The sequence below is a fragment of the Trinickia caryophylli genome, from assembly GCF_034424545.1.
Lineage (GTDB): Bacteria > Pseudomonadota > Gammaproteobacteria > Burkholderiales > Burkholderiaceae > Trinickia > Trinickia caryophylli.
On the sequence record NZ_CP139970.1, the window covers coordinates 3,372,076 to 3,428,602 of the forward strand.

56 protein-coding genes and 1 tRNA gene (2 of these 57 running past the window's edge) are annotated in these 56,527 nt (G+C 65.2%); 38 read left to right on the top strand and 19 right to left on the bottom strand.

Annotated features, from left to right (window positions below):
* The 8 genes from U0034_RS15230 to upp form a co-directional block, all read right to left on the bottom strand.
* Positions 1–45 carry the beginning of a Maf family protein gene (locus U0034_RS15230; RefSeq protein ID WP_085230091.1) on the bottom strand. 594 nt of this gene lie to the left of the window's left edge, so 45 of the gene's 639 nt are visible here — the first part of the coding sequence; the start codon lies at positions 43–45; the stop codon falls past the left edge of the window.
* 50 nt (positions 46–95) lie between these two features.
* Complete coding sequence (rlmH, locus tag U0034_RS15235; protein WP_085230092.1) at positions 96–566, bottom strand: 23S rRNA (pseudouridine(1915)-N(3))-methyltransferase RlmH; 471 nt, start codon at positions 564–566, stop codon at positions 96–98.
* A gap of 30 nt (positions 567–596) precedes the next feature.
* Complete coding sequence (gene rsfS / locus U0034_RS15240) at positions 597–1,085, bottom strand: ribosome silencing factor (RefSeq protein ID WP_085230093.1); 489 nt, start codon at positions 1,083–1,085, stop codon at positions 597–599.
* A gap of 2 nt (positions 1,086–1,087) precedes the next feature.
* A complete protein-coding gene (locus U0034_RS15245; protein ID WP_176072644.1) occupies positions 1,088–1,813 on the bottom strand; it encodes a nicotinate-nucleotide adenylyltransferase in 726 nt (241 codons plus the stop codon).
* 38 nt (positions 1,814–1,851) lie between these two features.
* Positions 1,852–2,781 (bottom strand): oxygen-dependent coproporphyrinogen oxidase, encoded by a 930-nt coding sequence (gene hemF, locus U0034_RS15250; protein ID WP_085230095.1) that lies wholly within the window; start codon positions 2,779–2,781, stop codon positions 1,852–1,854.
* Between the two features lie 158 nt (positions 2,782–2,939).
* Positions 2,940–4,214, bottom strand: a complete 1,275-nt coding sequence (gene purD, locus U0034_RS15255; protein ID WP_085230096.1) for a phosphoribosylamine--glycine ligase — start codon at positions 4,212–4,214, stop codon at positions 2,940–2,942.
* Between the two features lie 108 nt (positions 4,215–4,322).
* A complete protein-coding gene (locus tag U0034_RS15260; protein ID WP_085230097.1) occupies positions 4,323–5,051 on the bottom strand; it encodes a YebC/PmpR family DNA-binding transcriptional regulator in 729 nt (242 codons plus the stop codon).
* Positions 5,052–5,264: 213 nt separating this feature from the next.
* On the bottom strand, positions 5,265–5,915 hold the full coding sequence (gene upp, locus U0034_RS15265) for a uracil phosphoribosyltransferase (protein WP_085230098.1): 651 nt from the start codon (positions 5,913–5,915) through the stop codon (positions 5,265–5,267).
* A gap of 211 nt (positions 5,916–6,126) precedes the next feature.
* On the opposite strand from upp, the gene U0034_RS15270 reads away from it, so the two are divergent.
* From U0034_RS15270 to U0034_RS15315, 10 genes are all read left to right on the top strand, one after another.
* The gene (locus tag U0034_RS15270; protein WP_085230099.1) at positions 6,127–6,906 is read left to right on the top strand and encodes an SDR family oxidoreductase; all 780 of its coding nucleotides are present in this window, start codon (positions 6,127–6,129) and stop codon (positions 6,904–6,906) included.
* Positions 6,907–7,007: 101 nt separating this feature from the next.
* Positions 7,008–7,397, top strand: coding sequence for a methylglyoxal synthase (locus U0034_RS15275; protein WP_085230100.1), 390 nt, complete (start codon positions 7,008–7,010; stop codon positions 7,395–7,397).
* Positions 7,398–7,491: 94 nt separating this feature from the next.
* Positions 7,492–8,466: a quinone oxidoreductase family protein gene (locus tag U0034_RS15280; protein WP_085230166.1), complete on the top strand. Its 975-nt coding sequence runs from the start codon at positions 7,492–7,494 to the stop codon at positions 8,464–8,466.
* 270 nt (positions 8,467–8,736) lie between these two features.
* The gene (locus tag U0034_RS15285; RefSeq protein WP_085230167.1) at positions 8,737–11,553 is read left to right on the top strand and encodes a DUF4118 domain-containing protein; all 2,817 of its coding nucleotides are present in this window, start codon (positions 8,737–8,739) and stop codon (positions 11,551–11,553) included.
* A complete protein-coding gene (gene kdpE / locus U0034_RS15290) occupies positions 11,550–12,248 on the top strand; it encodes a two-component system response regulator KdpE (RefSeq protein ID WP_085230101.1) in 699 nt (232 codons plus the stop codon). Before U0034_RS15285 ends, kdpE begins: the two co-directional genes overlap by 4 nt.
* A gap of 273 nt (positions 12,249–12,521) precedes the next feature.
* Positions 12,522–13,142 (top strand): DUF4126 domain-containing protein, encoded by a 621-nt coding sequence (locus U0034_RS15295; RefSeq protein ID WP_085230102.1) that lies wholly within the window; start codon positions 12,522–12,524, stop codon positions 13,140–13,142.
* Between the two features lie 65 nt (positions 13,143–13,207).
* Complete coding sequence (locus tag U0034_RS15300; protein WP_085230103.1) at positions 13,208–15,730, top strand: ABC transporter permease; 2,523 nt, start codon at positions 13,208–13,210, stop codon at positions 15,728–15,730.
* Positions 15,731–15,772: 42 nt separating this feature from the next.
* Positions 15,773–16,195, top strand: a complete 423-nt coding sequence (locus tag U0034_RS15305) for a group II truncated hemoglobin (protein ID WP_085230104.1) — start codon at positions 15,773–15,775, stop codon at positions 16,193–16,195.
* A 306-nt stretch (positions 16,196–16,501) separates the two neighbouring features.
* Complete coding sequence (locus U0034_RS15310; RefSeq protein WP_085230105.1) at positions 16,502–17,233, top strand: alanyl-tRNA editing protein; 732 nt, start codon at positions 16,502–16,504, stop codon at positions 17,231–17,233.
* 77 nt (positions 17,234–17,310) lie between these two features.
* Positions 17,311–17,910, top strand: coding sequence for a DUF924 family protein (locus tag U0034_RS15315; protein WP_085230168.1), 600 nt, complete (start codon positions 17,311–17,313; stop codon positions 17,908–17,910).
* Positions 17,911–17,967: 57 nt separating this feature from the next.
* Here the strand turns inward: U0034_RS15315 and U0034_RS15320 are convergent, their stop codons facing one another.
* The 10 genes from U0034_RS15320 to U0034_RS15365 all read right to left on the bottom strand — a co-directional run bounded on the left by U0034_RS15320 (position 17,968) and on the right by U0034_RS15365 (position 25,406).
* Entirely contained in the window at positions 17,968–18,723 is a 756-nt protein-coding gene (locus tag U0034_RS15320; protein WP_085230106.1) for an SDR family oxidoreductase, read from the bottom strand.
* 6 nt (positions 18,724–18,729) lie between these two features.
* Positions 18,730–19,314 carry an LOG family protein gene (locus U0034_RS15325; protein WP_085230107.1) on the bottom strand — a complete coding sequence of 195 codons (585 nt, stop codon included), beginning with the start codon at positions 19,312–19,314 and terminating at the stop codon, positions 18,730–18,732.
* Complete coding sequence (locus U0034_RS15330; protein WP_085230108.1) at positions 19,311–20,039, bottom strand: TetR/AcrR family transcriptional regulator; 729 nt, start codon at positions 20,037–20,039, stop codon at positions 19,311–19,313. Before U0034_RS15330 ends, U0034_RS15325 begins: the two co-directional genes overlap by 4 nt.
* 209 nt (positions 20,040–20,248) lie before the next feature.
* On the bottom strand, positions 20,249–20,743 hold the full coding sequence (locus U0034_RS15335; RefSeq protein ID WP_085230109.1) for a diacylglycerol kinase: 495 nt from the start codon (positions 20,741–20,743) through the stop codon (positions 20,249–20,251).
* Complete coding sequence (locus tag U0034_RS15340; RefSeq protein WP_085230110.1) at positions 20,740–21,771, bottom strand: glycosyltransferase family 4 protein; 1,032 nt, start codon at positions 21,769–21,771, stop codon at positions 20,740–20,742. Before U0034_RS15340 ends, U0034_RS15335 begins: the two co-directional genes overlap by 4 nt.
* Before the next feature lie 44 nt (positions 21,772–21,815).
* On the bottom strand, positions 21,816–22,778 hold the full coding sequence (locus U0034_RS15345; RefSeq protein WP_407702965.1) for a UDP-2,3-diacylglucosamine diphosphatase: 963 nt from the start codon (positions 22,776–22,778) through the stop codon (positions 21,816–21,818).
* A 332-nt stretch (positions 22,779–23,110) separates the two neighbouring features.
* A complete protein-coding gene (locus U0034_RS15350) occupies positions 23,111–23,665 on the bottom strand; it encodes an RDD family protein (protein ID WP_085230112.1) in 555 nt (184 codons plus the stop codon).
* On the bottom strand, positions 23,662–24,405 hold the full coding sequence (locus U0034_RS15355; protein ID WP_085230113.1) for a DUF3106 domain-containing protein: 744 nt from the start codon (positions 24,403–24,405) through the stop codon (positions 23,662–23,664). Before U0034_RS15355 ends, U0034_RS15350 begins: the two co-directional genes overlap by 4 nt.
* A gap of 24 nt (positions 24,406–24,429) precedes the next feature.
* A complete protein-coding gene (locus U0034_RS15360; protein WP_085230114.1) occupies positions 24,430–24,846 on the bottom strand; it encodes a DUF3619 family protein in 417 nt (138 codons plus the stop codon).
* The gene (locus tag U0034_RS15365; protein ID WP_085230115.1) at positions 24,843–25,406 is read right to left on the bottom strand and encodes an RNA polymerase sigma factor; all 564 of its coding nucleotides are present in this window, start codon (positions 25,404–25,406) and stop codon (positions 24,843–24,845) included. The genes U0034_RS15360 and U0034_RS15365 overlap by 4 nt, the downstream gene beginning before the upstream one ends.
* Positions 25,407–25,764: 358 nt before the next feature.
* On the opposite strand from U0034_RS15365, the gene U0034_RS15370 reads away from it, so the two are divergent.
* The 6 genes from U0034_RS15370 to U0034_RS15395 all read left to right on the top strand — a co-directional run bounded on the left by U0034_RS15370 (position 25,765) and on the right by U0034_RS15395 (position 32,806).
* On the top strand, positions 25,765–27,528 hold the full coding sequence (locus U0034_RS15370; RefSeq protein ID WP_085230169.1) for an acetolactate synthase 3 catalytic subunit: 1,764 nt from the start codon (positions 25,765–25,767) through the stop codon (positions 27,526–27,528).
* A gap of 117 nt (positions 27,529–27,645) precedes the next feature.
* Positions 27,646–28,137 (top strand): acetolactate synthase small subunit, encoded by a 492-nt coding sequence (ilvN, locus tag U0034_RS15375; protein WP_085230116.1) that lies wholly within the window; start codon positions 27,646–27,648, stop codon positions 28,135–28,137.
* Positions 28,138–28,220: 83 nt separating this feature from the next.
* Positions 28,221–29,237 carry a ketol-acid reductoisomerase gene (gene ilvC, locus U0034_RS15380; protein WP_085230117.1) on the top strand — a complete coding sequence of 339 codons (1,017 nt, stop codon included), beginning with the start codon at positions 28,221–28,223 and terminating at the stop codon, positions 29,235–29,237.
* Positions 29,238–29,442: 205 nt separating this feature from the next.
* Positions 29,443–30,081, top strand: a complete 639-nt coding sequence (locus U0034_RS15385; protein WP_085230118.1) for a phosphatidylserine decarboxylase — start codon at positions 29,443–29,445, stop codon at positions 30,079–30,081.
* 21 nt (positions 30,082–30,102) lie between these two features.
* Positions 30,103–30,993, top strand: coding sequence for a CDP-diacylglycerol--serine O-phosphatidyltransferase (pssA, locus tag U0034_RS15390; RefSeq protein ID WP_085230119.1), 891 nt, complete (start codon positions 30,103–30,105; stop codon positions 30,991–30,993).
* Between the two features lie 268 nt (positions 30,994–31,261).
* A complete protein-coding gene (locus U0034_RS15395; protein ID WP_085230120.1) occupies positions 31,262–32,806 on the top strand; it encodes a 2-isopropylmalate synthase in 1,545 nt (514 codons plus the stop codon).
* Positions 32,807–32,946: 140 nt separating this feature from the next.
* On the opposite strand, the gene U0034_RS15400 is transcribed toward U0034_RS15395, so the two are convergent.
* Positions 32,947–33,456 carry a hypothetical protein gene (locus tag U0034_RS15400; RefSeq protein ID WP_102623114.1) on the bottom strand — a complete coding sequence of 170 codons (510 nt, stop codon included), beginning with the start codon at positions 33,454–33,456 and terminating at the stop codon, positions 32,947–32,949.
* A gap of 219 nt (positions 33,457–33,675) precedes the next feature.
* Here U0034_RS15400 and U0034_RS15405 point away from each other — a divergent pair, with 219 nt between their 5' ends.
* The 22 genes from U0034_RS15405 to U0034_RS15510 form a co-directional block, all read left to right on the top strand.
* Positions 33,676–35,004, top strand: a complete 1,329-nt coding sequence (locus U0034_RS15405; RefSeq protein ID WP_085230122.1) for a branched-chain amino acid ABC transporter substrate-binding protein — start codon at positions 33,676–33,678, stop codon at positions 35,002–35,004.
* A gap of 199 nt (positions 35,005–35,203) precedes the next feature.
* Complete coding sequence (gene rpsO, locus U0034_RS15410; protein WP_085230123.1) at positions 35,204–35,473, top strand: 30S ribosomal protein S15; 270 nt, start codon at positions 35,204–35,206, stop codon at positions 35,471–35,473.
* A gap of 518 nt (positions 35,474–35,991) precedes the next feature.
* Positions 35,992–38,142, top strand: coding sequence for a polyribonucleotide nucleotidyltransferase (pnp, locus tag U0034_RS15415; RefSeq protein WP_085230124.1), 2,151 nt, complete (start codon positions 35,992–35,994; stop codon positions 38,140–38,142).
* A gap of 127 nt (positions 38,143–38,269) precedes the next feature.
* The gene (locus U0034_RS15420; protein ID WP_085230125.1) at positions 38,270–39,286 is read left to right on the top strand and encodes an NAD(P)H-quinone oxidoreductase; all 1,017 of its coding nucleotides are present in this window, start codon (positions 38,270–38,272) and stop codon (positions 39,284–39,286) included.
* Between the two features lie 258 nt (positions 39,287–39,544).
* Complete coding sequence (gene tpiA, locus U0034_RS15425; RefSeq protein WP_085230126.1) at positions 39,545–40,318, top strand: triose-phosphate isomerase; 774 nt, start codon at positions 39,545–39,547, stop codon at positions 40,316–40,318.
* A 134-nt stretch (positions 40,319–40,452) separates the two neighbouring features.
* A complete protein-coding gene (gene secG, locus U0034_RS15430; protein WP_085230127.1) occupies positions 40,453–40,809 on the top strand; it encodes a preprotein translocase subunit SecG in 357 nt (118 codons plus the stop codon).
* A 127-nt stretch (positions 40,810–40,936) separates the two neighbouring features.
* Positions 40,937–41,021, top strand: a tRNA-Leu gene (locus tag U0034_RS15435).
* A 166-nt stretch (positions 41,022–41,187) separates the two neighbouring features.
* The gene (locus tag U0034_RS15440) at positions 41,188–41,547 is read left to right on the top strand and encodes an NADH-quinone oxidoreductase subunit A (RefSeq protein ID WP_085230128.1); all 360 of its coding nucleotides are present in this window, start codon (positions 41,188–41,190) and stop codon (positions 41,545–41,547) included.
* A 63-nt stretch (positions 41,548–41,610) separates the two neighbouring features.
* On the top strand, positions 41,611–42,090 hold the full coding sequence (locus U0034_RS15445; protein ID WP_006052903.1) for a NuoB/complex I 20 kDa subunit family protein: 480 nt from the start codon (positions 41,611–41,613) through the stop codon (positions 42,088–42,090).
* 20 nt (positions 42,091–42,110) lie between these two features.
* On the top strand, positions 42,111–42,713 hold the full coding sequence (locus tag U0034_RS15450) for an NADH-quinone oxidoreductase subunit C (RefSeq protein WP_085230129.1): 603 nt from the start codon (positions 42,111–42,113) through the stop codon (positions 42,711–42,713).
* Between the two features lie 9 nt (positions 42,714–42,722).
* On the top strand, positions 42,723–43,976 hold the full coding sequence (locus tag U0034_RS15455; RefSeq protein WP_085230130.1) for an NADH-quinone oxidoreductase subunit D: 1,254 nt from the start codon (positions 42,723–42,725) through the stop codon (positions 43,974–43,976).
* Positions 43,977–44,100: 124 nt separating this feature from the next.
* Positions 44,101–44,586 carry an NADH-quinone oxidoreductase subunit NuoE gene (nuoE, locus tag U0034_RS15460; RefSeq protein ID WP_085230131.1) on the top strand — a complete coding sequence of 162 codons (486 nt, stop codon included), beginning with the start codon at positions 44,101–44,103 and terminating at the stop codon, positions 44,584–44,586.
* The gene (nuoF, locus tag U0034_RS15465) at positions 44,583–45,908 is read left to right on the top strand and encodes an NADH-quinone oxidoreductase subunit NuoF (protein WP_085230132.1); all 1,326 of its coding nucleotides are present in this window, start codon (positions 44,583–44,585) and stop codon (positions 45,906–45,908) included. The genes nuoE and nuoF overlap by 4 nt, the downstream gene beginning before the upstream one ends.
* Positions 45,909–46,144: 236 nt before the next feature.
* Entirely contained in the window at positions 46,145–48,478 is a 2,334-nt protein-coding gene (gene nuoG / locus U0034_RS15470) for an NADH-quinone oxidoreductase subunit NuoG (protein ID WP_085230133.1), read from the top strand.
* On the top strand, positions 48,479–49,543 hold the full coding sequence (gene nuoH, locus U0034_RS15475) for an NADH-quinone oxidoreductase subunit NuoH (protein WP_085230134.1): 1,065 nt from the start codon (positions 48,479–48,481) through the stop codon (positions 49,541–49,543).
* A gap of 12 nt (positions 49,544–49,555) precedes the next feature.
* The gene (gene nuoI / locus U0034_RS15480; protein WP_085230135.1) at positions 49,556–50,044 is read left to right on the top strand and encodes an NADH-quinone oxidoreductase subunit NuoI; all 489 of its coding nucleotides are present in this window, start codon (positions 49,556–49,558) and stop codon (positions 50,042–50,044) included.
* A 124-nt stretch (positions 50,045–50,168) separates the two neighbouring features.
* Positions 50,169–50,867 (top strand): NADH-quinone oxidoreductase subunit J, encoded by a 699-nt coding sequence (locus U0034_RS15485; protein ID WP_085230136.1) that lies wholly within the window; start codon positions 50,169–50,171, stop codon positions 50,865–50,867.
* A gap of 16 nt (positions 50,868–50,883) precedes the next feature.
* Positions 50,884–51,189 (top strand): NADH-quinone oxidoreductase subunit NuoK, encoded by a 306-nt coding sequence (nuoK, locus tag U0034_RS15490; RefSeq protein WP_085230137.1) that lies wholly within the window; start codon positions 50,884–50,886, stop codon positions 51,187–51,189.
* Positions 51,190–51,206: 17 nt separating this feature from the next.
* The gene (gene nuoL, locus U0034_RS15495; RefSeq protein ID WP_085230138.1) at positions 51,207–53,264 is read left to right on the top strand and encodes an NADH-quinone oxidoreductase subunit L; all 2,058 of its coding nucleotides are present in this window, start codon (positions 51,207–51,209) and stop codon (positions 53,262–53,264) included.
* A gap of 15 nt (positions 53,265–53,279) precedes the next feature.
* A complete protein-coding gene (locus U0034_RS15500; protein ID WP_085230139.1) occupies positions 53,280–54,770 on the top strand; it encodes an NADH-quinone oxidoreductase subunit M in 1,491 nt (496 codons plus the stop codon).
* Between the two features lie 25 nt (positions 54,771–54,795).
* Positions 54,796–56,277, top strand: a complete 1,482-nt coding sequence (gene nuoN / locus U0034_RS15505) for an NADH-quinone oxidoreductase subunit NuoN (RefSeq protein ID WP_085230140.1) — start codon at positions 54,796–54,798, stop codon at positions 56,275–56,277.
* Positions 56,277–56,527, top strand: partial view of a DUF2818 family protein gene (locus tag U0034_RS15510; RefSeq protein WP_085230141.1) — the 5' portion only. It continues 46 nt past the right edge of the window; the window shows 251 of its 297 coding nt (coding positions 1–251); the start codon lies at positions 56,277–56,279; the stop codon falls past the right edge of the window. Before nuoN ends, U0034_RS15510 begins: the two co-directional genes overlap by 1 nt.

Consider the following 56,527-nt stretch of genomic DNA (forward strand, 5'->3'; position numbering starts at 1 on the left):
GACGAACGGGTAAAGCGGGGAGGCGGGCGTCGTCGGTTCGGGCATCGTCGTTCTCGTGAGGCGCCGCGACGCGCCGCGGGAGAAGCGGAGCCGCGTCAGGCGCGATGATAGGGATGATTCTGCGTGATGCTCCACGCGCGGTAAAGCTGTTCGGCCAGCAGCACACGCACCATGCCGTGCGGCAGCGTGAGGCTCGAGAGGCGCAGCAACTGATCGGCGCGCGATTTCAATTGCGGATCGAGCCCGTCGGCGCCGCCGATGACGAACGCGACGTCGCGCCCGTCCTGCTGCCAGGCAGGCAGCGCCTCGGCGAGCTGCATCGTCGTCCAGTCGCGTCCGCGCTCGTCGAGCGCGACGATGCGTGCGCCCTTCGGTAGCGCTGCCTCGATGCGCTGGCGTTCGGCGGCCATCACGCTTTGCGCCGTGCGCCCGCCGCTGCGCAACTCAGGCTTGATCTCGCGCAGCTCGATGCGCAGCTCGGGTGGCATGCGCTTCGCGTACTCGTCGAAGCCTGCCGCGATCCAGTCGGGCATCTTGTGGCCCACGGCGAGGATATGCAGTTTCATGTCGCTGGGGGCACGCTGCTCGCGAATGCCTCAGGCGCCCTTGCCGCGGCGCTTGGCCGGGCTCTTGCGGGCCGGCTTGGCCGCTGCCTTGCCCTCGTCTTCGTCTTCGTTCTCGTCGTCGTCGTCGTCGTCGTCGATCGGCTCGCTTGCGCGCGCGCCGCCGAACGGGCTCGAAGTCGCGAGCTTCACGCGCACGGGCTTGTCGCCCCAGATCTCTTCGAGGTTGTAGTACTGCCTGAGCGCCGGCTGCAGGATATGCACGATCGCATCGCCGCAATCGACGAGCACCCATTCGCCGATATCCTCGCCTTCCGTGCTGATGATTTCGCCGCCGGCTTCCTTGACCTTGTCGCGCACGCTCGATGCGAGCGCCTTCGTCTGGCGGTTCGAGGTGCCGCTCGCGACGATCACGCGATCGAAGAGCTCGGTCAGGTGGGTCGTGTTGAAGACCCGAATATCTTGCGCCTTGACGTCTTCGAGACCGTCTACGATCGCGCGTTGCAGTTTGCGAATATCCATGATTACCGATGGTACAGATGATGTTGAAGAATATAGCGCCAGACGGATTCGGGAATCGTGTCGGGCGGCGGCAGTGCCGGTGCGCCGTCAGGGCCGGCGGCCGCGAGCCGCTCGCGGAGCTGGGCGCGGATATCGGTGGCCGAAACTTCGAGCGCGAGCGTCGCATCGATGAACAGGAGCCCCGAGGGCGTAGCGCGCAAGCGCTCCGCGCTCGCTTCGTGGGCCGCGAGCTCGCGCGCGAGCGGCGCCGATGCGGCGGCGAGGTCGAATCCCGGCCGGGTAGCGGCGCAAATGTGCGCGAAATCGAAAAGATGTCGCCAGTCGTGCCAGGTGTCGAGCCGTACGAGTTGATCGGCACCGATCAGCAACGACAGCGAAGCGTGCGCGCCTTCGCGTGCGCGCCAGCGTCGCAGCGTATCGATCGTATAGGTGGGGCCCGTATGCTCGATTTCGTCGGTGGCGACGCTTACCGTCGTGCCCGGCAACTCGAGGGAAGCAGCGGCCGCGCGCGTCATCGCGAGGCGGTGATGCGCTTCGGACACATCGTGCTTCTGCCAGGGCTGCCCCGCCGGTAGCAGGACGAGCTCGGTAAGACCCAGCAGCTCGGTGAAGCGCCGGGCGAGCGCGAGATGGCCGTTATGGATCGGGTCGAACGTGCCGCCGAGCAGACCGACACGGCGAGGCAAGGCGGGCACGGCGCGGGCGGCGTCGACGCTCGCGGGCTTCATGCAAGCCGCGGCGATGGGCGAACTCGGGGCTGGATCCTTTATTCGTCGAGCCATGCGCGCGGCTTCAGAAAATCGCTGTAAAGCCGCGCCTCGGGCGTGCCCGGCTCCGGGTGCCAGTTGTAGCGCCAGTTCGCGACGGGCGGCATCGACAACAGAATCGATTCGGTGCGGCCGCCGCTTTGCAGGCCGAAATGCGTGCCCCGGTCGAACACGAGATTGAATTCCACGTAACGTCCGCGCCGGTAAGCCTGGAAGGCGCGCTCGCGCTCGCCGTAAGGCGTGGCGCGCCGGTTCTCGAGGATCGGCAGATAGGCCGCGAGAAACGCGTCGCCGGCGCTGCGCATCATCTCGAACGAGCGCTCGAAGCCGAGTTCGTCGAAGTCGTCAAAGAAGATTCCGCCTATGCCGCGCGTCTCGTTGCGGTGCTTGAGAAAGAAGTACTCGTCACACCAGCGTTTGAAACGCGGATAAAGTTCGGAGCCGAACGGGTTCAGCGCATCGCGGCAGACGCGGTGAAAGTGCCGGGCATCGTCCTCGTAGCCATAGCAGGGCGTGAGATCCATCCCTCCGCCGAACCAGACGACGGGCGCCTCGCCTGCCTTGGTGGCCGCGATGAGCCGCACGTTCATGTGCACCGTTGGGCAATGCGGGTTGCGAGGATGCATGACGAGCGACACGCCCATCGCCTCGAAGCCGCGCCCCGCCAGATGCGGGCGCGCCGCGCTCGCGGATGGCGGCAGAGCGTCGCCGGCCACGTCGGAGAATCCGATCCCGCCCCGTTCGATGAGCTCGCCGCCCTCGAGGATCATCGTCACGCCGCCGCCGCGCAGGTGATCGCCCGCCGGGCGCTGCCAGGCATCAGCCGCAAACGGCTGGCCGTCGAGAGCGCCGATTGCATCGGCAATGCGCTGTTGCAGCGCGCGCAGATAGTCGCGTACCGCGGCGGTGTCGAAAGTCGATTCGGTCATCGGTCAACGTCGAGTGGAGGGGCGGCCGGTCCGCGCCCGGGGGAGGGCGCGGCGCGCGTATGCCATGGGGCCGATTCTAGCGGAGCAGGCCGTATATTAGGTGGGCCGCCGGGGAGCCCGCTATGCGGTTCGCCCCGGCACGGCTCGCCAGGGCGCCGTCAGTGCTTGCGTGTGAGCGCGCGGTAGCCGATGTCGCGGCGGTATTGCATCCCGTCGAAAGAAATTTGATTGACGGCGTCGTAGGCGGCCGATTGCGCGCCGCGTACGGAGTCCGCGAGGCCGACCACGCAGAGCACGCGCCCGCCCGAGGTCGAGAGCTTGCCATCCGCAAGCGTCGTGCCCGCGTGGAACGTCACCGCGTTGTCGGTTTCCGCCGGAATGCCGTTGATCCGATCGCCCTTGCGCGGCGCGTCGGGATAACCGTGAGCGGCGAGCACGACCCCGAGCGCCGTGCGGCGGTCCCACGCCAGCTCCACCGTATCGAGCGTGCCGGCGATTGCCTGTTCGAGCACTTTCGAGAAGTCGCCCTTCAGGCGCGCCATGATGGGCTGGGTCTCCGGATCGCCCATGCGGCAGTTGAATTCGAGCGTTTTCGGGTTGCCTTCGGCGTCGATCATGAGGCCCGCATAGAGGAAGCCCGTATAGCGGATCCCTTCCTTTTCCATGCCGCGCACGGTGGGCAGGATGATCTCGCGCATCACGCGCGCATGCAGTTGCGGCGTGACGATCGGCGCGGGCGAGTAGGCGCCCATGCCGCCCGTATTGGGGCCAGCGTCGCCGTCCATGAGCCGTTTGTGGTCCTGGCTCGAGGCGAGCGGCAGGACATGCTTGCCGTCGACCATGACGATGAAGCTCGCTTCCTCGCCGGCCAGGAATTCCTCGATGACCACGCGCGCGCCGGCGTCGCCGAGCTTGTTGTCGGCGAGCATCATGTCGACGGCCGTATGCGCTTCGTCGAGCGTCGTGGCGACGACCACGCCCTTGCCCGCCGCGAGGCCGTCGGCCTTGATGACGATCGGGGCGCCTTTTTGGTCGAGATAGGCGTGAGCGGCTGCCGCATCGGAGAACGTCTCGTACTCGGCCGTCGGAATGCCGTTGCGCTTCATGAACGCCTTGGCGAAGTCCTTCGAGCTCTCGAGCTGCGCGGCTTCCCTGGTCGGCCCGAAAACCTTCAGCCCGCGCTGGCGGAAGAGATTGACGATGCCGGCCGCAAGCGGCGCCTCGGGGCCGACCACGGTGAAGGCGACCTGCTCGCGCTCGGCGAAGTCGGCCAGCGCTTCGAGATCGGTGATGGCGACGTTGCGCAGGCGCTCGTCCTGCGCGGTGCCGCCGTTGCCGGGCGCCACGTAGACGATCTGCACGCGCGACGACTGGGCGAGCTTCCAGGCCAGCGCATGTTCGCGGCCGCCGGAACCGACGACGAGTAATTTCATATCAATCCCCGAGAACCTGAAAGGGGCGGCCGGCGCATGAACGCCGGCCGCGATGTCTGGACTGGATCGGCGCCGCCGGCATGCCGCACGGCCGGCGCCTTGGCGCGCTCACTCCTCGGCGATCGACGCGTTGGTATAAACCTCTTGCACGTCGTCGAGATTCTCGAGCGCGTCGAGGAGCTTTTGCATTTTCACGGCATCGTCGCCGGCGAATTCGACTTCCGTTTGCGGCTTCATCGTCACTTCGGCGAGTTCGGCCTTGAAGCCGGCCGCATCGAGGGCCGCTTTCACCTTCGAGAAGTCGTTCGGGGGGCACAGTACTTCGATGCTGCCGTCGTCGTTCGTCACGACGTCGTTCGCGCCGGCATCGAGCGCGGCCTCCATCAGCTTGTCCTCGGACGTGCCGGGGGCGAAGAGGAACTGGCCTACGTGATCGAAGAGAAACGAGACCGAGCCGTCCGTGCCCATGTTGCCGCCGAACTTCGAAAACGCATGCCGGACTTCGGCCACCGTGCGCGTGCGGTTGTCGGTCATCGTATCGACGATGATCGCCGCGCCGTTGATGCCGTAGCCCTCGTAGCGGATTTCCTCGTAGCTGGCCCCGTCCACGCCGCCCACGCCGCGCTGGATCGCGCGGTTGATGTTGTCCTTCGGCATATTGGCGTCGGTCGCCTTTTCCACCGCGAGCCGCAGGCGGGGATTGGCGTCGATGTCGCCCCCGCCCATGCGGGCCGCCACCTGGATTTCCTTGATGAGGCGTGTCCAGACCTTGCCGCGCTTGGCGTCGGCTGCCGCTTTCTTATGCTTGATGTTGGCCCATTTGGAATGACCAGCCATACTCTTTCTCCGTGGCGTGCGCGGCGCGCGCACGCATGATGCGTTCGATGTCTGCGAATGTGCGAGTGATATCGCGGTGTCAGGCGGCGTGTCGCGCGGCTTTGAGGCGACGATGCGAAAGCGCGCGGGCCGCTCGAGGAGCAGACTGCGATTTTACCACGCCGCCCGGGCGCCGCCGCGGCTGGCCGGTACGGGCCGCGGGCCAGCCGACGCTCAGTTCTTGGTGCCGAAGAGGCGATCGCCCGCGTCGCCGAGGCCGGGGATGATGTAGGCGTGCTCGTTCAGGTGCGAGTCGAGCGAAGCGACGAAGAGTTTGACGTCCGGGTGGGCGCGCTGGAATACCTCGACGCCCTCCGGCGCGGCCACGAGCGCGAGAAAAAGGATGTTCTCGCCGGCCACGTTGCGGCGCTTGAGCACGTCGACCGCGTGGGCAGCCGAATTGCCCGTTGCCACCATCGGGTCGCAAAGGATGAAAATGCGGTCTTCCAGATCGGGCAGCCGGACCAGATATTCGACGGGGCGGTGCGCATCGTCGCGGTACACGCCGATATGGCCGACGCGCGCCGACGGGATCAGCTCCAGCAGGCCGTCCGACATGCCGACGCCCGCGCGCAGCACCGGCACGATCGCGAGCTTCTTGCCGGCGATGACGGGCGCGTCGATCTCGACGAGCGGCGTGGCGACGCGTTTGGTCGTGATCGGCAGATTGCGGGTGATTTCGTAGCCCATCAGCAGCGTGATCTCGCGCAGCAGCTCGCGGAACGTGCGCGTGGACGTGTCCTTGTCGCGCATGTGCGTGAGTTTGTGCTGAATCAGCGGGTGATCGAGGATATAAAGATTCGGGAAACGGCTGTCTTGTTTCATAGCGGGGGCGCGAGGCGGCTCAAAGGGAGGCAACGTGCAGTTTACCGAAAGAAAGGGCGCTGCTCGCGACGGGGGCCCCGGGGCGCCGTGACGCAGCGGGCCCGGCGCGGGCCGGGGACGCGATTTTTCTGGGATTGAGACGTCCGCGCGGCAAGCGCGGCATCAATTCTTCTACAATCGGCACGATTCGTCGCAACGCGGGAACATCGTCATGGACTTGGGTATCGCAGGCAAGACCGCGCTCGTATGCGCGGCGAGCAAGGGGCTGGGGCGCGGTTGCGCCGAGGCGCTCGCGGCGGAGGGCGCCGACCTCGTCATCGTCGCACGCACGGCGGAGACGCTCGAGGCCACGGCCGCCGACATTCGCGCGAAGACGGGCGCGCGCGTGCGCACCGTGGCTTGCGACATCACGACGGCCGAGGGCCGCCAGTCGGCCCTCGCGGCCTGTCCGCAGCCCGACATCCTCGTCAACAACGCGGGCGGGCCGCCCCCCGGCGATTTTCGTCAGTTCACGCACGACGACTGGCTCCGCGCGCTCGAGGCCAACATGCTCACGCCGATCGCACTGATCCAGGCGACGATCGACGGCATGATCGAGCGCGGCTTCGGGCGCGTCGTGAATATCACGAGCTCTTCGGTCAAGGCGCCGATCGACGTGCTGGGCCTGTCCAACGGCGCGCGCTCGGGGCTCACGGGCTTCGTTGCCGGCGTGGCGCGCAAGGTCGCGCCGCACGGCGTCACGATCAACAACCTGCTGCCCGGCATCTTCGACACGGACCGCATCGCCACGACACTGAAGGCCCAGGCCGTGGCGAAGGGAATCGACATCGACGAGGCGCGCGCCGAGCGCATGAAGACCGTTCCGGCCGGCCGTTTCGGCACGCCCGAAGAGTTCGGCAAGGCCTGCGCGTTCCTTTGCAGCGCGCACGCAGGCTACATCACGGGGCAGAACTGGCTCATCGACGGCGGAGCGTACCCCGGCACGTTCTGAGCGGGGGCGTCCCGATTCCGATCGCGGGCGGCGCGAAGCCGCCGGATCGAACGATTTTTCATGGCAGGCAGTACAGCATCGAACACAAGGAGAGCCGTTTCATGACCCCAAGCGTCGCATTGATCGCGCACGACCACAAGAAAGACGACATCGTCGCCCTCGCCGGCGAATATGCGACGTTGCTGCGCGGCTGTCGCCTCGTGGCCACGGGCACCACGGGCGGCCGTATCGCCACGGCGCATGGGCTCGAAGTGGAGCGCATGCTCTCGGGGCCGCACGGCGGCGATCTGCAGATCGGTGCGCGGCTGGCCGAAGGCGGCATCGACATCGTCGTCTTTTTGCGCGACCCGATGACGCCGCAGCCGCACGAGCCCGACATCAACGCGCTCGTGCGGGCCTGTGACGTTCACAACGTGCCGTGCGCGACCAACGTCGCGACGGCGCGCATGATCCTCGACGCACTTGCGAGGCACGTCGCCCAGGGCGCCTGAGCGGGGCGGCGCACCGGTCGCCCGGTGTGCTGCGTGCGCGATCTGTCACGACCTGTCACGACTTGCCACGATGATTCACGAGAAGGAGAGCACGATGGTGAAGGCCATTCGATTCGAACGTACCGGCGGGCCGGAAGTGATGCAGTGGGTCGACGTCGACGTGGGCGAGCCCGGGCCGGGTGAGGCCCGCGTTCGCCAGGAGGCGGTCGGGCTCAACTACATCGATGTCTATTTCCGCACGGGCCACTATCCACTGCCGCTTCCCGCAGGCCTGGGCATGGAGGCGGCCGGCGTCGTCACGGCCGTCGGAGAGGGCGTGACGCGGTTCAAGGCAGGCGATCGCGTAGCCTACGTGGCACGGCCGCCGGGCGCCTACGCGCAGGAGCGCGTCCTGAAGGCGGACGTGCTCGTCGCACTCCCCGATTCGATTTCGTCCGACGATGCGGCGTCGGTCATGCTGCAGGGGCTGACAGCGCAATACCTGCTGCGTCGCACGTTTCGAGTCGAACCCGGGCAGACGATCCTGATCCATGCGGCGGCCGGCGGTGTAGGCCTGCTCGTGTGCCAATGGGCGAAGGCGCTCGGCGCGACGGTGATCGGCACTGTTGGCTCCGACGAAAAAGCCGAGCTCGCGCGCGCGCATGGCTGCGATCACCCGATCGTCTATACGCGCGAGAACTTCACCGAGCGCGTGCGCGAGATCACGAACGGCGCGGGCGTGCCCGTCGTCTACGATTCGATCGGCAAGGACACCTACGTGGGGTCGCTCGACTGTCTCGCGCCGCTCGGGTACTTCGTCAGCTTCGGCAGCGCGTCGGGCCCGCTGCCGCCGCTCGACGCCGGCGAACTCGCCAGTCGCGGCTCGCTCTTTTTCACGCGGCCGACGCTTTTCAGCTACATCGCCAAGCGCGAATGGCTCGATGCGATGGCTGCCGAGCTGTTCGACGTGCTCGCCTCGGGCAAGGTGAAAACGAGCATTCGCCAGCGTTACGCGCTCGCCGACGTGGCGCAGGCGCATCGCGATCTCGAAGCGCGCAAGACCACGGGTTCGACGATTCTCGTGCCGTAATGCATGCCGGCGGGTATTGCGGGCATCAAGCCGCTCGCGGCGTTTACGCGTTTTTTACATGCCCGCCGCGAGCTTTGATCGGTTCTTTACTCGTTTGTGGGTACGCTGGCCGACAGCGCACGATGCGACGGCGAGCGTACCCGCATAGCACGTGCCGCTTTGCAATTTTCGGGCGCAGTACCGCCGATCGCCGCGTTGCCGCATGCGTCGCGCGCGCCTTCGTATCCTGTGTACCTCGCTGTGTACCTCGCGGACCTTGCGCACCGAAGCATGAATCGACCTGATCCCGACCAACTGCTCGACCGGCTTCAACGCGAAGAGGAAAAACGCAGGCGCGGCAAGCTGAAGATCTTTTTCGGCGCATCGGCCGGCGTCGGCAAGACCTTCGCGATGCTGCAGGCCGCGCGCCAGCGCCAGGCAGAGGGTGTCGACGTGCTCGTGGGCATCGTCGAGACGCACGGGCGCACCGAAACGGCGGCGCTCCTGGACGGGCTCGAGCGGCTTGCGCCGCTGACGATCGACTACCGGGGCCGCAGCATCGGCGAGTTCGATCTCGATGGCGCGCTCGCACGGCAGCCCCAGCTCGCGCTCGTCGACGAACTTGCTCACACGAACGTGCCCGGCGCCCGCCATCTGAAGCGCTGGCAGGACGTGCAGGAGCTGCTCGACGCCGGCATCGACGTCTATACGACCGTCAATGTCCAGCACCTCGAAAGCCTGAACGACATCGTCGGGCAGATCACCGGCATTCGGGTATGGGAGACCGTGCCCGATCGCATCTTCGATCTTGCCGACGAGGTCACGCTCGTCGATCTTCCCGCCGAGGAACTGCTCGATCGCCTGCGCGACGGCAAGGTGTACCTCGGCCAGCAGGCCGAGCAGGCGGTACGCAACTTCTTCCGCAAGGGCAATCTGATCGCGCTGCGCGAACTGGCGCTGCGGCGCACCGCGGATCGCGTCGATGCGCAGATGCGCGAGTATCGCGCCGACCGGGCGATCGAACGGATCTGGCAGGCGCGCGAACGGCTTCTCGTGTGCGTGGGCCCGGGCCCGGAAGCGCCGATGCTCGTGCGCGCGGCGGCGCGGCTTGCCGCGAGCCTGAAGGCCGACTGGATCGCCGCCTATGTCGAGACGCCGAAGCTGCAGCGTTTGCCCAGCGCCGCGCGCGAGCGCACCCTCGGCGCGCTCAAGCTCGCGGCAGAGCTCGGCGCCGAGACCGCAACGCTCGCCGGCGACGACGCCATTGCCGCACTCGTCGGCTATGCGCGGGTGCGCAACGTCTCGAAGCTCGTGGCGGGCGGCTCGTCCCGGCTCGGGCTCGGGCGCAGGTTCACCCGGCCGCTCGGCGAGCGGCTCGTGGAGCGGGCGGGCGATGTCGACGTCACGCTGATCCGCGCGTTTCCGGACGCCGAGCTGCGCGAGCGCGGCAAGCGTGCCGTGCCGCTCGATCGCGGTGCGCGAATCTGGCGCGATGCGCTCGTTACCGGCGCCGCCGGGTCGCGCTCGCCGCTGAGCCATTATCTCTACGCGCTCGCGATCGGCATCGTCATCACGGGGCTCGCGTCGCGGCTCTTCGCGCAGATCGATCGCACGAACCTTGCGATGATCTACCTGCTGGGCGTGGTCTTCGCGGCCGTCAAACTCGGGCGCGGCCCGGCCGCGATGCTGTCGTTCGTCTCGGTGGCGGCCTTCGACTTCTTCTTCGTGCCGCCGAGGCTTTCGTTTTCCGTCAGCGACACGCAATACCTGCTGACGTTTTTCGGCATGCTGCTCACGGCGCTCGTGATCAGTCACCTGACGTCGCGCTTTTTGCGCGAAGCGAGCGTGGCGCGGCACCGCGAGCGCCGCACGAGCGCGATGTACGCCATGGCGCGCGAACTCGGTGCCGCGTTGACGACCGAGCAGATCGTCGAGATCGGCACGCGGCACGTCGGCGAAGTGTTTCGCGCGCGCGTGGCGGTGCTGTTGCCCGACAGTGCCGACAAAGTGCAGCAGAAAGTCGAGCGGCCGGACGAATCGGTGATGCTCGCGGGCGCCGCGCTCGATCTCGACGTCGCGCAATGGGTCTATGACCAGCAAAAGCCGGCCGGCCGCGGCACCGACACGCTGCCGGCGGCGCAGGCGCGCTATTTGCCGCTCAAGGCGCCGATGCGCACGCGCGGCGTACTGGCCGTGCTTGTGACGGACGTGCGCACGCTCGGGGTGCCCGAACAGCAGCGCATGCTCGATGCGTTCGCCGCGCAGATCGCGCTCGCGCTCGAGCGCGTGCATTACGTCGAGATCGCGCGCGACGCGCTCGTCAGCATGGAGTCCGAGCGCTTGCGCAATTCGCTGCTGTCGGCCATCTCGCACGATCTGCGCACGCCGCTCACGGCGATCGTCGGTTTCTCGTCGATGCTCGCCCAGGAGCGAGCGGCCGGCGCCTCGCCCGCCGACGGCCTCGTCGAGGCGATCCACGACGAGGCGCTGCGCATGACCGGCATCGTCACGAACCTGCTCGACATGGCGCGGCTGCAGGCCGGCAGCCCCAGGCTCAACCGCCAGTGGACGCCGCTCGAGGAGGCGATCGGCGCGGCGCTGGCCGCCTGCAAGCGCGTGCTTGCAGGGCATCCGGTCCGCGTGACGCTGGCGGCCGGGCTGCCGCTCCTGCGGCTCGACGCGGTATTGATGGAGCGGCTCTTTTCGAATCTCTTCGAAAACGCGGCGAAGTACGCGCCGGCCGGCACGCCGCTCGCGATCGGTGCGGAGCGCATCGAAGCGGGCGGCAAGCCGTTCGTGCGGGTGGCTGTGGACGATGGCGGACCGGGCCTGCCGCCAGGCATGGAGGCACGCGTGTTCGAGAAATTCACGCGCGGCGAGAAGGAGTCGGCCAAGCCCGGCATCGGGCTCGGGCTGGCCATCTGTCGCGCCATCGTCGAGGCGCACGACGGGGACATCGGTGCCGAGAACCGGCGCGATGCCGAAGGCCGGGTCGCGGGCGCGCGTTTCTGGTTTACGCTGCCGGTCGAACCGCAGCCCATGCTGGCCGACGAACCCGGGCCGGCCGCCGCGCCGCTGCCGCCCTTGTCACCCACTGCCGAACCATGAGCGAGCCGACTCTCACCGTTGTCCTGATCGAAGACGAAAAGCAGATCCGGCGCTTCGTGCGCGCCTCGCTCGAAGGCGAGGGCATCGGCGTATTCGAAGCCGAGACGGGCAAGCAGGGGCTCGTCGAGGCCGCCACCCGCAAGCCCGATCTCGTCATCGTCGATCTGGGGCTGCCCGATACCGACGGGCTCGACGTCATTCGCGAGCTGCGAGCCTGGAGCGACACGCCCGTCATCGTGCTGTCCGCGCGTACGCAGGAGAGCGAAAAAGTGGCCGCGCTCGATGCAGGGGCGGACGACTATCTGACCAAGCCGTTCGGCGTGTCGGAACTGCTGGCGCGCATTCGCGCGCATCTGCGCCGGCGCAACGTGTCGGGCGCCAGCGAAACGCCGCTCGTGCGCTTTGGCGGGGTTGCCGTCGATCTTGCCAACCGCCTCGTCACGCGCGACGGCGAGCCGGTTCACCTGACTCCGATCGAATACCGGCTCCTCGCCACGCTCGTGCGCCACGCCGGGCGCGTGCTGACCCACCGGCAATTGCTGCGCGATGTCTGGGGGCCTTCGCACGTCGAATCGAGCCACTATCTGCGCATCTACATGGCCCATCTGCGGCAAAAGCTCGAGCACGATCCCGCGCAACCCGAGTACATCGTGACGGAAACGGGCGTCGGCTATCGCCTTTCGGGCGTCGCCTGAGGCACGCGCCGGTATTCATGCCGACTGGGTAAAACGCTGCGAGCGGCATCCGCAGGGCCTGAAGGCGGTTGCATGGCGACCGCCGGCGAGTCCGTCACGAGCAGCCCTGGTGCATAAGCATGCAGTACGGCCGCCGCCCGGGCACCGACGTTGGGTTCGTTCGATTTCTTCTGATCTTGCTCAAGCGGCGGCGCAGTGGGCGTGTCTATAATGAGATAAAGGCCTGCGAAGCGAGTGCACCCGTTCGTCGGCGACCGGAACGTGGGAGGCGCAATGCTCGACGCACTTTCGCTTGGCGCCGGCCTGTCATGGGCGAGCGGCCTGCGACTTTATCTGACGGTGTTCGTCGTCGGCCTGCTTGCGCGCCTGAACGTCGTGCATCTGCCCGAGTCTCTTTCGGCGCTCGCATCGCCGTGGGTCCTCGGCACCGCGGCGCTGTTCGCCGTCATCGAATTCTTCGCCGACCGCATTCCCGCCTTCGATTCGCTCTGGGACGCGATCCATACGTTCATCCGGATTCCGGCCGGCGCGTTGCTCGCGGCCGGGGCCCTCGGCGGCCATGCCGATCCGGCCCTGATGACGCTCGCGGCGCTTGCCGGCGGAACGCTCGCGGGCTCGGCCCATCTGACGAAGGCGGGCACGCGAGCCCTCATCAATCTTTCTCCCGAGCCGTTCTCGAACTGGATTGCCTCGTCGACGGAAGACGTGCTCGTCTGCATCGGTCTTGCGCTCGCGCTCTTCGTGCCGATCGTCTTCCTTGCTTCGATGATCGGCTTTCTGGCGCTGGCCGGCTGGGCGCTGCCCAGGCTGTGGCGCGGGGTGCAGGGCGGCTATCGTGGCATCGCGGCGCACATGGGCTCGCGCCTCGGCTCGCTCGGAGGCAAGCGCGATTGAGCGGGCAGGGGGCCTTTGGACACGGGCGCGCAGGCGTCACCGATTTGATCCGGCAGGCCGCGCGGATGACTGCACGCGACTGGCGCGCCGGCGAGTTGACGATGCTCGCGCTGGCGCTCGTGCTGGCCGTCGCGGCGCTTTCGAGCGTGGCCTTTCTCGCCGGTCGGCTTCAGCAGGGGCTCGAGCGCGATGCGCGGCGCATGATCGCCGCCGATTTCGTCGTGCGGGCCGATCATCCGGTCGATGCGCGCTTTGTCGAACAAGCCCGAACGCTCGGGCTCAAGACCGCGACGACCGTCATTTTCCCGAGCATGGTGGCGCGGGCCGCGCCCGGCGGCGCGGCTGACGCAGCGCTTGCGAATGCGCGGCTTGCCGCCGTCAAGGCCGTGTCCTCCGGCTACCCGCTGCGCGGCGCGCTGCGCATCGCTTCCGCGCCCGACGCGCCCGATCGCCCGGCCGAGGGCATCCCGCCGTCCGGGACGGTGTGGGTCGACGCGGAGCTGCTCGGTGCGCTGCACGCGCACGTGGGCGAGCGCGTGCAACTCGGCGAGCGCAGTTTCGTCATCGGCGCGGTCATCACGCGCGAGCTGGACCGCGGCTTTGCCTTCGTCAATTTCTCGCCGCGGCTCATGCTGCGTGCCGACGAGCTCGCCGCCACGGGGTTGCTCGGCTACGGCAGCCGCGTCACGTACCGTCTGCTCGTCGCGGGCGACGACGGCGCCGTGGCCCGCTTCTCGCGCTTTTCGCACGAGCAGATCGACGGTGGCAGGATGCGCGGCGTGGCCCTCGAATCGCTGCAGGACGGCCAGCCGCAAGTGCGCGAAACACTCGACCGGGCCGACCATTTCCTGCGGCTCGTCTCTCTGCTGACGGCGTTGCTCGCGGCCGTGGCCATCGCCATGGCGGCGCATCGCTACATGCGCCGCCACCTCGATAGCTGTGCGGTGATGCGTTGCCTGGGCCTCGACGAGAGGGCGCTGCGCGCGCTCGTCGTGCTCGAGTTCGTCATCGTGGGGCTCGTGGCCGGCATCGTCGGCGCCGCCCTCGGCTTCGCCGGGCATTTCGCGCTGCTCGCGTGGCTCGGGCAGCTCATCGCCGTGCAACTGCCGCTGGCGACTCCACTGCCGGCGATCGAAGGCGTGGCCGCGGGCCTCGTGTTGCTGATCGGCTTCGCATTGCCGCCGCTCCTGCCGCTCACGCGCGTGCCACCGGTGCGGGTGCTGCGCCGGGAGTGGGACGGCAAGGCACGTATTGCCTGGCTCGCGTATGCGCTCGGTATCGCACTCTTCGGAGCGTTGCTCGTGCTTGCGGCCGGCGAACTCAAGCTCGGCGGGATCGTGGCGGGCGGCTTCGCGGCCGGGCTCGTCATATTCGCCGGGGTGGCGCGTGCCGCCATCCGGCTTGCCTCGTGGGTCGCGCGGCGCGAGCATGCCACGAGCCGCCTCGCGGCGAGCGTCGGCTGGCGCTACGCGCTTGCCTCGCTCGAGCGCCGAGGCCTTGCCAGCGCGCTGCAGATCACAGCGCTCGCGATCGGCCTCATGTGCCTGCTGCTGATCGCCATTACGCGCGACGATCTCGTGGCCGGCTGGCGCAAGTCCACACCGGCCGATGCGCCGAACCAATTCATCATCGACATCCAACCCGATCAGCGGCAGGCCGTCGCGGCTTATCTCGCCCGACACGGCGTGCCCGGAGTCGTGATCGAACCGATGGTGCGGGCGCGGCTGACGGCGATCGGCGGCAAGCCCGTGGACCCGGCGGCCTACAAAAGCGAGGATGCGCGCAGGCTCGTCGACCGCGAGTTCAATCTCTCTTATCGCACGAGCCTGCCCGAGGACAACCGCATCGTCGAAGGCCGCTGGTATGGGAATTCGACGCGGCCTGAGATCTCGATCGAGGCCGGGCTCGCGAAGCTGATTGGCGTGAAGCTCGGCGACGTCCTGCGCTTCGACGTTGCGGGGCTGCCCATCGACGCGGCCGTGACGAGCGTGCGCAAGCTCGATTGGGGAACGTTCAAGGTCAACTTCTTCGTGCTGATGCCGCCCGCTGCGCTGCAGACCTTCCCGGCTATCTACATCACGAGCTTTCATCTGCAGCCCGAACGCCGGGCGGTGCTGGACGGCCTCATCGCCGCCTATCCGAACCTGACGACGATCGATGTCGGCGCGATCCTTGCGCAGATTCAGCACGTGCTGGAGCAGGTGATCGGCGCCGTGCAGTTCCTCTTCGCCTTCACGCTGGCGGCGGGCGTCCTCGTGCTTTACTCGGCGCTGGCAGGCACGCGTGACGAGCGCATGCGAGAATCGGCGCTGCTGCGCGCGCTCGGTGCCTCGCATCGGCAGGTGCTGGCGGTGCAGGCTGCGGAGTTCGCGATCGTCGGAGCGCTGGCAGGGTTGATGGCGGCCGCGGGCGCGCAGGCGCTCGGCGCCGTGCTCGCGAGCCGTGTGTTCAACTTCTATCTCGACTTCGACCCGTGGCTTTTGCCGGTCGGCATCATCGCGGGCGTGGCGTGCGCGGGCGTGGGCGGCTGGTTCAGCCTGCGGCGCGTGCTGATGCGCCCGGCCGCGCAGTCGCTGCGCGATGCCTGAGGCGTGCGAGCGATTACCCTGCATTTGTCTTTTCGATGACGTATGACCGATAACCACGACGACGAGCCGGCTGCACCGACTGCGTTCGAACTCATCGGCGGCGAGACGCGCGTGCGCGAGCTTGTCGACCGTTTCTACGACCTTATGGATCTCGAGCCCGAATTCGCCGGTATCCGGGCCATGCATCCTCCTTCGCTCGACGGCTCGCGCGACAAGCTGTTCTGGTTTCTATGCGGCTGGCTTGGCGGACCGGACTACTACATCGAGCGCTTCGGCCATCCGCGGCTGCGCGCGCGACATCTTCCGTTTCCGATCGCGACACAGGAGCGCGATCAGTGGCTGCGCTGCATGGCATGGGCAATGGAGGACGTGGGCTTGTCCGAGGCATTGCGCGAGCGCTTGTTGACGGCGCTGTTCGGCACCGCCGATTGGATGGTCAATCGCGCTCCGGCACGAAAAGAATGAGCGGGAGGCCTGCGCATGGTCACGGCAGGCCTCGAAACCGCGCGCAGTCCGCTGCAATCGTGCTCCCGTAAAGGGACTCGAAGCGCCAGCGGGTACGACGCATGAACCATCCGGCGAGCACCGGCCCGGTCGATCGACCGGTACGGAACCGACGAAGAGATGCGGCAAGCCTGCCTGGGCGGGCGGCCTTGCGGCTGAGGATAATGGTCGACAGCTCGATATTGGCCGCCGCGACGGCGCATGACCGCCGCGGCAGGGCGGCAACGGCAGGCGCTGCTGCCACCCGATCTTGTCGGAGAACCATAGATGACGACTCGTGCTCTCTTTCGCGAAGATGCCTATCTGACCCGTTGCGACGCGTCTATCGTCGCGATCGGCGACGACGGTATTCTCCTTGATCGAACCGTGTTTTATCCGCTCGGCGGCGGGCAGGCCGGCGATACGGGCGCACTCGTGCTGCGCGATGGCGCGCGCATCGAGGTCGCCGACACGCGCAAGGCCCGCTTCGAGGGCGCGACGCCCGACGATTCGCTGCACGTGCCAGCGGCAGGTCAGGAAGCGGTCCTCGCACGGCTGCGCGCGGGCGAGCCCGTCATCGCCGAGATCGACTGGGCGCGGCGGCATCGCCACATGCGGTTGCATACCGCCAGTCACCTGATGTGCGCGGTACTGCCGTATCCGGTGGATGGCTGCAGCATCACGGCCGACTATGCGCGGCTCGACTTCGCAACGACGGAGCCGATCGTACGCGAAGCGGTCGAGGAGCGGCTTGCCGAACTCGTTGGCGGCGCATACGCAGTCGGCACGGAATGGATCACCGACGATGAGATGGCCGAGCGGCCGGAACTCGTGCGCACAATGAGCGTCAAGCCGCCGATGGGTCTCGGGAGGGTGCGTCTTTTGCGCATCGACGGTGTGGACTTGCAGCCATGCGGAGGGACGCACGTGCGCAATACGTCCGAGATCGGCGGGTTGCGCGTTGCGAAGCTCGAAAAGAAGAGCGCGCGCACGCGCCGTCTCGTATTGGAGTTCGCGTGAGCGGCCCGCCGGATATCGATACGAACGCGAGCCGCGAAGCATCGCACCGCTCGCCATCGGCGCATGCGGGCGACGACATGGCTGGCTACGCGGCACTCGACGCACGCGCACGCGAGGTGCTCGACTTCTGGTTCGGAGAACCCGGCTCGAGCCGTTTCGGGCAACCGTGGAAAGCATGGTTCTCAGGCGACCCCGCCTTTGATGCGCTGCTGCGCGAGCGCTTCGGCGCGACGCTTGCCGAAGCGCGAAGCGGCGCTTTCGACGGGTGGCCGCGCACGCCGCTGGGCGCGCTGGCGCTCATCGTCGTGCTCGATCAGTTTTCGCGCAACGTTCATCGCGGCAGGCGCGAAGCCTTCGGGGGCGATGCGCGGGCTCTCGGCGTCGCGAAAGCGCTCGTGGCGGCAGGCGGCGACCGCGCATTGCCGTCGCCGCATCATCGCGCATTCGCCTATCTGCCGTTCGAACACGACGAATCGCGCGAGAGCCAGGCGCGTGCGGTCGAGCTCTTCGAAGCGCTTTCGCGCGAGCCGGGGGCCAAAGGGTACCTCGGTTATGCCCGGCAGCACGCCGTCATCATCGAGCGATTCGGTCGCTTCCCGCATCGCAATGCCATCCTCGGCCGCCATTCGACCGACGAGGAGCGCGCATTCCTGCTCGAGCCAGGATCGTCGTTTTGAGCAGGCGGTGCCGGGCGGCAGCGCCGGGCGAAGAAGAGAAGAAACGTGGCCGGTGGCTCAGCGTCCGCCGGCCACGTCCAGCAGCGCGCCGGTCACATAGGATGCTTCATCGCCGAGCAGCCAGACGATCGCTTCGGCGACTTCCTCCGCGGTACCCGGCCGCCCGAGCGGGGACTGCGCACCGAGCACGGCCGCGCGATCGGGGCGCCCGCCGCTTGCATGGATCTCGGTCTCGATTAGGCCGGGACGTACCGCATTCACGCGCACGCCGCGCGGACCCAGCTCTTTCGCCAGCCCGATCGTCATCGTATCGACGGCGCCTTTCGACCCCGCATAGTCCACGTATTCGTTCGGCGAGCCCAGCCGCGCCGCGGCCGACGACACGTTGACGATCGCCCCGCCGCGCCCGCCGCGGTCGGTCGACATGCGGCGCGCCGCTTCGCGCGCGCAGAGATAGGCGCCGAGTACGTTGACTTCGAAAAGACGCTTGAGCCGGGTGCCGTCCATATCGGCGAGCGGCATCGATGCGGCGACGATCCCGGCATTGTTCACGAGCGCGTCGATTCGGCCGAAGCGCGCGGCGAGCGCATCGAACATGGCGACGACGGCGGCCTCGTCGGCGACGTCGGCCTGCACGACGAACGCCTCGCCGCCGTTGCGCTCGATCGCGGCGGCCGTGGCGTCGGCCGCGGCTGCGTCGCGCGTATAGTTCACGCCTATCGACCAGCCCCGGGCGGCAAGCGCGAGCGCGCACGCGCGGCCGATGCCGCGGCTCGCGCCGGTGATGAGGACGACACGGGAGGCTTCAGGCATGGTCTGTCAAACGGCTTCGCGCTCGGTAGCCCACTTGTCGCGGGCGGGCGGCCGATACTGCCGCATCGTCCCGATGAGCGCGGCCGGCTCCGAACCCATCGTCAAGATATCGAGATAAGTGTGCTGCATGAACCCTTCGCCCACGATGTGGGCGAGCATGGCCGCGAGCGGCTCGTAATAGCCATCGACGTTCAGGAGCCCGATTGGCTTGGCGTGATAGCCGAGCTGCGCCCAGGTATAGACCTCGAAGAGTTCCTCGAGCGTGCCGGCGCCACCGGGCAACGCAACGAACCCGTCCGCGAGATCGGCCATCATCTTCTTGCGCTCGTGCATATCGGGCACGACGTGCAGCTCGGTGAGCCCCGAGTGACCGATTTCCTTGTCGACGAGCAGTTTGGGAATCACGCCGACGGCGCGCCCACCGGCCGCGAGCACGGCATCGGCGACTGTGCCCATGAGCCCCACGTGGCCGCCGCCGTAGACGAGCGAGCAGCCGGCCGCGACGAGGGCTTCGCCGAATGCCTTGGCCGCCTCCGCATACACGGGCTTCGCGCCGAGCGACGACCCGCAATAGACACAGATCGACTTCATGGCTGAGCGTCCTTGGTTGCGCTCTTCGCGCCGGTCTCGCGCGGCGGCAGATAATCGTGGAATTCGCGCATCGGCAGCTTGCCGGAGACGAGATCGTCGAACAGCTGGCGCGAGCGGCCGCGCAGATATGGCGCCATGATCGAAATCACGTGCACGCTGACCTGATGCAGCTCGACGCGAATGGCTTCCTGATCGTTGTACTTGCGCGGGTTCATGACGAACTGGTACGACAGCCAATACGTGGCGATGACGCCCATGTTCGTCGAAATGACCTGGATTTCGTCGGGCGTGGCGACCATCTCGTCGTCCGCCACGAGCAACTCGCACATCTCGCGCGCGAAGCGCACCTTATGGCTGATGATTTGCTTGAAATGCATCTCGAGCGTGCGATTTCGCGCGAGCAGGTCGTTGAGATCGCGATAAAGGAAACGGTACTGCCACATGAAATCGGCCATGTATTGCAGATAGGACCACGTTTCGTCGATCGTCGGACGATGGTCCTCCGGAAATCGGAGCCGCTTTTCGATCGCCTGCTCGAATTGCGCAAAAATACTATTAATAATATCGTCTTTATTGCGGAAGTGGTAATAGAGATTGCCGGGGCTAATCTCCATTTCCTCCGCGATCGTGGTCGTCGTGACGTTCGGCTCGCCGATCTCGTTGAACAGTTTCAACGACAGCTCGAGGATCCGTTCGCGGGTGCGGCGGGGAGTTTTCGCTTCCATGTCGTCCGGCCCAGTGGCGCCGGGCGATGCGGGCACACGGGAGTCCGCATCGTTTCGAGCCCGGCTTGGTTGGTATGTCTTTGGGTGTTGTGGGCCGATTATAAACGCGCCATCCTCGTAGCCGGCCGCCCATTCGGGTTTTCATGGAGCACGAACGTGCGTGCTAAAAATGAGATATGACGAATGGGTAGTGGGGAGCGGACAGCATGTCAGTGGCCGGCGCCCGTCAGCCGGCTGAGCCATGCGGCGGCAAGCGGGCCCACGATCAACCCCCAGGTGAGGACGCAGACCACGAGAGCCACCGTCACGGCGGCGCTGCCGAGATCCTTTGCGCGGCGGGAGAGTTCGTGCCGTTCGAGGGAGATGCGGTCGATTGCCGCTTCCACGCTCGAATTCAGCAATTCGACGATCAGCACGAGCAGTACCGAGCCGATCAGAAGCACGTGCGACACGGCGTCCACGGGTACGAGCGTGCCGGCGGGCACGAGAATGGCGGCGAGCGTGAGCTCCTGACGAAACGCGCTCTCCTCGCGAATTGCGACTTGAAAGCCGCTGATCGAGTTCTTGAGCGCGTGCCATGCGCGCGTGAGTCCGCGGTTGCCCTTGTAGGGGTTGAACGGCGGCGGGGCGAGCGGATCGTCGGGCCCGAGCGGCTCGCGCGGCTCGTGGTCGTCGGCGTGGGCGGCAGGTTCGTCGCGCTTCATGCGGGGGCGTTTTCCTCGCGCCAGTGCGCGCCGGAAAGCGGCTTCAGGTGGGCTGCGAACTGTTCCGATGCGGCGCGCCAGGAAAAGCGCTCGGCCCAGGCGCGGGCGTCGGCGCGGTCGATCTTGAGTGCGTCGAGGCAGGCTTCGCGCAGATCCTCGTTCATCGCGCCGGCCCCGCCGTCGCCGAGCACGTCGATCGGGCCCGTCACGGGATACGCGGCCACCGGTGTGCCGCAGGCTAGCGCCTCGAGCAGCACGAGGCCGAACGTATCGGTGCGGCTCGGGAACACGAACACGTCCGCCGCCGCATAGACCTTGGCGAGTTCGGCTTGGCTCAGCACGCCGAGATAGTTGACCTCGGGGTAACGTGACTTGAGTTCGGCCAGCGCCGGCCCTTCGCCCGCCACCCATTTCGAGCCGGGCAGATTGAGCTTCAGAAACGCCTCGACGTTCTTTTCGATGGCAACACGGCCTACGTAGAGGAAGATCGGACGCGCTGTATTGAGGACCTTCGAGTCCATCGGATGGAAGATGTCGAGATCGACGCCGCGCGTCCAGAGCACGACGTTGCGAAAGCCGTAATGTTCGAGATCGGTCTTGACGACAGGCGTGGGCGCCATGACCGCGAGCGAGGGCCGATGGAACCAGCGCAGGAAGCGATAGGTCGCGGCGGCAGGCAGCGCGAAGCGGGCTTCGACGTATTCGGGAAAGCGCGTGTGGTAGGCGGTCGTGAACGGCAGCCCGTGTTTCATCGCATAGCGTCGGGCCGCGAGCCCGAGCGGGCCTTCGGTGGCGATGTGCAGCGCATCGGGCGCGAATTCGTCGATGCGCGCGTTCAGGCGCCGGCGCGGAAAGAGCGAAAGCCGGATTTCGGGGTAGGTCGGACAGGGAATCGTGCGGAATTCGAGCGGCGTGAGAAGTTCGACGCGGTGGCCGAGCGCCGTGAGTTCGCGCGTGGTGTTCTTCAATGTGCGCACGACGCCGTTGACCTGGGGTTCCCAGGCGTCGGTCACGATCATGATCTTCATGCGGGGGGCCTCTTGTCGGTCTCGGAAAAAAGGGCGCGCGGGCCTCAGGCAGCCGTGGCTTTCGCCTTGCGCGCGGAGGTTTGGGGCGCCCGCATGACGGTCCAGAACACGACCAGCAGCTCGCCCTCGAGGGTCTCGACGAGCGCCGAGAGGCTTTCGACCCAGTCGCCGTCGTTGCAATAGACGAGACCGTCGACGTCGCGGATTTCCGCCTTGTGGATGTGGCCGCAGACGACGCCGTCGCAGCCGCGCCGCCGGGCTTCGTCTACCATGACGTGCTCGAACGACGAGATGAAGTTCACCGCGTTTTTCACCTGATGCTTCAGGTATTGCGAGAGCGACCAGTACTGAAAGCCGAAGCGGCTGCGGATTCGGTTGAACCAGCGGTTTAGAACGAGAATCGCGGTGTAGGCCGTGTCGCCGAGGTAGGCGAGCCACTTGGCATGCTGGATGACACCGTCGAAGAGATCGCCGTGGACGATCCACAGGCGCTTGCCGAGCAGCGTCGTATGAAACGCTTCCTCGCGCACCTGGATATCGCCGAAGGCGAGATCGCAGAACTGACGCGCCGCTTCGTCGTGGTTGCCGGGGATGTAGGTGACCTGCGTGCCCTTGCGCGCCTTGCGCAGGACCTTCTGCACGACGTCGTTGTGCGCCTGCGGCCAATACCAGCCTTTTTTGAGCTGCCAGCCGTCGATGATGTCGCCGACGAGGTACAGGTATTCCGACTCGTTGTGGCGCAGGAAGTCGAGCAGGTAGTCGGCCTGGCAGCCGCTCGAGCCCAGATGAATGTCCGAGAGCCAGATCGTGCGGTAGCGATGGGGCTTGTCGACGGTGTCGTCGTGATGGGCGCTCGAAGAGGGGTCGCGCTCGGGGCCGCGCGTCGATACCGGCGTGCCGCTCGGGGCGGTGGGGTGAAACGGCACGGCATCGACGCTCGCGCCGAGCCGCTTGAAGAGCGAAGTCGCGGACGAGCGGTCCATGGCTTCTCGCGTCGAGTTGGACATGTACGCATTGCGCCATGTGCGTGTGACTGCCACATGACAGTCACGAGACGTTCTTATTACGGGCTATGGGGGCGTGGAGCGGGGCGGATTACCGCTACGCGCATTTTCATCCGCGCGTTTCCGAACCGGCTGCCGATGTTGATGAGGGCGGGCGTAGTTTTGTCGACTCGCCAAACGGCACCGTACGAACAGCACCGTATTCAAGCACTCACCCATTGACGTGCGGCGCGCCTTCAGTTGGCCGCACAGCTTGGCAAGCTGGAGATGAAAATTCTCGGACCAGACCGATAACCGCGCGATAACCGCGCAAACGCGCGGCAAATTCCCGGATGCTAATCGCGCGCGACCGCGATGATGCGGGTGCCGGCCAAACGATCATGCGGAAACTGACGCCCCGGGTGAAGTCGCGCGGCCGCGGCCCATAGCACGAACCAGCATGCCGATACCGCGAGCGTGACGGGCACGGACAGATGCAAAAGCGAATGCAGCGCCAGCGGGGGTAGAAACCAGAGCCACGCGAGCAAATAACGGGCAATGGCGCGGACAGGCGCGAGCGGCGCGCCACGAGCATCGATAACACGAAGCCGCCACGTTTTCATCGGCAATGTCTGCCCGCCGTGCGTCCAGAACCATACGAAGTAGACGGCGAGAACCACAGCGATCCAAGCTGCAAGCAGATTGTGATGAGTCAGACCGTTGCGCTGCTGGGTGAGCGTCGAAAAGAGATAGCCGGCAAAAAAGATCACGCCAAAAAGGATCACCGCTTCGTAAGCGAGCGAGGCAAGACGCCGACGTACCGTGGGTGGTGCGCCCGCGAGACCGGCGAGCGCGACCGCCTCGGCCGGCGGTTCGGCGTGCTTTGTCGGGCCGGGGCTGGCCACGCTCATGCGCCGCGGAACACGGAAGGCGCCTCGGAAGGCGAGAGCGGCGTCGGCGCAGGGGCACTCGGCGTGGCCGAGGAGCCCGGTTGGGGCGCCGCGGCGCCCGAGGCCGGCGTACCGCTCGCGGCCGCGGCGCCGCTTGCGCCGTCCGCCGATACATCGGCGAGCCGGTTGATCCCGCGAATCTCGCTTTTCACGCCCGAGGGCGGGGCGCTGACGACCGTCGGCCGGCGCTTGCGCGCGCTCGCGGCAAGCTTCGCCTTCTGTTCGGGCGACAGTTCCTGATAGGTGTTCCAGGCCTTCTGTCGGGCCTGCGGCGGCAGCGCCTTGGAAACCTGATAGTTTTCACGCGCGACGCGCCGCTGCTCGGGGGTCATCCGGACCCATTCGGCCATGCGCTCGTGCAGCCGCTTTTGCTGCTCGGGCGACATCTTGGCGAACCGCGATGCGATCTTGATCCATTTACGCTTGCGTTCGTCGCTGAACCTGTCCCACTCGGCCGCAAACGGCGCCAGCGCGGCATGCTGATCGACGCTCAGATGGGACCACGACAAGGGGTTGCTGTCGATGAGAGGCGGCAACTCGAGCGAAAGCAGCGGCGGTACCGACGCGGGCGCCGGTGCCGCGCCGCTACCCGTGCGCACGATCGGCTGCGCGGTAAAAAAACGCGGGTACGTGGCGGCAAACGCGACCGCCGATGCGATCGCGCAAGCGAAAACGACGGCCAGGCCGCGCTTGTAACTCACGCCGGTCTCCTCCAGGCCATTCGCTCAGCGCGCGCGAGAGAGGTACGCGTTGAACCCGTGGTCGAGGTACGCGTTGAGGGGGAGATCGTCGTTGAGCATGGCGGCGTCGATGTCGGCCAACTCGGCCGCGCGTTGCACATTTTCCCAGTACGCGATGCCGGCGATACCGATCAGAAGCGCGAGAATCGGCCAGACGAGCGCGAGGCGGCGCAGCGGCTTGATGCGCGGACCGGCCGCGGACATGCCGGCTGGCGCCCCGGCCAATGCGGGCACGAACACCGGCGCGTGAGCCGGCTCGGGCTTCTTGCGCGCAACGGCGAGCCGCCGCGCAGCAGCCAGCCGTTCGGCGGCCGGCGCGGGCAGGCCGGCGGCACGCTCGTCGAGCGCGCGGCACACCTTGAGCGCGAACTCGAGTTCTTTCGTGTCGGGAGCGGAAGTCATAGCGTAATTCCTTTTGCCTTGAGCGCGGCCGCCAGCGTATGCGTGGCGCGCGAGCAATGCGTTTTCACGCTGCCTTCGGAGCACCCCATCGCGGCGGCCGTCTCGGCCACATCCATATCTTCCCAATAACGCATGAGAAACGCCTCCCGTTGACGCGCCGGTAGTTTTTGGATTTCCGCGTCGATGAGTGCAAGTACTTGATCGCGTTCGAGCTTTTGCTCGCTGCTTTCGGAGCCGCTGCCGTGCTCGCCGGTCTCCAGCGTTTCGAGCAGGTCGAATTCGTCCTCGTCGCCGCCGGCGAACGAGGAGAAGAGGCTCACCCACGTATTGCGTACTTTCTGCCGACGAAAATGGTCGTGCGTTACATTTTGCAGGATACGCTGAAAGAGTAGCGGGAGTTCGGCAAGCGGCCGGTCCCCGTACTTCTCGGCCAGCTTGATCATCGCATCCTGGACGATGTCGAGCGCGGCATCGTCATCGCGCACAGCGTAGACGGTCTGTTTGAACGCCCGTCTTTCGACGGACGCCAGGAAGTCGGCGAGTTCCTTGTCTGATGCCATCCGGGAGCGGCGAAGCGCGTTCGCGCCGTAAACGTTCGAAAAAAAGTCGTAAAACCCGCGGATGCTAGCAAACTTTCGAGATAGTGGGGCGCTTCTGGCCGCCGGAAGCGGCCGCCGCGTCGTTTTTCGGGGGCGTCCGGGGCGCTTCCGACGCAAGGCGCGTGCCCGGGGCATCAGATTTTGCTTGACCGTCGGACGTACAAAAGTTAAGTTCTAAGGTTCGCAACATAAGTGACTGTCTCTTTTGAGGCGGGCCCAAGAAGTCCGCCTGTCAACTGGACGCGCCGCTTGAACCCGAGCCACAAGCCCGGCAGAGAGCACCCGATCAATTTTTTGCCGAAAATTCGAAAGGTGAATGATGAATATGCCCAGCGCGGAATTCTCCACGTCGGATACCACTCCCTCTCATGATGCCGCCTCGATCGGCGCCACCGTGCTCATGCGCGCGCTGGCCGACGAAGGCGTCGAAGTGCTCTGGGGCTACCCCGGCGGCGCGGTGCTCTACATTTACGACGAGCTTTACAAGCAGGACAAGGTTCAGCACGTCCTCGTGCGCCACGAGCAGGCTGCCGTGCACGCGGCCGACGGCTACGCGCGCGCGACGGGCAAGGTCGGCGTGTGCCTCGTGACCTCCGGTCCCGGCGTCACCAACGCGGTGACGGGCATCGCCACGGCCTACATGGATTCGATCCCGCTCGTCATCATCAGCGGCCAGGTGCCCACGGCCGCGATCGGCCAGGACGCCTTCCAGGAGTGCGACACGGTCGGCATCACGCGGCCCTGCGTGAAGCATAACTTCCTCGTGAAGGACGTGCGCGATCTCGCCGCCACGGTCAAGAAGGCGTTCTATATCGCGCGCACGGGCCGCCCGGGCCCGGTGCTCATCGATATCCCGAAGGACATCTCGAAGACGCCGTGCGACTACGAGCCGGTCAAGAGCGTTTCGCTGCGCTCGTACAACCCGGTCACGAAGGGCCATTCGGGCCAGATCCGCAAGGCTGTCTCGCTGCTCCTTTCCGCGAAGCGCCCCTACATCTACACGGGTGGCGGCATCGTGTTGGCCGACGCCTCGCGCGAACTGAACCAGCTCGCCGATCTGCTCGGCTACCCGGTCACGAGCACGCTGATGGGGCTGGGCGGCTACCGTGCGAGCGACAGGAAGTTCCTCGGCATGCTCGGCATGCATGGCACGTACGAAGCCAACATGGCGATGCAGAACTGCGACGTACTGATCGCGATCGGCGCGCGCTTCGACGATCGCGTGATCGGCAGTCCGCAGCATTTCTCGTCGCGCCCGCGCAAGATCGTTCATATCGACATCGATCCGTCGTCGATCAGCAAGCGCGTGAAGGTCGACATTCCGATCGTCGGCGACGTGAAAGAAGTGCTCAAGGAGATCATCGAGCAGTTGCAGCACGCCGAGCACGGCCCCGACACCCAGGCACTCGCCGAGTGGTGGAAGGAGATCGAGGGCTGGCGCGCGAAGCATTGCCTCAAGTACGACCGCGAGAGCACCGTCATCAAGCCGCAATACGTCGTCGAAAAGCTCTGGGAGCTCACGGACGGCAATGCGTTCGTGTGCTCCGACGTCGGCCAGCATCAGATGTGGGCGGCGCAGTTCTACCGCTTCGACAAGCCGCGCCGCTGGATCAACTCGGGCGGCCTCGGCACGATGGGCTTCGGCCTGCCGGCCGCGATGGGCGTGAAAATGGCGCATCCTGATTCGGAAGTCGTCTGCATTACGGGCGAAGGCTCGATCCAGATGTGCATCCAGGAGCTGTCCACCTGCAAGCAGTACGACACGCCCGTCAAGATCATCTCGCTGAACAACCGCTATCTCGGCATGGTCCGCCAGTGGCAGCAGATCGAATACAGCAAGCGCTATTCGCATTCCTACATGGATGCGCTGCCCGACTTCGTGAAGCTTGCCGAGGCCTACGGCCACGTCGGCATGCGCATCGAGAAAACCGCGGATGTCGAGCCCGCATTGAAAGAGGCGCTGCGGCTGAAGGACCGCACCGTTTTCCTCGATTTCCAGACCGATCCGACCGAAAACGTCTGGCCCATGGTCCAAGCCGGCAAAGGCATCACCGAGATGCTGCTCGGCGCCGAGGATCTCTGACGCAAAGCGGCGCCGTTCGCCGCGCCCGCGCCGGCCGCCTTCACGAAAGGCGGATGCGGGCGGGCGGCGGGGGCGGATGCCGCGTGGATCGACATCTGGATAAACGGGAATACGACAATGCGACATATCATCTCCGTTCTGCTGGAAAACGAACCGGGTGCGCTTTCGCGCGTGGTCGGTCTTTTTTCGGCGCGCGGCTACAACATTGAGACCTTGACGGTGGCGCCGACCGAGGACCGCTCGCTCTCGCGGATGACCATCGTTTCCATTGGCTCGGACGACGTGATCGAACAGATCACGAAGCACTTGAACCGCCTGATCGAGGTGGTGAAGGTGGTCGACTTGACCGAAGGCGCCCACATCGAGCGCGAGCTGATGCTGATCAAGGTCCGAGCGGTGGGCAAGGAGCGCGAAGAGATGAAGCGGATGGCGGACATTTTCCGCGGCCGCATCATCGACGTGACCGAGAAGACCTATACGATCGAGTTGACGGGGGCGAGCGACAAGCTCGACGCCTTCATCGAGGCGCTCGATGCGACGGTGATTCTCGAGACGGTCCGCACGGGCAGCTCGGGCATCGGCCGCGGCGAGCGCATTTTGAAAGTCTGATGCCGGTTTGATCGGCGCGGCACCCCTGGGTGGGTGCGGCGTCAAGAAGCAATTCACTGAATCGATTACGAGAAGGAACCAACATGAAAGTTTTCTACGATAAGGACGCCGACCTCTCCCTCATCAAAGGCAAGGACGTCACGATCATCGGCTACGGCTCGCAAGGCCATGCTCACGCGTTGAACCTGAAGGACAGCGGCGTGCGCGTGACGGTCGGTCTGCGTCGCGGCGGCGCGTCGTGGAAGAAGGCCGAAGGCGCCGGCCTCGCGGTGAAGGAAGTGGCCGAGGCCGTGAAGGGTGCCGACGTCGTCATGATGCTGCTGCCCGACGAGCAGATCGCCGAGGTCTACAAGAGCGAAGTGCACGCCAACATCAAGGAGGGCGCTGCGCTCGCCTTTGCACACGGCTTCAACGTGCACTACGGCCAGGTCATTCCCCGCGCCGACCTCGACGTGATCATGATCGCGCCGAAGGCGCCGGGCCACACCGTGCGCGGCACGTACTCGCAAGGCGGCGGTGTTCCGCACCTCATCGCCGTGGCGCAGGACAAGTCGGGCGCGGCGCGCGACATCGCGCTGTCGTATGCGGCGGCCAACGGCGGCGGCCGTGCCGGCATCATCGAGACGAACTTCCGCGAAGAAACCGAAACGGACCTTTTCGGCGAGCAGGCCGTGCTGTGCGGCGGCACCGTCGAGCTGATCAAGGCCGGTTTCGAAACGCTCGTCGAAGCGGGTTACGCGCCGGAGATGGCCTACTTCGAATGCCTGCACGAGCTCAAGCTCATCGTCGACCTGATCTACGAGGGCGGCATCGCCAACATGAACTACTCGATCTCGAACAACGCCGAGTACGGCGAGTACGTGACGGGTCCGCGTGTCGTCACGGAAGAGACGAAGAAGGTCATGAAGGACGTCCTCAAGGACATCCAGACGGGCGAGTACGCGAAGAGCTTCATCCTCGAAAACCGCGCCGGCGCGCCGACGCTGCAGTCGCGCCGCCGCCTGATGGCCGAGCACCAGATCGAGCAGGTGGGCGAGAAGCTGCGCGCGATGATGCCGTGGATCGCAAAGAACAAGCTCGTCGATCAGTCGAAGAACTAAAAATCGAAGCGATACCGGGGGCGGTGCGCTTGTACGTGAGTGCCCGGCCCCTATCGTTCGGTCTATCCCCTTTCCTCTCACGTTTCGGCGATGCGCCGCGGCGTGAGGTGCGGAAAGCGGACTTGGCCGCCTGAAGCCGTCCCGCGCGCCGAGCGTCGGACGGCTTTTGCTATCCTACGGTTTTACAAAAAGACTGAAACGATCCATGAATTACCCTCATCCGATCATTGCGCGCGAAGGCTGGCCGTTTATCGCGATCGCTGCCGTGCTCGCGCTCGTGGTCCACGCTTTCGCAGGGTTCGGCCTCGCCTGGCTTTTCTGGCTGCTGCTGATCTTCGTCGTGCAGTTCTTCCGCGATCCGCCGCGCCCCATCCCTACCGAGGCGAACGCCGTGCTTTGTCCTGCCGACGGGCGCATCGTCGCCGTGGAGACGACGCACGATCCGTACGCAAACCGTGAGGCGCTGAAAATCAGCGTGTTCATGAACGTGTTCAATGTCCATTCGCAGCGCTCGCCGGTCGATGGCGCGGTGACGAAGGTCGAGTACTTCCCCGGCGCGTACCTGAACGCCGCCGTGGACAAGGCCTCGCTCGAGAACGAGCGCAATGCCGTGGTGATCCAGACCGGCAGCGGCCACACGGTCACGGCCGTGCAGATCGCGGGCCTCATCGCGCGGCGCATCCTTTGCTACGTCCGGGTGGGAGAGCCGCTCACGCGCGGCCAGCGTTACGGGTTCATCCGCTTCGGCTCGCGCGTCGACGTCTACCTGCCGCTCGGAAGCCGGGCCCGGGTCTCGATCGGCGAGAAGGTGCAGGCCTCGTCGACGATTCTCGCCGAGCTCTGAGCCCGGCGCGAGGAGGTTTCGATGGCCGCATTCAAACCGCGTCGCCCGCGCACCGGCTCCTCGCCGTTGCCGCGAACGTTTCGCCGCAACAAGGCGCTCGGGGCCGAGGCCGCGAGCGCCTTGTCGCCGGCGCCCGCCGAGACGCGCCGTGCCGCGCGCCAGCAATTTCTGCGCAAGCGCGGCATCTACCTGCTGCCGAACGCGTTCACCACGGCCGCGCTCTTTTGTGGATTCTTCGCCGTGGTCCAGGCGATGAACGTCCGTTTCGAGATCGCCGCGATCGCGATTTTCGTCGCGATGGTGCTCGACGGCATGGACGGGCGCGTCGCCCGGATGACGCATACTCAGAGCGCGTTCGGCGAGCAATTCGACAGTTTGTCCGACATGGTGTCGTTCGGCGTAGCGCCGGCGCTCGTCATGTACGAATGGATACTGAAGGACCTCGGCCGCTGGGGCTGGCTGGCCGCGTTCGTCTACTGTTCCGGTGCCGCATTGCGCCTCGCGCGGTTCAACACGAACATCGGCGTGGTCGACAAGCGTTTTTTCCAAGGATTGCCGAGTCCGGCCGCCGCCGCGCTGATCGCAGGCTTCGTCTGGCTCGCGACCGACAACCGCGTGCCGCTCAAGCTCGTCTGGTTGCCCTGGGTCGCGTTCGCGCTGACCGTCTATGCCGGCGTGACGATGGTCTCGAACGCGCCGTTTTATAGCGGCAAGGCGCTCGACGTGCGTCACCGCGTGCCGTTTGCGGCGATTCTGCTTGTCGTGGTGGCGTTCGTGCTCGTCTCGTCCGATCCGCCGTTGATGCTGTTCGGCCTTTTCGTGCTCTACGGCATGTCCGGCTACCTGTTTTGGGCTTATCTCGCACTGCGCCGGCGGGAAAACCCGGCACGGTCGGCCCAGCACGAGCATTGATCCATGGCCCGGCCGGCCGCAGCGCGGGCCGGGCTGATTGCACGATTTCGCGAATGCCGCTATAGTCGGCGACATGCTGAATTTCGCATTTCCCCCCCTATTCCTGCCCGCCTGTGCGCCGCTAAGCGGCCTAGCACTAGCGTCGGCGCGCCTTGCGCGCTGATCGTCCTCGCCTCCGTCTGCCTCGTTCGCTCTTCGGCGTCGCCAGCGGTGGCGACAACGCCCGAATTCCCTTTTCAGACCGTGAACCGTCCCCTGGAGACCTGAGATGGCAGACAAGTTGATAATTTTCGACACGACGTTGCGCGACGGCGAGCAGTCGCCCGGCGCGTCGATGACGAAAGAGGAAAAGATCCGCATCGCAAGGCAACTCGAGCGGATGCGCGTCGACGTCATCGAGGCGGGGTTCGCGGCCAGCTCGAACGGCGACTTCGATGCGATCAACGCCATCGCGTCGATCGTCAAGGACAGCACGGTCTGCTCGCTCGCTCGGGCAAACGATCGAGACATCCAGCGCGCGGCCGATGCGCTGGCCCCGGCCGAGCGCTTCCGCATTCACACCTTCATCGCCACTTCGCCGCTGCACATGGAGAAGAAGTTGCGCATGACGCCGGATCAGGTCTTCGAGCAGGCGCGCCTCGCCGTGCGCTTCGCGCGCAAGTTCACTGACGACGTCGAGTTCTCCCCCGAGGACGGCAGCCGCTCGGACATGGATTTCCTGTGCCGGGTACTCGAAGCGGTGATCGACGAGGGCGCACGGACGATCAACATCGCCGATACGGTGGGCTACGGTGTACCCGAGCTCTACGGCAGCCTCGTCAAGACGCTGCGCGAGCGCATTCCGAATTCGGACAAGGCGATCTTTTCGGTGCACTGCCATAACGACCTCGGCATGGCGGTGGCGAATTCGCTCGCGGGCGTGAAGATCGGCGGCGCGCGCCAGGTCGAATGCACCATCAACGGGCTCGGCGAGCGCGCGGGCAATACGGCCCTCGAGGAAATCGTGATGGCCGTGAAGACGCGCAAGGACTACTTCGGGCTCGAGGTTGGCCTCGATACGACGCAAATCGTGCCCGCATCGAAGCTCGTCTCGCAGATCACGGGCTTCGTGGTGCAGCCGAACAAGGCGGTGGTGGGCGCAAACGCGTTCGCGCACGCGTCGGGCATTCACCAGGACGGCGTTCTGAAAGCGCGCGATACCTACGAGATCATGCGTGCGGAAGACGTGGGCTGGTCGGCCAACAAGATCGTGCTCGGCAAGCTCTCGGGCCGCAACGCGTTCAAGCAGCGTCTGCAGGAACTCAACGTGACGCTCGAAAGCGAGAGCGAACTCAATACGGCCTTTGCGCGCTTCAAGGAACTGGCCGATCGCAAGTCCGAGATCTTCGACGAAGACATCATCGCGATCGTCAGCGAAGAGTCGGCGGCTGCAGCGGAGCGCGAGCGTTACAAGTTCGTGTCGCTCGCGCAGCACTCGGAGACGGGCGAGCGCCCGCATGCACGCGTCGTTTTCTCGGTGGACGGCAAGGAGACGGTTGGCGAGGCGCGCGGCAACGGCCCCGTGGATGCAACGCTCAATGCGATCGAGGGCGAAGTCGGCAGCGGCTCCGAGCTGCTGCTCTATTCGGTCAACGCGATCACGACCGGCACGCAGGCTCAGGGCGAGGTGACCGTGCGGCTTTCGAAGAACGGGCGCATCGTGAATGGCGTCGGCACGGATCCCGATATCGTCGCCGCTTCGGCGAAGGCTTACATTTCCGCGCTCAACAAGCTCTATACCAACGTCGAGAAGGTCAATCCCCAGGCCATCTGATCCAGGTCCGGCCGCCCGTTGCGGCGCCGCGGCCGCATGCGAATATCTGCCCTCGCGCCGGCTTTGCCGGGCGAGGGCTTTTTCATGGCCTTCCGCGCCCGCGGCGAGCCGCTCAGGTACGCCCGCGCTGAGAACCCGAATCAGAACCCGAAGTGGCGGCGGTCGGGGTCGTGCAGTGGATCGGGCGTTTTCTGCGTGAGGCGCAGGATGCCCTGATCGTCGAAATAGAAGTTGTAGAGCATGTACCAGACGCCGTCCTCGAGGTAACGGTAGCTCCATACCTCGCGCTTCATGAGGGGGAAGTACGACGTCTCGACGGGACGGCCGAAGTTCACGAGGACATCGCGCTTCGTCCACTGGCCGATCTGCGCCTTGTAGAACTCGTTCGGTTGCAGCACCTGCCGCAGCTTGAGAACCTTGCCCGAAGCGTCGACGTCAGCCGCGACGGTCACTTCGCCGAACGGCTGAGTGGGCCACATGAGCCGCTTGCCGCCGTCGGGCAGATCGTAGACCTCGCGTGGCGGGCCGAAGCGCGCGACAACGGCGGACGCGTCCTCGCCGGGCTGGAATCGCTCCCACGGTTGAACGCAGCCGGCAAGCAGCAGGGCTGTGCAGGCGAACAGGGCAGAAAGGCGCTTTCCGATCGACATGGTTATTCTCCGTTGCGCGTGCGTGCGTGCGTGCGCGGCGGCTGCTCCATACGGCCGCCCGCGGCGTGTAGCGGGGTTTTATCACGGCTTCGGGTTTGTTGGACAGCAGCCAGGCAAAACGGTGCGGCCGATGGCCGCTGCTCGCTTGCGGTGCGGGCTTGCCGAGCCGCAGCCGCCCAGCCTATGATCCGCGCTTCGATCGAATAGGAGGAAAAGCCGATGGGCAGATGGATTAGCCGCGTCGCCGCGGTCGCCGTCCTGGGCGCGTGGGCCATCGCGGCCGCCGCTGCGGGCGGGGAGGGCGGCGCCGGAACGGGAGCGGCGGAGCCGGTGAGGCTGGCGCTCGTCGAGGGCATGTCGGGGCCGTTCGCCGATGCGGGCGCGGCCGTCGAGCGCAATCTGCGTTTCGGCGTCGAGCGCGTGAATGCGCGCGGCGGCGTCACGCTCGCCGACGGGCGGCATCCGCTCGAACTCGTCGTGATGGACAGCCGCGGCGGCGTGGAGGAGGCGCTCGTGCAGCAGCGGGCCGCGGCTGACCGCCGCATCCCGTTCATCCTGCAGGGCAATGGCTCGGCGGTCGCGGCCGCGCTCGTCGCGGCCATCGACAAGCACAACGCCCGCGAGCCCGGCAATCGCGAGCTTTTTCTCAATTATTCGGCCGACGACCCGGCGCTCACAGGTGCCGGCTGCAGCTTCTGGCATTTCCGCTTCGACGCCCACGCGGGCATGCGCATGAACGCGCTGGCCGACGTGATCGCTGGCGAGCGGGCCGTGAAGAAGGTCTATCTGCTGAATCAGGATTACAGCTTCGGGCACGACGTGAGTGCGCTTGCCCGTGAGTCGCTGGCCGCGCGCCGGCCTGACATTGCCGTGGTGGGCGACGAATTTCATCCGATCGGTCGCGTGAAGGATTTCACCCCTTATCTCGCGAAAATCCGCGCGAGCGGGGCCGACGCCGTCGTGACCGGCAACTGGGGCAACGATCTGACTCTGCTCGTGAAAGCGGCGCGCGAGCAGGGTTACGTCGGGAAGTTCTACACGTTCTACGGCAACAGCCTCGGGGCGCCGGCCGCGCTCGGCGACGCTGGCGTCAAGCGCGTGGTGGCGGTGGCCGACTGGCATCCGAACGCCGGTGCGTCGGCGCTTTTCGCCGATCGGGCCTCGGGCGCGAAACCGGCGCTCTCGGATGCCTACTACGCGGCGTTCCGCGCGCGTTTTCCGGCTGCCCGCGACGATTACCCCGTGCTGCGCATGGAAATCATGATCGAGATGCTGGCCGACGCGATTTCACGCGCACGCACGACCGACGCCGCGGCGGTGGCCAGGGCGCTCGAGGGTATGAAGTACGACAACGGGTTTCAGCGCGCGACGATGGAGGCGGCCGATCACCAATTGATCCAGCCCCTTTATGTGATGGAGATGGACAAGGCGGGGACCACGGGCGTGCGGTTCGACAACGAGGGGTCGGGGTATGGCTTCCGAACCGTGCTTGCACTATCGCCGGAGAAAACCCGCCTGCCGAGCGTGTGCCGAATGAAACGGCCGTGATCGAGGCAGCCCGCATGGGACGCGCGCGAGCGACCTCCCGGCGCCCGGATGCCCGAGCTGGCGCCCGGGCATGGCAGCCGGGGCCGGGCCGACAGGCGGCTGCCTTTGCCGGTGGCGGACGTGATACAATGCGCGCTTCGTCGTAACCCACGGCACGGCCTTTCTTCCGTGACCGCCTGTTTGCTTTAAAGGAAATCAAATGTCTGTTGCTGATATCAAGAAGTCCGAAATCGTCGAGAAGTTTGCTCGCGCCGCGAACGATACGGGTTCGCCCGAAGTGCAGGTCGCGCTGCTGACCTCGCGCATCAACGAACTGACCCTCCACTTCAAGTCGCACACGAAGGATCACCACAGCCGCCGCGGCCTGCTGCGCATGGTGAGCCGCCGTCGCAAGCTGCTCGACTATTTGAAGGGCAAGGATGCCGACCGCTACCGCTCGCTGATCGAGAAGCTGGGTCTGCGCAAGTAATTGGTCATCGTCGTTTCATGCAAGATGCCTGTGTCAGTCTGCTGATGCAGGCATTTTGTTTTTCGCGTCGGCACTAGTGGCCCCTTGGGCGGCTACCGGTGCACCGCGTGGAGCTGTGGCTGGAGTGAGCTTTGGTTGCCCGCCGGCGAGGCGCTCGAGCGCCCGCGCCGGCCCACGCTAAGCCCATGCCGGCTCAATGCAGGGTTGCCGGCCGCAGCGAGCGCTTCAGGGCTTGCTGCGGTTGCATGCAAAGCTGAACGGCACGCGCCATGCGGCGTGCCGGGCAAGGCGGCATTGCGCGAAGGGTGCGCGTGCCGGCTTCGCCGAAACGGGCCGCCCGGGCGGGTAGAGCTTTGTGTCATTCCAGTACGACGCACGCGTTTTTCGCGAGCATGGCGCTGGAATGGCATAACACTCCTCATCCTGCCGGCGCCGGCCATCGGCGCCGCCCGCCTCGGTTCGACGGGAGGCCAGGCGGCGATACGCACAATGAGATAGCAAGAAAGCAAGGAGTGACCATGTCAATGTTCAATAAAGTCGTCAAAGAGTTTAAGTGGGGGCAGCATACCGTTCGCCTCGAGACGGGCGAGATCGCCCGCCAGGCGACAGGCGCCGTCATCGTCGACGTGGAAGACACCGTCGTGCTCGCCACCGTGGTCGGTGCGAAGACGGCCAAGCCCGGTCAGGATTTTTTCCCGTTGACCGTCGATTACATCGAAAAGACCTACTCGGCCGGCAAGATCCCGGGCGGCTTCTTCCGCCGCGAGGGCCGCCCGTCCGAACTCGAGACGCTGACCTCGCGCCTCATCGACCGCCCGCTGCGTCCGCTTTTCCCCGAAGGCTTCTACAACGAAGTGCAGGTCGTCATCCACGTGCTGTCGGTCAACCCCGAGATTCCGGCCGACGTGCCGGCGATGATCGGCGCGTCGGCGGCGCTTGCCGTCTCCGGCCTGCCGTTCCACGGCCCGGTGGGTGCCGCGCGCGTTGCCTACGTCAATAACGAGTACGTGCTGAACCCCACGCGCTCGCAGATGAAGGATTCGCGTCTCGAACTCATCGTTGCGGGCACCGAGCGTGCCGTGCTGATGGTCGAGTCGGAAGCCGACCAACTGCCGGAAGACGTGATGCTTGGCGCCGTCGTGTTCGGCCATGAGCAGATGCAAACGGCGATCGACGCGATCCACGAACTCGTGCGCGATGGCGGCAAGCCCGAATGGGACTGGCAGCCCGCCGCGAAGAACGAGGCGCTGATCGCGCGCGTGACGGATCTTGCGTACGGTGACCTGACGGCTGCCTACCAGATCCGCAACAAGCAGGAGCGCTCGACGAAGCTCAAGGAGATCTACGCCGCGACGGGCGCAAAGCTCGACGAGGAAGCGCTTGCCGCCGGTACGGTGCCCGCAGACAAGGCGACGATCGGCAATATCCTGTTCGATCTCGAAGCGAAGATCGTCCGCAGCCAGATCCTGAACGGCGAGGCTCGCATCGACGGCCGCGACACGCGCACGGTGCGCCCGATCGAGATCCGTACCGGCGTGCTGCCGCGCACGCACGGCTCGGCGCTCTTCACGCGCGGCGAGACGCAGGCGCTCGTCGTGGCGACGCTCGGCACGAAGGGAGACGAGCAGATCATCGACGCGCTCGAAGGCGAGTACCGCGAGCGCTTCATGCTCCACTACAACATGCCGCCGTTCGCCACCGGCGAAACGGGGCGCGTCGGCTCGCCGAAGCGCCGCGAGATCGGCCATGGCCGCCTCGCCAAGCGTGCGCTGGCCGCCTGCCTGCCGAGCGCTGACGAATTCGGCTACTCGATTCGCGTCGTGTCGGAAATCACCGAGTCGAACGGCTCGTCGTCGATGGCGTCGGTTTGCGGCGGCTGTCTCGCGCTGATGGACGCCGGCGTGCCGATGAAGGCGCACGTGGCCGGTATCGCGATGGGTCTCATTCTCGAAGGCAACAAGTTCGCAGTGCTGACCGACATCCTCGGCGACGAGGACCACCTCGGCGACATGGACTTCAAGGTGGCCGGTACGGCGGACGGCGTGACGGCCCTGCAGATGGACATCAAGATCCAGGGGATCACGAAGGAAATCATGCAGGTCGCGCTCGCGCAGGCGAAGGAAGGCCGCATGCACATCCTCGGCAAGATGACGGAAGCGGTTGCCGGCGCAAACACCGAACTCTCCGAGTTCGCGCCGCGAATGATCACGATCAAGATCAACCCCGAGAAGATCCGCGACGTGATCGGCAAGGGCGGGTCGGTCATCCGCGCGTTGACCGAAGAAACGGGCACGACGATCGATATCTCCGACGACGGCGTGGTGACGATCGCGAGCACGAGCAGCGAAGGCATGGCCGAGGCAAAGCGCCGCATCGAGGCGATCACGGCCGAGATCGAGGTGGGCCAGATCTACGAAGGCTCCGTGCTCAAGCTGCTCGAGTTCGGTGCGATCGTGAACATCCTGCCGGGCAAGGATGGTCTGCTGCATATTTCCGAGATCGCGAACGAGCGCATCAAGGACATCAAGGACTATCTGACCGAAGGCCAGCACGTCCGGGTGAAGGTCATCTCGACCGACGAGAAGGGCCGTGTGCGCCTGTCGTCGAAGGCGCTGCTGAACGACGCGGCGTCCGGCGCGGGGCAGCCCGAGCAGGCGCCGCAGCAGTGATGCGGTGATCTGACGCAGAAACGGCCGGTTGCGTGTCGAGCGCACCGGCCGTTTTTTTATGAGAAAGTGGGCGGATGAGCGGCGTGCCGTCCGCGCAACCGCGATCGCAGCCAGAGAGGTGACGTAGATGAAAGCAATCGAAATTACCGAGTTCGGCGGGCCGGAAGTCCTTGCGCTGGCGGAGCGGCCGACGCCCGAGCCGGCGGCCGGCGAGGTGCTCGTGAAAGTCGCCGCGTCCGGCGTGAACCGGCCTGACGTGTTTCAGCGCAAGGGTTCGTACGCGCCGCCCCCCGGTGCGTCGGATCTGCCGGGGCTCGAGATCGCGGGCGAGATCGTTGGTGGTGCGCTGGACCCGAAGCACAACCCGTTCGGCTTGAAGATGGGCGATCGCGTTTGCGCCTTGCTGGCCGGCGGTGGCTATGCGCAATACGTCGCTGTTCCGCTCGCGCAGTGCCTGCCCGTGCCGGCCGGCCTGACCGACATCGAAGCGGCGTCACTGCCGGAGACGTTCTTCACCGTCTGGAGCAACGTTTTCGATCGGGCGCAACTGGGCGCGGGCGAAGGCGGCGCGAACGAAACGCTGCTCGTACAGGGCGGCTCGAGCGGCATCGGCGTGGCGGCGATCCAGATCGCGCACGCACTCGGATTCCGTGTTTTCGCGACGGCCGGGACGGCCGACAAATGCCAGGCGTGCGAATCGCTGGGCGCCGAGCGCGCGATCAACTACAAGTCGGAAGACTTCGTCGAGGTCGTAAAATCGCTCACGAACAATCGGGGTGTCGACGTCATCCTCGATATGGTCGGGGGCGGCTATGTTCCGCGTGAGCTCTCGGCACTCGCCGATGGTGGCCGCCTGGTGCTCATCGCATTGCTCGGCGGCGCGAAAGCCGAGGTGAATCTGGGCGAAATTCTGCGCCGCCGGCTGAGCATTACGGGCTCGACGCTGCGCCCGCGCCCGGTCGAGTTCAAGGCCAAGATCGCGGCGGCGCTTGCGGCCAAGGTATGGCCGCACGTCGAATCCGGGCAGATCAAGCCGATTATCTATCGGGTGCTCCCCGCCCATGAGGCCAAGCAAGCGCATGCGCTGATGGAGAGTGGCGAACACATCGGCAAAATCGTGCTCGACTGGTCGCAGACGGTTTGACCACACAAGCCGACGCGCAGTAAAATTGCGCGTTTTGCGTGCGCGTTGCCGGATTTTCAAGGCGTCGGAAAACCGTTGCGGCGCGCCTCGGCGATCTGGTTCGTAATCGGGTTGTGAGCAGGTTGTGAGCGCGTTGTGATCGGGTCGCACCCGGTTCGCAATCGAATTACAACCGAATTACAACCGGCTTTGCGATCGGTTTGCAGCTGGCCCCCGGCATCGCGCCGCAGGGCGGGAAAGCGGGAGGAAGGGCGAGACATGGCGGATCAACGAGCGAAATGGGTGGTCGGTAACTGGAAGATGCACGGGCGGCTCGCGCAAAACGAGTCGCTGCTGCGCGCCCTCGCAAGCGGCGCCGCCGGATTGGGCGAGCGCGTGCGCGTAGGGGTATGTGTGCCGACTCCCTATCTCGCTCAGGTTCAGTCGCTGCTTGCCGGCACGCCGCTCGCCTGGGGCGTGCAGGACATTTCGGTGCACGAGCAAGGGGCTTATACCGGCGAGGTCGCGGCCGAGATGGCGGTCGAGTTCGGGGCCACGCTCGCAATCGTGGGTCACTCGGAGCGGCGGGCTTATCATGGCGAGCGTTCGGAGCTCGTGGCGGCGAAGGCGCAGCGTGCACTGAACGCGGGACTCACGCCGATCGTGTGCGTCGGCGAAACGCTCGACGAACGCGAAGCCGGCACGACCGAGTCGGTCGTCGGTGCGCAGATCGACGCGGTGCTCGCGACGTTGTCGGCGGCCGACGTTGCGCGCATCGTCGTTGCGTACGAACCGGTCTGGGCGATCGGCACCGGCAAGAGTGCAACGGCCGAACAGGCGCAAGAGGTGCACGCGTTTTTGCGTGCCCGGCTGGCAGGCAGGGATTCCGCGTTGGCGGCGGTTCCGTTGCTCTATGGCGGCAGTGTAAAAGCGGATAATGCCGAGGCATTGTTCGCGCAGGCGGACATCGACGGCGGTCTCATCGGCGGCGCGTCGTTGAAAAGCCAGGATTTTCTCGCGATCTGTGAGGCGGGCAAAGCGACGGGCGCATAACGAGTGCGAAAGTCGTCGAATGCCGGATGCGCGCATCGGCGGTAGGGCATTGCGGATCTTGGAGCCCATTGCCCCATTGCCCGATCGCAGGCGGCAAGCCGCCGGATCGTCAAACCATAACTCGGGTGAGTGTAATGCTGTTTTTGAAAACGTTGATCATCGTCGTCCAGCTGCTGTCGGCGCTCGGCATCATCGGCCTCGTGCTGCTGCAGCATGGCAAGGGTGCGGACATGGGTGCGGCATTCGGTAGCGGCGCGTCGGGTAGTCTCTTCGGCGCGACCGGCTCGGCCAACTTCCTGTCGCGTACCACGGCGGTCCTCGCCGCTGTGTTTTTCGTCACTACGCTCGCGCTCACCTACCTCGGTTCGTACAAGTCGAAACCGTCTGCTGGTGTGCTGGGTGCATTGCCCGCGCAGATGGCCTCCGCGCCTGCGTCCGCCGTTGCGGCACCGGTGCCTGCATCTGCTTCGAGCGAGACGGTGCCGAAGTAAAAATTTTTGCGCGGCTGTACATTTGTGCGTTGAACAATTTTGATAGACAGGTTAGAATTTAAGTCTTGAAGCGATTCGCGGGTCGATCAATCAAGTTGTGCGAGTTGTGTCCCGGATTGCAGACAGTGCCGACGTGGTGAAATTGGTAGACACGCTATCTTGAGGGGGTAGTGGCGAAAGCTGTGCGAGTTCGAGTCTCGCCGTCGGCACCAAAGTTATCCAATGCCAGCCGCATGCTTCGCTTCGGCTGGCATTGTCACTTCTGGGGTTTGCTTGCGGGATCCTTGCGATGCCGGGGCATGATGAAGTGAATACATCGGCGGGGATGCGGCAGTTTGTCTCTCCGCGGCACTCAGAACCAACCGATAGAGGATAGTCTTGAACCTCGCAGCCTACTTCCCCGTATTGCTATTCCTTCTCGTGGGCCTGGGTTTAGGCGTTGCGCTCGTAACGGTCGGCAAGGTCCTCGGTCCCAACAAGCCTGATAACGACAAGAACTCGCCGTACGAGTGCGGCTTCGAGGCGTTCGAAGACGCGCGCATGAAGTTCGACGTGCGCTACTACCTCGTCGCCATCCTCTTCATCATTTTCGATCTCGAGACCGCGTTCCTGTTTCCGTGGGGTGTGGCCCTGCGCGACATCGGCTGGCCCGGCTTCATGGCGATGATGATTTTCCTGCTCGAACTCCTCTTGGGCTTTGCCTATATCTGGAGGAAGGGCGGGCTCGAGTGGGAGTGATGGCTTAATCGCCGGTTTCTCGCGGGAAGGCCGAGCTCGCCATCCCGTCTGGAGTGCAAAGCAATGAGTATCGAAGGGGTCTTGAAGGAAGGGTTTGTCACCACCACGGCTGACAAACTGATCAATTGGACGCGCACGGGTTCGCTCTGGCCGATGACGTTCGGCCTCGCCTGTTGCGCCGTCGAGATGATGCATGCGGGCGCCGCTCGCTACGATCTCGACCGGTTCGGCGTCGTGTTTCGGCCGAGTCCGCGTCAGTCCGACGTCATGATCGTCGCCGGCACGCTGTGCAACAAGATGGCGCCCGCGCTGCGCAAGGTCTACGACCAGATGGCCGAGCCGCGATGGGTGATCTCGATGGGTTCGTGCGCCAACGGCGGCGGCTATTACCACTACTCGTACTCCGTCGTGCGTGGCTGCGACCGCATCGTGCCGGTCGACGTCTACGTGCCCGGCTGCCCGCCGACCGCCGAGGCGCTGGTCTACGGTGTGATCCAGCTTCAAGCGAAGATCCGCCGGACCAACACCATCGCCCGTCAATAAGCTTTTCGCTTCCCCACAATATGGCAAGCAAACTCGAGACCCTCAAAGCGAACCTCGAGGCGGCCGTCGGCGGCCGTCTGTCGAGCATCACCGAATCGGTCGGGGAATTGACGATCGTCGTGAAGGCGAGCGATTACCTCGAAGTCGCCAAGCGTCTGCGCGATGACCGCTCGCTCGGTTTCGAGCAACTGATCGATCTGGCCGGCATCGATTATCAAACGTACGGCGACGGCGCCTACGACGGTCCGCGCTTCGCGGCCGTGCTGCATCTGCTGTCGGTGGCCAACAACTGGCGCTTGCGCGTACGCGTATTCGCACCCGATGACGATATGCCCGTCGTGCCGTCGGTCGTCGACATCTGGAGTTCGGCGAACTGGTACGAGCGCGAGGCGTTCGACCTTTACGGTCTCGTGTTCGAAGGCCACCCGGATCTGCGCCGCATCCTCACCGACTACGGCTTTATCGGTCACCCGTTCCGCAAGGATTTCCCGGTTTCGGGCTACGTCGAAATGCGTTACGACCCGGCGGAAAAGCGGGTTGTCTACCAGCCGGTGACGATCGAGCCGCGCGAGATCACACCGCGCGTGATCCGCGAGGATCGCTACGGCGGTCTCAAACACTAAGAGGGCGCCATGGCAGAGATCAAGAACTACACGCTCAACTTCGGTCCGCAGCACCCGGCGGCGCACGGTGTGCTGCGCCTCGTGCTCGAACTCGACGGCGAAGTGATCCAGCGCGCCGATCCGCACATCGGTCTGCTGCATCGGGCTACCGAGAAGCTGGCGGAAAACAAGACCTTCATTCAGTCCGTGCCTTATATGGATCGTCTCGACTACGTGTCGATGATGGTCAACGAGCACGGCTATGTACTCGCGATCGAAAAGCTGCTCGGCATCGACGTGCCGGTGCGTGCCAAATACATTCGCGTGCTCTTCGACGAAGTCACGCGCGTGCTGAACCACCTGATGTGGATCGGTGCACACGCGCTCGACGTCGGCGCCATGGCCGTGTTCCTCTACGCATTCCGTGAGCGCGAAGACCTCATGGACGTCTACGAGGCCGTGTCCGGTGCGCGCATGCATGCGGCGTATTACCGCCCGGGCGGCGTCTACCGCGACCTGCCCGATGCGATGCCGCAGTACAAGGCATCGAAGATCCGCAACGCGAAGGCCCTCGAGAAGATGAACGAGGCGCGCCAGGGCTCGCTGCTCGACTTCCTCGACGATTTCTTCACGCGCTTTCCGGGCTGCGTCGACGAATACGAGACGCTGCTCACCGACAACCGGATCTGGAAGCAGCGCCTGGTCGGCATTGGTGTCGTATCGCCCGAGCGCGCGCTGCAGCTCGGTATGACGGGTCCGATGCTGCGCGGCTCGGGCATCGAGTGGGATCTGCGCAAGAAGCAGCCCTACGAGGTCTACGATCAGCTCGATTTCGACATTCCCGTGGGCGTGAACGGCGATTGCTACGACCGTTATCTGGTGCGCGTGGAAGAGATGCGCCAGTCGACGCGCATCGCGAAGCAGTGTATCGAGTGGCTGCGCAGGAATCCGGGCCCGGTGATGATCGACAATCACAAGGTCGCACCGCCTTCGCGCGTGGGCATGAAGTCGAACATGGAAGAGCTGATCCATCACTTCAAGCTCTTCACGGAAGGGTTTCACGTGCCGGAAGGCGAAGCCTACGCGGCGGTCGAGCATCCGAAGGGCGAGTTCGGCATTTATCTGGTGTCGGACGGTGCGAACAAGCCGTATCGGCTCAAGATCCGCGCTCCCGGCTACGCGCATCTGGCGTCGCTCGACGAGATGGCGCGCGGCCACATGATCGCGGATGCCGTCACGATCATCGGCACGCAGGACATCGTGTTCGGCGAGATCGACCGTTGAAGAAGCAGCGGATGCCGCGCGTCGTCGGCGCGGCTCCGCGTGGTCGCAAGGAATGCCGGGTCTGCCGCCGCCAATACGGCGGCAGGTTTTTGTTCGGTAGGTATTGAAAGAGTCGTGTCAGAAAATGATCTCAGCTGAAGGCCTGAAAGAAATCGATCGTGCGATCGCGAAGTATCCCGCCGATCAGAAACAGTCGGCCGTGATGGCGGCGTTGGCCGTCGCCCAGGAAGAGCATGGCTGGCTCTCGCCCGAGCTCATGCAGTTCGTCGCGAACTATCTCGACATGCCGGCCGTGGCCGTGCAGGAGGTCGCGACGTTCTACACGATGTACGAGACGAAGCCCGTCGGCAAGTACAAGATCACCCTCTGCACGAACCTGCCGTGCCAACTCGGCCCTGACGGCGGCGCCGAGAGCGCGGCCGAATATTTGAAGCAAAAGCTCGGCATCGACTTCGGCGAGACCACGGCCGACGGCCGCTTCACGCTGAAGGAAGGCGAGTGCATGGGCTCGTGCGGCGATGCCCCGGTACTGCTCGTGAACAATCACCGCATGTGCAGCTTCATGAGCCGCGAGAAGATCGACCAGCTGCTCGAGGAACTTTCGAAATGACGTCTTTGCACGATCGCCACATCAAACCGCTGATTCTCGCGGGCCTCACGGGCGAGAACTGGCATCTCGAAGATTACGTCGCGCGCGGCGGCTACAAGCAGCTGCGCCGTATCCTCGAAGAGAAGATTCCCCCCGAGCAGGTGATCGCGGACGTCAAGGCGTCGGGTCTGCGCGGCCGCGGAGGGGCAGGCTTCCCGACCGGGCTGAAGTGGAGCTTCATGCCGCGTCAGTTCCCGGGTCAGAAGTACCTCGTTTGCAACTCGGACGAAGGCGAGCCGGGCACGTTCAAGGACCGCGACATCCTGCGCTGGAACCCGCACGCTCTCATCGAAGGGATGGCGATCGGCGCGTATGCGATGGGCATCTCGGTCGGCTACAACTACATTCACGGCGAGATCTTCGACGTCTACCGGCGCTTCGAGGAAGCGCTCGAGGAGGCGCGCCGAGCGGGCTACCTCGGCGAGAACATGCTCGGCTCGGGCTTCTCGTTCCAGCTTCACGCGCACCACGGCTACGGCGCCTACATCTGCGGCGAGGAAACGGCGCTGCTCGAGTCGCTCGAAGGCAAGAAGGGCCAGCCGCGCTTCAAGCCGCCTTTCCCGGCGAGCTTCGGCGTGTACGGCAAGCCCACCACGATCAACAACACCGAAACGTTCGCGGCCGTGCCGTTCATTCTCGAGATCGGGCCGCAGGCCTACCTCGAACTGGGCAAGCCGAACAACGGCGGCACGAAGATCTTTTCGGTGTCGGGCGACGTCGAGCGCCCGGGCAACTACGAAGTGCCGCTCGGCACCCCGTTCGCCACGCTCATGGAGCTGGCCGGCGGCGTGCGTGGCGGCAGGAAACTGAAGGCGGTCATTCCCGGCGGCTCGTCGGCACCCGTGGTGCCCGGTGACATCATGATGCAAACCGATCTCGACTACGATTCGATCGCGAAGGTCGGCTCGATGCTCGGTTCCGGCGCCGTGATCGTCATGGACGAAACGCGCTGCATGGTGCGCTCGTTGCTGCGTCTGTCGTACTTCTACTACGAGGAATCGTGCGGCCAGTGCACGCCGTGCCGCGAGGGCACGGGCTGGCTGTGGCGCGTGGTGAACCGCATCGAGCATGGCGAGGGACGTCAGGAAGACCTGGACCTCCTGAACTCGGTGGCCGAAAACATCATGGGCCGCACGATCTGCGCGCTCGGCGATGCGGCGGCGATGCCGGTGCGCGGCATGCTCAAGCACTACTGGGACGAATTCGCGTACCACGTGGAGCACAAGCACTGCATGGTCGGCCCGCACGCGGGTGCATCGGCGACGGAGGCCGTGCCCGCGTAAGATGCGCGGCACACGAAGTCGAGCGTTTCATCGTTTCGTCGAACGCTTGCCGGAGAGCTCGGCGAGCCGCGGGGCGGGCAAGGAAGCAGACAAGGCATTGAGGACCCCCAGGGCTGACGCAAGGCGTGAGGCCTCCTGGGGGGACGATCCCTGGCGGGACTTCCCGCGGGGCGGGAAATTCGGGGCGGCCCCGGGTTTCCTCGGCAGCGGTAATAGGTTAAGGACCATTCACCATCATGGTTGAACTTGAAATAGACGGCAAGAAGGTCGAGGTGCCCGAAGGCAGCATGGTGATCCAGGCTGCGCACAAGGTGGACACGTACATTCCGCACTTCTGCTATCACAAGAAGCTTTCGATCGCGGCCAACTGCCGGATGTGTCTCGTCGAAGTCGAAAAGATGCCGAAGGCCGTACCGGCCTGCGCCACGCCGGTTTCGGCCGGCATGATCGTGCGCACGACTTCCGAGAAGGCCGTGAAGGCGCAGCAATCGGTGATGGAATTCCTGCTCATCAATCACCCGCTCGACTGCCCGATCTGCGATCAGGGCGGCGAGTGCCAGCTGCAGGATCTCGCCGTCGGCTACGGCAAATCTTCCTCGCGCTACAGCGAAGAGAAACGCGTGGTGTTCCACAAGAATGTCGGCCCGCTCATCTCGATGGAAGAGATGACCCGCTGCATTCATTGCACGCGCTGCGTGCGCTTCGGCCAGGAAATCGCCGGCGTGATGGAACTCGGCATGCTGGGCCGCGGCGAACATTCGGAAATCACCACGTTCGTCGGCAAGACGGTCGACTCCGAGCTGTCGGGCAACATGATCGATCTGTGCCCGGTTGGTGCGCTCACGAGCAAGCCGTTCCGCTACAGCGCTCGTACGTGGGAGCTCTCGCGCCGCAAGTCGGTGAGCCCGCACGATTCCGTCGGCGCCAATCTCGTCGTGCAGGTGAAGAACAACCGCGTCATGCGCGTGCTGCCGCTCGAGAACGAAGCGATCAACGAGTGCTGGATCTCCGACAAGGATCGTTTCTCGTACGAAGCGCTCGCCAGCGAGGAGCGTCTTACTCAGCCGATGATCAAGCAAGGCGGCGAGTGGATCGAGACGGATTGGCAAACGGCGCTCGAATATGTCGGCAAGGCGATGAAGGGCATCGCCGCCGACCATGGTGCCGATGCGCTCGCCATGCTGGGCAGCGCGCACAGCACGGTCGAGGAACTGTTCCTGCTCAAGCAGCTTGCCAAGGCGCTCGGCACCCCGAACGTCGACTTCCGTCTGCGCCAGACCGACTTCTCGGCGGCACCGGCCGGCGCGCCGTGGCTCGGCCTGCCGATCGCCGACCTGTCGACCATCGACGGCGGGCTCGTGATCGGCTCGTTCCTGCGCCGCGATCATCCGCTTCTGGCCGCGCGCCTGCGCCAAGCTGCGAGGACGGGGGCGAAACTGCATCTCGTGCAGGCCACGACCGACAATTCGCTCATCCCGACCGCCAAGACGATCGTCGCCGCGCCTTCGGCGTGGCTCGACGCGCTCGCGGGCATCGCCGCAGCCGTGTCGCAGACGCGTGGGGTCGCGCTGCCGGAAGGCTTCGGCGGCGCCGAGGCAACGCCCGCCGCGCAAGAAGCCGCTGCCGCGCTCGCGAACGGCGAGCGCCGCGTCGTGCTGCTCGGCAACGCGGCCGTTTCGCACCCCGATTTTGCCCGCCTGCATGCGCTCGCGCAGTGGGTCGCCGAGCATACGGGCGCGACGCTCGGCTTCCTGACGGAAGCGGCGAACACGGTGGGCGCCTACGCCGTCGGCGCGCTGCCCGACGCGGGTGGCCTCAATGCGCGGGAAGTCTTCGAAACGCCGCGCAAGGGCTATGTGCTGCTCAACGTCGAGCCCGAGTTCGACACGGCCAACCCGGCGCAGGCGCTTGCCGCGCTGAAGCAGGCCGAGACCGTCGTGATGCTGTCGTCGTTCAAGACGGGCACCGAGTACGCGGACGTACTGCTGCCGATCGCGCCGTTCACGGAAACGGCCGGCGCGTTCGTCAACGCCGAAGGCACGGTGCAGCCGTTCAATGGCGTCGTGCGTCCGCTCGGCGAGACGCGCCCGGCCTGGAAGGTGTTGCGCGTGCTCGGCAATGTGCTCGGCCTCTCGGGCTTCGACTACGACACGGCGGAAGACGTGCGCCGTGCCGCGTTGCCTGAAGGCTCGGTGGCGGCTCAGCTCTCGAACAAGGCGGGGGCGGTAGCGGCGGGCCGTACGCTGGCCAAGCCGGCAGCGGGCGCGCTCGAGCGCATTGCCGATGTGCCGATCTATCACGCCGATCCGCTCGTGCGCCGTGCACCGTCGCTGCATCTGAGCGCAGCTGCACGCGTGGCGAACACGATCGGCTTGCCGGCGGCGCTCTTCGACAAGCTCGGATTGAAGGAAGGCGACGCGGTACGCGTGCGCCAGGGCGATCGCGAGGTTCTGGCGAGCGCCGCGCGCGACGCGTCGCTGGCGGAAACGGTCGTGCGCGTGTCCGCGGCGACGCCTGCCGGCGCAGCGCTCGGCAGCCTGTTCGGTGAACTGGTGGTGGAGAAGGCGTAAATGAGCTTGTTCGATACGATCAACGCGGGCGGCAGCGAGGTTCTCGGCGCGGCGTGGCCCACGGTATGGGCGCTCGTGCGCATCCTCGTGGTGGCCGTCGTCATCCTGCTCTGCGTGGCTTACCTGATTCTCTGGGAGCGCAAGCTCATCGGCTGGATGCACGTTCGCCTCGGGCCGAATCGCGTGGGCCCCGCGGGCCTTTTGCAGCCGATCGCCGACGTCTTGAAGCTGCTGCTCAAGGAGGTGATTCAGCCGAGCGCAGCCAGCCGCTGGCTCTACCTCGTCGCACCGGTCATGACGGTCGTGCCTGCCTTCGCTGTCTGGGCCGTGATTCCGTTCCAGGCCAAGGCGGTGCTCGGCGATATCAACGCGGGCCTGCTGTACGTGATCGCGATCTCGTCGATCGGCGTGTACGGCGTGATCCTGGCGGGCTGGGCCTCGAACTCGAAATATGCGTTCCTGGGCTCGATGCGCGCGGCGGCGCAAATGGTGTCGTACGAAGTGTCGATGGGTTTCGCGCTCGTGGTCGTGCTGATGACCTCGGGCAGTTTGAACCTCTCCGACATCGTCGGCTCGCAAGAGCGCGGCTTTTTCGCCAGCCACGGCGTCAATTTCCTCTCGTGGAACTGGCTGCCGCTTCTGCCGGTGTTCGTCGTCTACTTCATCTCGGGTATCGCGGAAACGAACCGCCACCCGTTCGACGTGGTGGAAGGGGAATCGGAGATCGTGGCCGGCCACATGATCGATTACTCGGGCATGGGATTCGCACTCTTCTTCCTCGCCGAGTACATCAACATGATCGTGATCTCGGCGCTCACGGCCACGATGTTTCTGGGCGGCTGGAGTGCTCCGTTCGGTTTCCTGTCGTTCATCCCGGGCATCTTCTGGCTCGTCTTCAAGGTATTCCTGCTGCTGTCGGTGTTCATCTGGGCGCGCGCCACGTTCCCGCGCTACCGCTATGACCAGATCATGCGTCTCGGCTGGAAGGTGTTCCTCCCCGTGTGTATTCTCTGGGTCGTCGTGGTCGGGTTCTGGATCATGTCGCCGCTGAACATCTGGAAATAAGGGCGGACGAAAATGACCGCAATCCAAAACTTCTTCAAGACGTTTTTCCTGACCGAGCTGCTGAAGGGGCTCGCACTGACCGGGCGCTATACGTTCAAGCGCAAGTTCACGGTGCAGTTCCCCGAGGAAAAGACGCCGATCTCGCCGCGCTTTCGTGGCCTGCACGCTTTGCGCCGCTACGAGAACGGCGAGGAGCGCTGCATTGCCTGCAAGCTCTGCGAGGCGATCTGCCCGGCGCTCGCCATCACGATCGAATCGGAAACGCGCGCGGACAACACGCGCCGTACGACGCGCTACGACATCGATCTGACCAAGTGCATCTTCTGTGGTTTTTGCGAGGAGAGCTGCCCCGTCGATTCGATCGTCGAGACGCACATCCTCGAGTATCACGGCGAGAAACGCGGCGACCTGTACTTCACCAAGGACATGTTGCTGGCGGTCGGCGATCGCTACGAGGCGCAGATCGCGGCGGCGAAGGCAGCCGACGCGCCGTATCGGTAACGCGGGATCGAGCTTTTGACCGTTGTGGGTGTGCATGCGGGCTTACACGCCCGCGGCATCGCGCGGCGAGAGCCGCCAACGAAACCCTGATGCCTGACGATGGGCTAACGATGAACCGGTAATCATGGAATTCACGACCGTACTGTTCTATATCTTCGCGCTGCTCCTGACGGTGTCGGCGCTGAAGGTGATCACGTCGCGCAACCCGGTCGGGTCCGCGCTCTTTCTCGTGCTCGCGTTTTTCAACGCGGCGGCCATCTGGATGCTGCTCGAGGCCGAATTCCTCGCGATTCTGCTCGTGCTGCTCTACGTGGGCGCGGTCATGGTGCTGTTCCTCTTCGTCGTGATGATGCTGGACATCAACCTCGACGTGCTGCGCCGCGACTTCAAGCGTTTCGTGCCGATGGCGACCGTAGTCGGCGCGATCATCGTCGTGGAGACGGCGCTGGTGCTCTGGCACGGCTACGGCGGCACGGCCAATCCCGTGCACTCGGCCTCGGCCGCGGGCGGGGTAGGGGCGGGCGCCGCGATGTCGAATACGTATCTGATCGGCAAGGCGATCTACACCGATTACATTTTCGCGTTCGAAGTGGCGGGCCTCGTGCTGCTGGTCGCGATCATCGCGGCGATCGCGCTCACCGCGCGCAAGGGCAAGGACGCGAAACGCCAGCGCATTTCGGATCAGGTCAAGGTGCGCGCGAAGGACCGCGTGCGGCTCGTCAAGATGCCGGCCGAGAAGGCGCTCGAGACGGGCAAGGATGCGGCCGCGCCGGGCGAAGCCGGTGCGAACGTGGGCGCCGGCGCAGTCGGCAACAACAGTTGAGCGCCGAGGAGAAAACATGGTGACCCTGGCTCATTACCTCGTGCTCGGCGCGATCCTCTTTGCGATCGGCGTCGTCGGCATTTTCCTGAATCGTCGCAACGTCATCATCATCCTGATGGCGATCGAGCTCATCCTGCTCGCGGTGAACACGAACTTCATCGCGTTCTCGCACTACCTCGGCGACGTGCACGGACAGATCTTCGTGTTCTTCGTGTTGACCGTGGCGGCCGCCGAAGCGGCCATCGGCCTCGCGATTCTCGTGACCCTGTTCCGCACCCTCGACACGATCAACGTCGAGGATCTCGATCAGCTCAAAGGTTAAATTCAGGCACTGCTGTTATGTCCACGACACTCAATGAAAACCTGCTGCTGGCGGTCCCGCTCGCACCGCTGGCCGGCTCGCTGATTGCAGGGCTGGCCGGCAAGGTGGTGGGACGCAAGGGCGCCCACCGGGTCACGATCCTCGGCGTGCTGATCTCGTTCATCCTGTCGGCGAAAGTGCTTCTCGACGTCATCGGCGGCGCGAGCTTCAACGCGACCGTCTACGAATGGATGACGGTCGGTTCGCTCAAATTCGAGGTTGGCTTCCTCATCGATTCGCTGACCGCGATGATGATGTGCGTCGTCACTTTCGTCTCGCTGATGGTGCACATCTACACGATCGGCTACATGGCGGAAGACGACGGCTACGAGCGCTTTTTCTCGTACATCTCGCTCTTCACGTTCTCGATGCTGATGCTCGTGATGAGCAACAACTTCCTTCAGCTCTTCTTCGGCTGGGAAGCGGTGGGTCTCGTGTCGTACCTGCTGATCGGTTTCTACTTCACACGCGAGAGCGCGATCTACGCCAACATGAAGGCGTTCCTCGTGAACCGCGTCGGTGACTTCGGCTTTCTGCTCGGCATCGGCCTCATTCTTGCCTACGCAGGCTCGATGAATTACGGCGAGGTGTTCGAAAAGCGCGAAGCGCTCGCGGCGTTGACCTTCCCGGGCACGCACTGGGGCCTCCTGACGGTCGCCTGCATCTGTCTTTTCATCGGCGCGATGGGTAAGTCGGCGCAGTTCCCGCTGCATGTCTGGCTGCCCGACTCGATGGAAGGCCCGACCCCGATCTCGGCGCTGATCCACGCGGCCACGATGGTGACGGCCGGTATCTTCATGGTGTCGCGCATGTCGCCGCTCTTCGAGCTGTCCGACACGGCGCTCTCGTTCATCATGGTGATCGGTGCCATCACGGCGCTCTTCATGGGCTTCCTCGGCATCGTGCAGAACGACATCAAGCGCGTGGTTGCCTACTCGACGCTCTCGCAGCTCGGCTACATGACCGTCGCGCTGGGCGCCTCGGCCTACTCGGTGTCGGTGTTCCACCTGATGACGCACGCGTTCTTCAAGGCGCTGCTGTTCCTCGGCGCGGGCTCGGTCATCATCGGCATGCACCACGATCAGGACATGCGCAACATGGGTGGCCTGCGCAAGTACATGCCGATCACCTGGATCACGTCGCTCGTCGGCTCCCTCGCGCTGATCGGCACGCCGTTCTTCTCGGGCTTTTACTCGAAGGATTCGATCATCGACGCGGTCGGGCTTTCGACGCTGCCAGGTGCGGGCTTCGCCTACTTCGCGGTCGTGGCGAGCGTGTTCGTGACGGCGCTCTACTCGTTCCGGATGTACTTTCTCGTCTTCCACGGCGAAGAGCGCTTCCGTCATCCCAAGGACTTCGGTAATGGCCATGGCGCCGAATCGGCCGCGCACGGCGCCGAGCACGGCCATGGCCATGACGAGCACCACCATGCGCACGAGCCGCACGAAACGCCGTGGGTGGTCTGGGTGCCGCTCGTGCTGCTCGCGATTCCGTCGGTCATCATCGGCGCCATCGCAATCGGCCCGATGCTCTACGGCGACTTCTTCCAGCATGGCGTTGCGTTCGAGAAGGTCATCTTCATCGGCGAGAACCACCCGGCGCTCGAGGAAATGACGAAGGAATTCCACGGCTGGGTTGCGATGGGCCTCCATTCGGTGTCCGCGTTGCCGCTGTGGCTGGCGCTCGCCGGCGTCGTGACCGCCTGGTTCCTCTATCTGAAGCGTCCCGATTTGCCTGCCGTGATCCGCCGTGCCTTCGGTCCGATCTACACGCTGCTCGAGAACAAGTACTACATGGACAAGATCAACGAAGTCGTCTTCGCGAGGGGCGCGGTGGCCATCGGCCGCGGGCTCTGGAAAGAGGGCGATGTCGTGGTCATCGACGGTGTCGTCAACGGGAGCGCGCGCTTCATCGGCTGGTTCGCGAGCGTGATCCGCTTCCTGCAATCCGGTTACATCTACCACTACGCGTTCGCCATGATTATCGGCATGCTGGGGCTCCTTACCCTGTTTGTAACGCTCGGCGGCAGCAAATAAGGCGGGGGACACTTAATGCACTCTTTTCCGATTCTTAGTACCGCGATCTGGCTGCCGATCGTTTTCGGCCTCGCCGTGCTCGCCATTGGCTCCGACAAGAACCCCGGGCCCGCACGCTGGCTCGCGCTGATCGGCGCCGTCCTCGGCTTCATCGTGACGCTGCCGCTCGTGACGGGCTTCGATCCGGCTACGGCCGACCTGCAGTTCGTCGAAAACGCACCCTGGATCGAGCGCTTCCATATCGCCTATCACCTCGGCGTGGACGGCATCTCGATGTGGTTCGTCGTGCTGACCGCACTCATTACGGTCATCGTCGTGATCGCGGGCTGGGAGGTGATCACGAAGAACGTGTCGCAATACCTGGCCGCGTTCCTGATCCTCTCGGGGATCATGGTCGGCGTGTTTTCGGCGGCGGACGGCTTGCTTTTCTACGTCTTCTTCGAAGCGACGCTGATTCCGATGTACCTGATCATCGGCGTGTGGGGCGGACCGAACCGGATCTATGCCGCGTTCAAGTTCTTCCTCTACACGCTGGCCGGCTCGCTGCTGATGCTGGTCGCGCTGATCTACCTGTACGTGCAAACGGGCACGTTCGATCTGGCGACGTGGCAAAAGGCGCCGCTCGCGATGACGCCGCAGGTACTGCTCTTCATTGCCTTCTTCCTGGCGTTCGCGGTGAAGGTGCCGATGTGGCCCGTGCACACGTGGTTGCCTGACGCGCACGTGGAAGCGCCGACGGGCGGCTCGGTCGTGCTGGCCGCCATCATGCTGAAGCTCGGTGCGTACGGCTTCCTGCGTTTTTCGCTGCCGATCACGCCCGACGCGAGCCATGCGCTCTCGTCCGTCGTCATCGCGCTGTCGCTGATCGCCGTCATCTACATCGGGCTCGTCGCCATGGTGCAGGCCGACATGAAGAAGCTCGTCGCGTATTCGTCGATCGCGCACATGGGCTTCGTCACGCTCGGCTTCTTCATCTTCAACGAGCTCGGCGTGGAAGGCGCGATCGTTCAGATGATTTCCCACGGCTTCGTCTCGGGCGCGATGTTCCTTTGCATCGGCGTGCTCTACGACCGCATGCACTCGCGCCAGATCGCCGACTACGGCGGTGTGGTGAACGTCATGCCGAAGTTCGCCGCGCTCGCGATGCTGTTCTCGATGGCCAACTGCGGGCTGCCGGGCACCTCGGGCTTCGTCGGCGAATTCATGGTCATCCTCGCGTCGGTCCAGTACAACTTCTGGATTGCGTTCGGCGCCGGCTTCACCCTGATTCTTGGTGCGGCCTATACGCTCTGGATGTACAAGCGCGTGTACTTCGGCGCTGTGGCGAACGACCACGTGAAGGAACTCACCGACATCAACGGCCGCGAGTTCCTGATCCTGGGCGTGCTTGCTGCGCTGACGCTGTTCATGGGCCTCTATCCGAAGCCCTTCACCGATGTGATGCACGTCTCCGTGCAGAACCTCCTCTCCCACGTCGCGCAGTCGAAGCTGCCGATGCCTCAGTAACGCCGAGCGGAGGAACGAAACGATCATGCAAAACGCCTCTATGTCTGTCCTCTTGCCCGACGCCCTGATCATGGCGGGCGCCGTTGTCGCATGGCTGAACGAAACGTTCGTCGGCGACCGCGGACGCCGCGCGACGTATCTGATCGCCGTGCTCTCGTCGCTTGCCGCCGGCGTCTGGTTCGCGACGCTCGTGTTCGGCGCACAGGCGGCGCCGCAGTACTTCTTCGCGCGCATGTACGTGGTGGATGGCTTCGCGAGCGCGATGAAAGCCGTCGTCTCGATCGGCTACGCGGTCACGCTGATCTACTCGCGCAAGTACCTCGAGGATCGGGATCTGTTCCGCGGCGATTACGTGCTGCTCGGCATGTTCGCGCTGCTGGGTCAGCTCGTTATGATCTCGGGTAACAACTTCCTCACGCTTTACCTCGGCCTCGAGCTGATGTCGCTCTCGCTCTATGCGGCGATCGCCCTGCGCCGCGATGCGTCGCAGTCGAACGAAGCGGCGATGAAGTACTACGTGCTCGGCGCGCTCGCCTCGGGTTTCCTGCTCTACGGCATTTCGATGCTGTACGGCGCGACGGGCTCGCTCGATCTCGGCGAAGTGTTCAAGGCCGTGGCATCGGGGCGCATCAACTATGCGGTGCTGCTTTTCGGCGTCATTTTCATCGTCGCCGGTATCGCGTTCAAGATGGGTGCCGTGCCGTTCCACATGTGGGTGCCCGACGTTTATCACGGCGCGCCCACGGCCATGACGCTGCTCGTCGGCGGCGGCCCGAAGGTTGCCGCGTTCGCGTGGGGCCTGCGCTTCCTCGTGTTCGGCCTGCTGCCGCTCGCGGTCGACTGGCAACAGATGCTCGTGATCCTCGCGGCGCTTTCGCTCATCGTCGGCAATATCACCGGTATCGCGCAGCGCAACATCAAGCGCATGCTGGCGTACTCGGCGATCTCGAACATGGGCTTCGTGCTGCTCGGCCTGCTGGCCGGCGTTGTCGACGGCAAGACCGAGAGCATGACGGACGCGTACGGCGCGGCGATGTTCTACAGCATCATCTACTTCCTGACGACGCTCGGCTCGTTCGGCATCGTGATGCTGCTCGCGCGCCGCAATTTCGAAGCCGAATCGCTCGACGATTTCAAGGGCCTCAACAAGCGCAGTCCGGTATTCGCGTTCGTGATGATGGCGATGATGTTCTCGCTCGCCGGCATTCCCCCGACCGTCGGCTTCTATGCGAAGCTGGCCGTACTCGAGGCGTCGATGAACGCGGGCCTGACCTGGCTGACGGTGCTCGCTGTCATCACTTCGTTGTTCGGCGCGTTCTACTATCTGCGTATCGTGAAGCTGATGTACTTCGACGAGCCGCAGGACGCTTCGCCCATCGAAAGCCCGGCCGCGAACCGCTTGTTGCTCGCCATCAACGGTATTGCAGTGGTCGCGCTCGGCATCGTGCCGGGGCCGCTGATGACGCTCTGCACGAACGCCATCACGAACACGCTGCACGCGCTCTGATGTCGGCTGCGGGCTGGTTCATCGTGCTGTTGGCGGTTGTGGCCGCCAACGTTCCGTTTCTGAACCAGCGGCTCTTCGGCGTCGTGCCATTCGGCGCGACGAAAAAGAGCGGCTGGCTCCGGATCGGCGAGTTGATCGTGCTTTATTTTGTCGTGGGCGCCCTCGGCTTTATGCTGGAGGCGCGCGCGGGCAACCGCTTCGAACAGGGCTGGCAGTTTTACGCGATCACGTTTTGTCTTTTCCTCGTGTT

Coding starts and splice junctions, on each gene's coding strand:
- U0034_RS15420 (WP_085230125.1), top strand. CDS start 38,270: ATGAAAGCAATCGAAATTACCGAGTTCGGCGGGCCGGAAGTCCTTGCG.
- U0034_RS15360 (WP_085230114.1), bottom strand. CDS start 24,846: ATGACTTCCGCTCCCGACACGAAAGAACTCGAGTTCGCGCTCAAGGTG.
- U0034_RS15275 (WP_085230100.1), top strand. CDS start 7,008: ATGACCCCAAGCGTCGCATTGATCGCGCACGACCACAAGAAAGACGAC.
- U0034_RS15445 (WP_006052903.1), top strand. CDS start 41,611: ATGAGTATCGAAGGGGTCTTGAAGGAAGGGTTTGTCACCACCACGGCT.
- U0034_RS15310 (WP_085230105.1), top strand. CDS start 16,502: ATGACGACTCGTGCTCTCTTTCGCGAAGATGCCTATCTGACCCGTTGC.
- nuoF (WP_085230132.1), top strand. CDS start 44,583: ATGACGTCTTTGCACGATCGCCACATCAAACCGCTGATTCTCGCGGGC.
- U0034_RS15400 (WP_102623114.1), bottom strand. CDS start 33,456: ATGTCGATCGGAAAGCGCCTTTCTGCCCTGTTCGCCTGCACAGCCCTG.
- nuoL (WP_085230138.1), top strand. CDS start 51,207: ATGTCCACGACACTCAATGAAAACCTGCTGCTGGCGGTCCCGCTCGCA.
- U0034_RS15325 (WP_085230107.1), bottom strand. CDS start 19,314: ATGAAGTCGATCTGTGTCTATTGCGGGTCGTCGCTCGGCGCGAAGCCC.
- U0034_RS15295 (WP_085230102.1), top strand. CDS start 12,522: ATGCTCGACGCACTTTCGCTTGGCGCCGGCCTGTCATGGGCGAGCGGC.
- rsfS (WP_085230093.1), bottom strand. CDS start 1,085: ATGGATATTCGCAAACTGCAACGCGCGATCGTAGACGGTCTCGAAGAC.
- U0034_RS15245 (WP_176072644.1), bottom strand. CDS start 1,813: ATGAAGCCCGCGAGCGTCGACGCCGCCCGCGCCGTGCCCGCCTTGCCT.
- U0034_RS15315 (WP_085230168.1), top strand. CDS start 17,311: ATGGCTGGCTACGCGGCACTCGACGCACGCGCACGCGAGGTGCTCGAC.
- nuoE (WP_085230131.1), top strand. CDS start 44,101: ATGATCTCAGCTGAAGGCCTGAAAGAAATCGATCGTGCGATCGCGAAG.
- U0034_RS15350 (WP_085230112.1), bottom strand. CDS start 23,665: ATGAGCGTGGCCAGCCCCGGCCCGACAAAGCACGCCGAACCGCCGGCC.
- tpiA (WP_085230126.1), top strand. CDS start 39,545: ATGGCGGATCAACGAGCGAAATGGGTGGTCGGTAACTGGAAGATGCAC.
- nuoG (WP_085230133.1), top strand. CDS start 46,145: ATGGTTGAACTTGAAATAGACGGCAAGAAGGTCGAGGTGCCCGAAGGC.
- U0034_RS15320 (WP_085230106.1), bottom strand. CDS start 18,723: ATGCCTGAAGCCTCCCGTGTCGTCCTCATCACCGGCGCGAGCCGCGGC.
- U0034_RS15305 (WP_085230104.1), top strand. CDS start 15,773: ATGACCGATAACCACGACGACGAGCCGGCTGCACCGACTGCGTTCGAA.
- U0034_RS15260 (WP_085230097.1), bottom strand. CDS start 5,051: ATGGCTGGTCATTCCAAATGGGCCAACATCAAGCATAAGAAAGCGGCA.
- U0034_RS15365 (WP_085230115.1), bottom strand. CDS start 25,406: ATGGCATCAGACAAGGAACTCGCCGACTTCCTGGCGTCCGTCGAAAGA.
- U0034_RS15455 (WP_085230130.1), top strand. CDS start 42,723: ATGGCAGAGATCAAGAACTACACGCTCAACTTCGGTCCGCAGCACCCG.
- U0034_RS15345 (WP_407702965.1), bottom strand. CDS start 22,778: ATGTCCAACTCGACGCGAGAAGCCATGGACCGCTCGTCCGCGACTTCG.
- purD (WP_085230096.1), bottom strand. CDS start 4,214: ATGAAATTACTCGTCGTCGGTTCCGGCGGCCGCGAACATGCGCTGGCC.
- nuoI (WP_085230135.1), top strand. CDS start 49,556: ATGACCGCAATCCAAAACTTCTTCAAGACGTTTTTCCTGACCGAGCTG.
- U0034_RS15270 (WP_085230099.1), top strand. CDS start 6,127: ATGGACTTGGGTATCGCAGGCAAGACCGCGCTCGTATGCGCGGCGAGC.
- U0034_RS15385 (WP_085230118.1), top strand. CDS start 29,443: ATGAATTACCCTCATCCGATCATTGCGCGCGAAGGCTGGCCGTTTATC.
- secG (WP_085230127.1), top strand. CDS start 40,453: ATGCTGTTTTTGAAAACGTTGATCATCGTCGTCCAGCTGCTGTCGGCG.
- U0034_RS15340 (WP_085230110.1), bottom strand. CDS start 21,771: ATGAAGATCATGATCGTGACCGACGCCTGGGAACCCCAGGTCAACGGC.
- nuoN (WP_085230140.1), top strand. CDS start 54,796: ATGCAAAACGCCTCTATGTCTGTCCTCTTGCCCGACGCCCTGATCATG.
- U0034_RS15450 (WP_085230129.1), top strand. CDS start 42,111: ATGGCAAGCAAACTCGAGACCCTCAAAGCGAACCTCGAGGCGGCCGTC.
- kdpE (WP_085230101.1), top strand. CDS start 11,550: ATGAGCGAGCCGACTCTCACCGTTGTCCTGATCGAAGACGAAAAGCAG.
- pssA (WP_085230119.1), top strand. CDS start 30,103: ATGGCCGCATTCAAACCGCGTCGCCCGCGCACCGGCTCCTCGCCGTTG.
- nuoK (WP_085230137.1), top strand. CDS start 50,884: ATGGTGACCCTGGCTCATTACCTCGTGCTCGGCGCGATCCTCTTTGCG.
- ilvN (WP_085230116.1), top strand. CDS start 27,646: ATGCGACATATCATCTCCGTTCTGCTGGAAAACGAACCGGGTGCGCTT.
- U0034_RS15335 (WP_085230109.1), bottom strand. CDS start 20,743: ATGAAGCGCGACGAACCTGCCGCCCACGCCGACGACCACGAGCCGCGC.
- U0034_RS15280 (WP_085230166.1), top strand. CDS start 7,492: ATGGTGAAGGCCATTCGATTCGAACGTACCGGCGGGCCGGAAGTGATG.
- U0034_RS15330 (WP_085230108.1), bottom strand. CDS start 20,039: ATGGAAGCGAAAACTCCCCGCCGCACCCGCGAACGGATCCTCGAGCTG.
- nuoH (WP_085230134.1), top strand. CDS start 48,479: ATGAGCTTGTTCGATACGATCAACGCGGGCGGCAGCGAGGTTCTCGGC.
- pnp (WP_085230124.1), top strand. CDS start 35,992: ATGTCAATGTTCAATAAAGTCGTCAAAGAGTTTAAGTGGGGGCAGCAT.
- upp (WP_085230098.1), bottom strand. CDS start 5,915: ATGAAACAAGACAGCCGTTTCCCGAATCTTTATATCCTCGATCACCCG.
- U0034_RS15405 (WP_085230122.1), top strand. CDS start 33,676: ATGGGCAGATGGATTAGCCGCGTCGCCGCGGTCGCCGTCCTGGGCGCG.
- rlmH (WP_085230092.1), bottom strand. CDS start 566: ATGAAACTGCATATCCTCGCCGTGGGCCACAAGATGCCCGACTGGATC.
- U0034_RS15285 (WP_085230167.1), top strand. CDS start 8,737: ATGAATCGACCTGATCCCGACCAACTGCTCGACCGGCTTCAACGCGAA.
- ilvC (WP_085230117.1), top strand. CDS start 28,221: ATGAAAGTTTTCTACGATAAGGACGCCGACCTCTCCCTCATCAAAGGC.
- U0034_RS15395 (WP_085230120.1), top strand. CDS start 31,262: ATGGCAGACAAGTTGATAATTTTCGACACGACGTTGCGCGACGGCGAG.
- U0034_RS15485 (WP_085230136.1), top strand. CDS start 50,169: ATGGAATTCACGACCGTACTGTTCTATATCTTCGCGCTGCTCCTGACG.
- hemF (WP_085230095.1), bottom strand. CDS start 2,781: ATGACCGAATCGACTTTCGACACCGCCGCGGTACGCGACTATCTGCGC.
- U0034_RS15500 (WP_085230139.1), top strand. CDS start 53,280: ATGCACTCTTTTCCGATTCTTAGTACCGCGATCTGGCTGCCGATCGTT.
- rpsO (WP_085230123.1), top strand. CDS start 35,204: ATGTCTGTTGCTGATATCAAGAAGTCCGAAATCGTCGAGAAGTTTGCT.
- U0034_RS15370 (WP_085230169.1), top strand. CDS start 25,765: ATGAATATGCCCAGCGCGGAATTCTCCACGTCGGATACCACTCCCTCT.
- U0034_RS15300 (WP_085230103.1), top strand. CDS start 13,208: ATGACTGCACGCGACTGGCGCGCCGGCGAGTTGACGATGCTCGCGCTG.